Source organism: Streptomyces sp. NPDC111516, from assembly GCF_055635345.1.
Window position 1 is genome coordinate 1 of the sequence record NZ_JBVKBV010000014.1, and the last position, 57671, is coordinate 57671.

Consider the following 57671-nt stretch of genomic DNA (forward strand, 5'->3'; position numbering starts at 1 on the left):
TGCTCGACCCCGATGAGGCATCCGCGACCGGCCTGGTCAGGCTCTATCACGAACGCTGGGAGATCGAGACCAGCTACTGCGAGCTCAAATCGACCGTCCTCGGCGGGAGAGTCCTGCGCGGCCGCCACCCGGCGGCCGTCACCCAGGAGACCTGGGCTCTCCTGGTCGCCTACCAGGCCCTACGCACCGCGATGAGCGACGCTGTCCTGCACCGGCCCGACATCGACCCCGACCGTGCCGCATTCACCATCGCGCTGAACACGGCACGTGACCAGATCATCCGCGCCGCCGGCATCGTCCCCCACACCCGCGTCGACCTCGTCGGCCGGATCGGCACCGCGATACTCCACAGCCTCCTGCCCGCCCGCCGGAACCGAACCCGGCCCCGCGTGAAGAAGCGAGCGATCAACTCCAAGTACCGCGCCGTCGGCCGCGACACCGACCACCGAACCCACAGGACCACCATCCAGATCGAGCACAACCCCTTGCCAAGCCCGCCAGACGGCTAACCGAACGGCATTGGGGCTAGGGGGCGCTGGGAGGGGCGCAGAGGCAGGTGGGTGGGAGCGGGGGGCGAAGGGGTCGGTTGGGTGGGAGGAGCTGGTGGATGGGGAGCGGGGTGGGGTGGGCTGGGTCGGGGTGGCTGGGGTGGGGAGCTGGGTGGGTGCTGTGGTTGTGGGGTGGGCATGCCGGGCTTGTTCCGGGCCCTGCTCCTCCAGTGCCGGTGGGGGTGGAGGAGCAGGGCCTGGAGGGGGCCGAGGAGTGCTGTCCCGGGTGGGTTCTGTCCTTGGCTTTCCGGGAGGGCCGTGCAGGGCCCGTCGGGGTCTGTCGGGGTGTCGTCTGCAGGCGTTCGTCGCCCAGTTCTACTGCTGCGCAGCGCCAGCGGAGGTCTGTGCCCTGTTCCAGGCGGAAGGCCATGGCCCGCACCTGTTCGCCCGCCGCGATGCTGGCGAAGGCCTCCACCACTCCCGGGGCCGGCTGGGCGCCGTGGCACATGCGGATCACGGGGCGGGCGCCGCGGGCCCTGAGGGGAGTACGGGGGGCCAGTTCGGCCAGTTGGTCGTAGGCATCGCCGATGGTGTGCCCGAGCATCCAATGCACCGGGCGCTGGCCGCTGAGGACCGCAAGGAGGCGCTCGGCGAACCAGTGGTGGGGGCGGACCCTTCGGGGAGTCCTTGTGCGCTGCGGTGGTACGGCCTCGGGCCTGCGCCCGTCGTGCCGTCCGGTGGGCCGGGTCCTGTTCGTGCTCATCGCTCATCGCCCCCGTGCTTCAGAGGCCCGGTCGAATACCGGGCAGTAACTTCTGCTGTGGATCTTCTACGGCGACGGCGGAGGTCCTCGCAAGCGCCGGCTGGGCGCCGGAACCGTTCAGGAGAATCACCTATCCGGGTGATGCGGCGGGTGCTGTGCGGGGCGTGAGGCAGGCGCGGAGAGGGTGAGAGACGGGTGCCGGGTGGACGGCGCGGCCGTGGCGCACGTAACCCCAAAGGGGGACGTCGCACGTATCCTGAGGGCGTTTCCGACTACGAAAGCGGCCAGCCATGCGCGTGTACGTCCCTCTGACGCTCCCCGGTCTCGCAGCGGCGCACCAGGCGGGCGAGATCGGCCCCGGTCCGCTGACCGCCTACGCGGTGACTCCCGGACTGCGCGAGTGGTACGTCTCCGACGACATCGAGGAGCTGGAGTACGCGGCGCTCAACCGAGCCGCCTCCGCCTCGCTGCGCCTGATCGCCGGTAACCCCGACGTGGCCCGTCGGCGCGTCGTCGTCGCCGTCGACGTGCCGGACGGTGCTGCCGTGGCCGACCCGGACCGCAGCCTCGACTCGTCGTCGCTGGGCGAGGTGCGGATCTCGTCCCCCGTACCGCTGACCGCGGCCGCCGCCGTGCATGTCGACGCCGACGACGCCGAGAAGGACGTCACGGCCGCCGCTGCCGCTCTGGGCGCGGCGGACCTCGGTGACGACGACGCGCAGTTCACCGTGGACGGAGCCGAGGACCACGAGCTGCTGTGGTTCGGCATCCAGGAGATTCCGAATCTGATCGGCTGAGGTGTGGGTCTCTGCGTCCGACCTGCCCTTCTTGCCGTTGCCGGACGCGTTGTCGTACCCGGCGGGTACTTTCTTGAGCATGGGGACGCATAGGAAGCACCGCACGCATCTGGTCTGGGACTGGAACGGCACACTGCTCGACGACAACGCCGCGGTCGTCGGCGCGACGAACGCCGCATTCGGTGAGGTCGGCCTGGAGCCGATCACGCTGGAGCAGTACCGCGAGATGTACTGCGTTCCCATCCCGCGCTTCTACGAACGGCTGATGGGCCGCTTGCCCACAGAGGCCGAGTGGGAGCGGATGGATGTGATATTCCACCGGTACTACACCGAGCAGCGGGCCGCCTGTGGGCTCACCGAAGGGGCCGAGGAGCTTCTCTCCCAGTGGCAGCTGGACGGGGGCAGCCAGTCCCTGCTGAGCATGTACGGTCACGATCAGCTGGTCCCCGTGGTGCGGGGGTACGGCATCGAACGGCACTTCCTGCGGATCGACGGGCGCACCGGGCCGTCCGGCGGCAGCAAGGCGAGGCACATGGAGCGCCACATCGCCGCGCTCGACGGGATATCCCCGGAGTACACCGTGATCGTCGGTGATGCCGTGGACGACGCCGTGGCCGCCGCCCACGTCGGCGCGAAGGCCGTGCTCTACACCGGCGGCTCGCACAGCAGAGCCAGCCTGGAGGCCGCCGGAGTGCCGGTGGTGGACAGCCTGGCCGAGGCCGCGGACCTTGCCGGGCGCATGGCTGGATGAGCCGGAGGCCCGGGGGAGAGGCGAGGCGCGCTCCGCAAGCGCCGTCAGGTGGTCACCGGGGCCTTGGTGCGGAGCACCTTCAGGAATTCGCGCATCCACGCCGAGTGGTCCGGCCACGCGCGGGACGAGATCAGCGTGCCGTCGACCACTGCCTCGTGGTCCTCGAAGGTGGCGCCCGCCGCCTGCATGTCGAGCTCCAGCGCCGGGTACGCGGTGACGTGCCGACCTGCCAGGGCGCCGACCGCCGCCGTCATCAGCGGGCCGTGGCAGATCTGGGCCACCGGCCGGTCCGAGTCGAAGAACGCCTTGAGGATCTTGCGCAGCTCGGCGTCATTGCGCAGATACTCGGGGGCCCGGCCGCCCGGGACGACCAGGGCCACGTAGTCCCCGGCGTCCACCTCGGAGAAGGCCAGGTCGGCGGGCCAGGTGTAGCCGGGCTTCTCGGTGTACGTGTCGAAGCCCGGCTGGAAGTCGTGGACCACGAAGCGGAGCGTCTTGCGGGCGGGGGCCGCGATATGGACGTCGTACCCCTCCTCGCGCAGCCGCTGGTACGGATAGAGGACTTCCAGGGACTCGGCGGCGTCGCCGGTGACGATCAGGATTTTCGGTGCCATGGCGGGGCTCCCACGGTTCGTCGGCCTGTTCCGTCTACCAGAGTGCGGCAAGACGGGCCGGCGCGCTGTCCAGAGTGTCAAACTTCGGACCATCTTTTGTACACATACGGCTCGTGACGGCTACCGCGGCGGGCGAGATAGCCTGGACCCCGTGATCAGCGCGATACGCCTCGGGGGCAGCGGAGCCCCCGGCCTGCGCCCGGAGTGCCACAGCACCCGGGCCATCACTGATCCTCACAGCCCGGACCGACTGCCAAAAATGGCCAATATGGTCCCGGACGTCTCTCATAGCGGCATAGCGTCGACTCAGACCGGAAACCCCGTGTCGTGGCGGTACGTCGTCTTTTTCACCTACGTCACGCAACGGCGCGCGACAGGAGCCAGAGGACATGCAGACCAAGCTGGACGAAGCCAAGGCCGAGCTGCTCGCACGGGCCGCCAAGGTAGCTGACAACAGCCCGGGCGGTGGTGTCGGCGGCCCGGGCGGTACCCCCCCGGTACGTGTCGCGGCCACCGGCGGCGCCGGGGCCGAGCAGGAGCGTCCCGGACAGGACGTACTCCTCGCCTACCTCCAGCGCTACTACCTGCACACCGCACCCGAGGACATCGCGGGCCGCGACCCCGTCGACGTCTTCGGTGCCGCCTCCTCCCACTACCGGCTCGCGGAGGTCCGCCCGCAGGGCAAGGCGAACGTCCGGGTGCACACCCCGACCGTCGAGGAGAACGGCTGGACGTGCAGCCACACCGTCGTCGAGGTCGTCACCGACGACATGCCGTTCCTGGTCGACTCCGTCACCAATGAGCTGTCCCGGCAAGGCCGCGGCATCCATGTCGTGATCCACCCGCAGGTCGTCGTACGCCGTGACGTCACCGGCAAGCTCATCGAGGTCCTCGCCGAGGGCAACGGCGTCTCGGCGAGCCCGCAGGCCCGCAAGAACGCCAAGAACGCCAAGGGCGCCAAGGGTGGCAAGAAGAGCGGCACGACCGAGCTGCCGCACGACGCGCTCGTCGAGTCCTGGATCCACGTCGAGATCGACCGCGAGACCGACCGCTCCGACCTCCAGCAGATCGCCACCGATCTGCTCCGCGTGCTGTCCGACGCACGCGAGGCCGTCGAGGACTGGGAGAAGATGCGCGACGCCGCGCTGCGCATCGCCGACGACCTGCCCGCCGAGCCGCTCGACGAACTCGCCGACGAAGAGGTGAACGAGGCCAGGGAGCTGCTGCGCTGGCTCGCCGCCGATCACTTCACCTTCCTCGGCTACCGCGAGTACGAGCTCAAGGACACCGACGCGCTGGCCGCCGTACCCGGCACCGGCCTCGGCATCCTGCGCTCCGACCCGCACCACTCCGTCGACGAGGCGCACCCCGTCAGCCCGTCCTTCGACCGGCTGCCCGCCGACGCCCGGGCCAAGGCCCGCGAGCACAAGCTCCTCGTCCTCACCAAGGCCAACAGCCGGGCGACCGTCCACCGCCCCAGCTACCTCGACTACGTCGGCGTGAAGAAGTTCGACGCCAACGGCAACGTCGTCGGTGAGCGCCGCTTCCTCGGACTGTTCTCGTCCGCCGCCTACACCGAGTCCGTGCGCCGGGTGCCCGTCATCCGCCGCAAGGTCGCCGAGGTGCTGGAGGGCGCCGGCTTCTCGCCCAGCAGCCACGACGGCCGTGACCTGCTGCAGATCCTGGAGACGTACCCGCGCGACGAGCTGTTCCAGGCGCCCGTCGACCAGCTGCGCTCCGTCGTCACCTCCGTGCTGTACCTCCAGGAGCGCCGTCGGCTGCGGCTCTACCTGCGCCAGGACGAGTACGGGCGCTACTACTCCGCGATCGTCTACCTCCCGCGCGACCGCTACACCACCGGTGTACGGCTGCGTCTGATCGACATCCTCAAGGAGGAACTGGGCGGCATCAGCGTCGACTTCACCGCCTGGAACACGGAGTCGATCCTCTCCCGGCTGCACTTCGTCGTCCGGGTCGCCCCCGGCACCGAGCTGCCCGACCTCACCGACGCCGAGGCCGACCGCATCGAGGCGCGGCTCGTCGAAGCCGCTCGCTCCTGGGCCGACGGCTTCCAGGAGGCACTCAACGCCGAGTGCGGCGAGGAGCGCGCCGCCGAGCTGCTGCGCCAGTACGGCCACTCGTTCCCCGAGGGCTACAAGGCCGACCACACGCCGCGCTCCGCCGTGTCCGACATGATCCACCTCGAAGCGCTCAAGAACGACGAGAAGGACTTCTCCCTCAGCCTGTACGAGCCGGTCGGCGCCGGCCCCGGCGAGCGTCGTTTCAAGATCTACCGCACCGGCGAGCAGGTCTCCCTCTCGGCCGTCCTCCCGGCGCTCCAGCGGCTCGGTGTCGAGGTCGTCGACGAGCGTCCGTACGAGCTGCGCTGCGCGGACCGTACGCACGCCTGGATCTACGACTTCGGTCTGCGGTTGCCGCAGACCAACGGCAGCGGCAACTACCTCGCCGATGACGCCCGCGACCGCTTCCAGGACGCCTTCGCGGCCGTGTGGACCGGCGCCGCCGAGAACGACGGCTTCAACTCCCTCGTGCTGGGCGCCGGCCTGAACTGGCGGCAGGCGATGGTGCTGCGTGCCTACGCGAAGTACCTGCGGCAGGCCGGTTCGACCTTCAGCCAGGACTACATGGAGAGCACTCTCCGTAACAACGTCCACACCACCCGGCTGCTGGTCTCGCTCTTCGAGGCGCGGATGTCCCCGGAGCGGCAGGCCGCCGGCACCGAGCTGACCGACGGGCTCCTCGAAGAGCTGGACGGGGCCCTGGACCAGGTCGCCTCGCTCGACGAGGACCGGATCCTGCGGTCCTTCCTCACTGTCATCAAGGCCACCCTGCGCACCAACTTCTTCCAGACGGCGGACGACGGCGAGCCGCACGGTTACGTCTCGATGAAGTTCGACCCGCAGTCCATTCCGGATCTCCCGGCGCCCCGCCCGGCGTTCGAGATCTGGGTGTACTCGCCGCGCGTGGAGGGTGTGCACCTGCGCTTCGGCAAGGTCGCCCGAGGCGGTCTGCGCTGGTCGGACCGGCGGGAGGACTTCCGTACGGAGATCCTCGGCCTGGTCAAGGCGCAGATGGTGAAGAACACCGTCATCGTGCCGGTCGGCGCCAAGGGCGGCTTCGTCGCCAAGCAGCTCCCGGACCCGGCCGTCGACCGTGACGCCTGGATGGCCGAGGGCATCGCCTCCTACCGCACCTTCATCTCGGCGCTGCTCGACATCACGGACAACATGGTGGCCGGCGAGGTCGTGCCGCCCAAGGACGTCGTCCGGCACGACGAGGACGACACCTACCTGGTCGTCGCCGCGGACAAGGGCACCGCGAAGTTCTCCGACATCGCCAACGAGGTCGCCGTCTCGTACGGCTTCTGGCTCGGCGACGCGTTCGCCTCCGGCGGCTCCGCCGGATACGACCACAAGGGCATGGGCATCACCGCCCGCGGCGCCTGGGAATCCGTCAAGCGGCACTTCCGCGAGCTCGGCCACGACACCCAGACCGAGGACTTCACCGTCGTCGGTGTCGGTGACATGTCGGGTGACGTGTTCGGTAACGGCATGCTGCTCTCCGAGCACATCCGGCTCGTCGCCGCCTTCGATCACCGGCACATCTTCATCGACCCCACCCCGGACGCCGCCACCTCGTACGCCGAGCGGCGCCGCCTCTTCGGCCTGCCGCGCAGCTCCTGGGCCGACTACAACAAGGAACTGCTCTCCGCGGGCGGTGGCATCCACCCGCGCAGCGCCAAGTCCATCCCGGTCAACGCGCACATCCGCGAGGCGCTCGGTATCGAGTCGCGGGTCACGAAGATGACGCCCGCCGAGCTGATGCAGACCATCCTCAAGGCCCGCGTCGACCTGCTGTGGAACGGCGGCATCGGGACGTACATCAAGTCCTCCGCCGAGTCGAACGCGGACGTCGGCGACAAGGCCAACGACGCGATCCGCGTCAACGGCCAGGACCTGCGGGCCAAGGTCGTCGGCGAGGGCGGCAACCTCGGTGCCACTCAGCTCGGCCGGATCGAGTTCGCCCGCACCGGCGGCCGGATCAACACCGACGCGATCGACAACAGCGCCGGCGTGGACACCTCCGACCACGAGGTGAACATCAAGATCCTGCTCAACGGTCTGGTCCGGGACGGCGACATGACCGTCAAGCAGCGCAACAAGCTGCTCGCCGAGATGACCGACGAGATCGGCCGTCTGGTGCTGCGCAACAACTACGCGCAGAACGTGGCACTCGCCAACGCCACGGCCCAGGCGCCCTCCCTGCTCCACGCCCACCAGCGCTTCATGCGCCGGCTGGGCCGCGACGGGGACCTCGACCGCGGGCTGGAATTCCTGCCCACCGACCGGCAGATCCGCGAACTGCTCAACGGCGGCAAGGGGCTCAGCCAGCCCGAACTGGCCGTGCTGATGGCGTACACGAAGATCACGGCGGCCCGGGAGCTGATCCGGACCAGCCTGCCGGACGACCCGCACCTGCAGAAGCTGCTGCACGCCTACTTCCCGCAGCAGCTGCGCGAGCAGTTCCCCGAGGCGGTCGACGGGCACGCGCTGCGTCGCGAGATCATCACCACGGTCCTGGTCAACGACACCGTGAACAGCGGTGGTTCGACCTTCCTGCACCGGCTGCGGGAAGAGACCGGAGCCTCGATCGAGGAGATCGTGCGGGCACAGTTCGCGGCCCGCGAGATCTTCGGTCTCGGCCAGGTGTGGGACGCCGTCGAGGCGCTCGACAACAAGGTCGCCGCCGATGTGCAGACCCGGATCCGGCTGCACTCGCGCCGGCTCGTCGAGCGCGGTTCGCGCTGGCTGCTCGGCAACCGGCCGCAGCCGCTGGAGATCGCCGGGACGATCGACTTCTTCAAGGCGGGCGTCGAGCAGGTCTGGGCCGAGCTGCCCAAGATGCTGATGGGCGCCGACCGGGACTGGTACCAGTCGATCCTGGACGAGCTCACCGAGGCGGGTGTCCCGGACGAGCTGGCCCAGCGGGTCGCCGGATTCTCCTCCGCCTTCCCGACGCTGGACATCGTGGCGATCGCGGACCGCATGGGCAAGGACCCGCTCTCCGTCGCCGAGGTGTACTACGACCTCGCGGACCGGCTGGGCGTCACCCAGCTGATGGACCGGATCATCGAGCTGCCGCGGGCCGACCGCTGGCAGTCCATGGCTCGGGCCTCCATCCGCGAGGACCTGTACGCCGCGCACGCCGCGCTCACCGCGGATGTGCTGTACGTGGGCAACGGGACCTCGACCCCGGAGGAGCGGTTCCAGGCGTGGGAGGAGAAGAACGCGGCGATCCTCACGCGGTCGCGCTCCACGCTCGACGAGATCCAGGGTTCGGACTCGTTCGACCTGGCGAACCTGTCGGTGGCCATGCGGACGATGCGGACGTTGCTGCGTACGCACGCGTAGCGAGTGGTGGGGCGGGGCGGTCGCCGGGGGTGCCCGGCGGTCGCCCCGCCTTCATGCCGGGCGGGCTCGACGCGGGTGGAGCGCGTTCGGCGGGTATGCGGGTGCCGTCACCGGGCCCGTCGGCGGCTGGGGCAGCTGCCCGGCCCGCCGCCCGCGCCGCTACTTCTTGCCGGTGAACTTCTCGTACGCGGCCACGACCTCGTCGGCCGGACCGTCCATCCGCAGGGTTCCCGCCTCCAGCCAGATCGCCCGGTCGCAGGTCTCGGTGATCGACGTGTTGCTGTGGCTGACCAGGAAGACCGTGCCGGCCTCCTTGCGCAGCTGGCTGATCCGTTCCTTGCTGCGCCCCTGGAACCTGGCGTCGCCGGTGGACAGCGCCTCGTCGATCAGGAGGACGTCATGGCTCTTGGCGGCCGCGATCGAGAAGCGCAGCCGGGCGCCCATGCCCGAGGAGTACGTCCGCATCGGCAGGGTGATGAAGTCGCCCTTCTCGTTGATGCCGGAGAAGTCGACGATCCCCTGGTAGCGCTCGCGGATCTCGGCCCGCGTCATCCCCATCGCGAGGCCGCCGAGCACGACGTTGCGCTCGCCGGTCAGATCGCTCATCAGCGCCGCGTTCACCCCGAGCAGGGAGGGCTGGCCCTGGGTGTGCACCCGGCCCTTCGTCGCGGGCAGCAGACCGGCGATCGCCTTCAGCAGCGTCGACTTGCCCGAGCCGTTGGAACCGATCAGGCCGATGGCCTCGCCCTTGTATGCGGCGAAGCTCACCCCCTTCACGGCATGCACCTCGCGCACCCCGGGGGTCTGCCGGCGCGAGACGATCCGGCTGAGCGCCGAGGTGGCGCTGCCCTTTCCGGTACGGGCGCCGTTGACCTTGTACGTGATGTGCACGTCGTCCACGACGACGGTCGGCACCCGCTCGTCGATGCCGGCCGGGTTGCCTGCCAGGTTGTCAGCCACGTCCGTACCGCTCCTCCGCCTGCCAGAAGTACACGAAGCCGCCCACCCCGCACACGAGCGCCCAGCCCGCGGCGATCGCCCACACATGCGGCGGCAGATGGGACGCGCCGAAGCTGTCGATGAGCGCGAACCGCATCAGGTCGATGAAGACGGCGGCCGGATTGCACTCCAGCATCACCATCACGTAGTGCGGGACCCGGTCCCCCTTGAGCATCGTGTCGACGCTCCACATGACGCCCGAGGCGTACATCCAGGTTCGCAGGATGAACGGCATCAGCTGCGCGATGTCCGGGGTCCGGGCGGCGAGCCGCGCCACCACCATGGAGACACCGGTGTTGAACATGGCCTGGAGGAACAGCGCCGGGACCGCCAGCAGCCAGGACGGCTTGGGGAACTGCCCGAACCCCATCAGGATCAGCACCAGCGCACCCAGCGAGAACAGCAGCTGCTGGAGCTGCTGCAGGGCCAGGGCGATCGGCAGCGAGGCGCGCGGGAAGTGCAGGGCCCGGACGAGGCCCAGGTTGCCGCTGATCGCACGGGTGCCCGCGGTGATCGAACTGGCGGTGAAGGTCCAGATGAACACGCCGGTGACGAGGAAGGGCACGAAGTCCTCGACGTTGCGCTTCGTGTTCATCAGGACGCCGAAGATGAAGTAGTAGACCGTCGCGTTCAGCAGCGGGGTCATGATCTGCCAGATCTGGCCGAGCTTCGCCTGGCTGTACTGCGCGGTCAGCTTGGCGGTGGCGAACGCCGTGATGAAATGCCGCCGCCCCCACAGCTGCCGGATGTACACGATCAGCGAGGGCCGGGCCCCGCTCATCGTCAGTCCGTGGCGGGCGGCGAGCGCGGCCAGCTCGCCCGGCGCGTACACCGGGGAGAGCGTGCCGGCGGTGGTGTCGGCCAGCGTGCCGGCGGGGGTGTCGGCCGGGGCCGCTGGGGTTGTTGTCTGGCTCACCACGATCGCTTTCGACGGGAGGGCGGGAACACGACGACCGACGGGACGGAACCGTATCGTCGCAACGCCGAGGGTAGGGCGCGCCACGTCGCAACGCAACCGTTTCGTCGTGACGGACTATGATTCGGCCATGACCACCGACCCGGGAACCCGCCGCCGTGTCCCCGCCGGAGCCGCTGTGCTGCGCGAGGACGTCACCGATGCGATTCGCAGCGCCGTCTTCGAGGAACTGGCCGCGGTGGGCTTCGCCCGGATGTCGATCGAGGGCATCGCAAGGCGGGCGGGCGTCGGCAAGACGGCCGTGTACCGCCGCTGGAAGTCCAAGCTGGCCCTGGTCCTCGACCTGGTCTCGGCCGTCGCGGTCCAGGGCATGCCGGCTCCGGCGACGGGTTCGCTGTACGGGGACGTCCGCGCCGTACTGGAACTCGCCTCCTACGCCCTGCGCCACCCCGTCGCCTCTCAGGTCATCCCGGACCTGCTGGTCGAGGCGGCCCGCAGTCCGGAGATCTCCGACACGATCAAGGCCGCCCTGCTGGACCCGCAGCAGGGCATCGCCGCCGTCGTCGTGCGGGACGCCGTGGCGCGCGGCGAACTGCCCGAGGACAGCGACCCGGACCGCGCCCTGGACCTGATCGTCGGGCCGCTCTACTGGCGGCTCGCCGTCGTCCGTTCGCCGCTGCCCAAGGGCTACCTCGACGACCTGGCCGGGTCGGCCGTCGCCGCGCTCAAGAACCGAGCCGGCTAGCTAGGTCCTGTCCTGTCGATCTTCGTGGATCAGCCCGGGGCGTCCGGTGCGGTGCATCGCAGGGCGGAGGATCGTCCTCGTTACCGTTCGGCCAGCAGTCGGTCCGCGATCCGGGCCGCCGCCCCGCCGTCGTCCAGGTCGCAGAAGTCCCGGCGGAAACTCTCGTACGCCGCCGCGTGCCGGGCCGCCGACGCGCTCAGGGCGCCGGCATCGCGCAGGGTCCCGGCGATCTCGTCCGTGCCGACGAGCAGCGGCCCCGGCGCCCGGGTCTCGAAGTCCAGGCAGAAACCGCGCACCGTGTCGCGGTAGTGCTCCAGGTCGTAGGTGTGGAAGAGCATCGGACGGCCCGTGTGCGCGTAGTCGAACATCAGCCCCGCGTAGTCCGTCACCAGCACATCCGCGATGAGCAGCAGCTGAGCGGTGTCCGGGTGCGCCGACACGTCGCGTACCCCGTACCCCTCGGGCACGCTCCCGGTCACCCGCGGATGGCGCCGCACCAGGAGGGTGTGGCCGTCGCCGAGGGACCGGGCCAGGGCGGCCAGGTCGAGCGCCGGATCCCAGCGGTAGCGGGGCCGCTCGCCGTCGGCGCCGGGCGGGTGGGCCAGCTGTTCACGGTAGGTCGGCGCGTACAGCACGACCCGGCGGCCGTCCGGGATGCCGAGGCGGTGCCGGACCCGCTCGGCCGTCTTGGCCCGGTCGGCCGAGAAGAGCAGGTCGTTGGCCGGGGACCCCGCCTCCAGGACCTCGCCCGCGTAGCCGAGTGCGCGGCGCAGCAGCGGGGTGGAGTGGCGGCTGGGGGAGACCAGGACGGACCACTGGGCCGCCCGGCGCGGCAGCGAGGCGAGTTCGTGGTGGTCCGCGTACAGAGTGCCGTCCAGATCCATGCCGAAGCGGCCGAGCGGGGTGCCGTGCCAGGTCTGCACGACGATCTGGCCGGGCCGCCGCTCGAACCACTCGGGCAACTGGTCGGCGGTGACGATCCGGCGGGACCGCGCCAGCGCCTCGTACCAGGCGGCACTGTGCTCGATGACCGGGACGGCGGTGGGCGGGACGTGGCCGTGGAGCCCGTCGGTGACCCAGAGCTGCTCCGGCTCCACCCCCCGGCGCACCAGTTCGGCGTGGACGGCGCGGGGTGAGTCGCCGCCCGTGTAGAGGACGGTGTCCCGCAGCGGCAGCGTGCGCCGGGCCGGGTAGTGCGTGCGGCGCAGTTCGGCCCGGCGGTACGCGCCCCGCTCGGAGACCGCGAGGGCCGGCCCGGCCAGTACGGTCAATCGGTCGCCGAGCCGGCGGTCCAGGGCGAACTCCCGGCCGGCCGCGGGGGTGTTGGCGTCCGCCCCCGTGCGGCGGAGCGGCAGCCGGGCGGCGAGCGCGGTCAGCACCCGGACCGGCCGGCCGCCCAGATACGCGTCCCAGCGGCCCTCGGGCAGCCCGGCGGCCACCGAGGGCGCGAGGAACGCGGTGAAACGGCGTCCCTCGTACGCCCCCGCGCGCCGTTCCTCGTGGTGGGTGACGGGGACCGAAGCCGTCTCGCGCAGCGCCTCGTGCCGCAGTACGAGGTGGGCCGGTCCTTCGTCCTGCCGTACGCCCGTCCCGGCGCCGGTCACGCCCTCCACCCGCAGCGCCCCGTCCGACGTCCACGCGGCCCCGTCCACGAACGGCTGCCCGCTCAGGTCCAGCACCAGCTCGCCCGCCGCGTCGGCCACGACCGGCGGCGCCACCTCCGGGGCCGCGGCCAGCGGCACCCGCGACCCGTCCGCCAGCACCAGCCGTGCCCGCCACCGCCCGCCGGGCTCCGGCTCGACCTCGCGCGGCGCCCGGTGCGGTGCCGGAGGCGCGGCCGCCATCCCGGCGAGGTCGGCCAGCGGAATCCGTACCGTGAAACGGCCGTCCGCCCGGCACTCGACGGGGTGGCCGAACTCCTGGTCCGCCACCCCGTCGCAGGTCAGCACCAGGGCTTTCGGCCGGGCGCCCCCATACAGCCGGCCGGTCAACGCCAGCTCCTCGCCGATGCGACGGTCCTCGCACCGGGCCGGCAGCTGCGTCAGGGTCAGCCGCAGCCGCCCGCCCAGGTAGTCGAGCACGGCCCGCCGTCCGTCGCCCAGGTCCCGGACGTGCGGCTGGACCGCCCCCGCGTCCACGGCGCGCACGGCCACCCGGCGGACCGTGCCATGAGCGGCCACCATCATGCCCACCAGCCACCCGCCGGGCCGCAGTCGACGCGGGTCGAGCGTCAGCTCGAAGCCCGAGTGGTCGTAACTGTGCAGTTGCTGACCGGAGTTGATGGTCGCCTCGGGTGCGGGAACGTTCCGTACCGGCACCGTTCGCAGCTGCTGGCCACGGGTCGCGCGCACCATGCCCACCTTCAGCGAGTGGCGCGGCGACGCGGCCGGCAGATTGCGGATGTACGCGTAACCGCGCAGCCGCAGCCTTCCGTCGTCGCCCCACTGTGCCTCCAACAGTCGTGCCACGGCCGGGAGATCGGTACGGGCGAGGCGGGGAGCGTCCGGAATGCCGGGGAATCCGGCCTGCCGCCGCCCCGTCACACCGCCGACCAGGAACGTTCCGGCGCCGTTGGCCCGTTCGAAGGCGAGCACGGCGAGCAGCTCCGCGAGCCTGCGCTCCTTCACCAGCCGCCACTTGATCCCCAGCTCCACCGGCAGTTCGTGCGCCACGGCCCGGTCCGACCTGGCCGCCCCGTCCATCCGCTCCATCCGGTCCAGGAACGCCCCCGCGTCCGCCATGAACGCGTCCCGGTACCCGGGACCGCCCATGGCGAGCCCCTCCAGGAAGTACACGAAGTCGTCGCGCAGGCACGAGAGGTCGTAGCGGCGCCGCGCACCGCCGTGTCCGACCCCGCCCCGGCCCGCCAGGAACGCGCTGACCTGCTCGCACGCCGCGATCCGGTCCCGTACGCCCTGCACATCCGTACGCCGCCGGGTGATCGACCCCTCGCGCACCCGCCAGTAGTAGACGTGCTCGTGCAGGACGTCGACCGAGCCGGCGAGGAAGTGGGCCGGGATCACCACCGGGGTGTCCTCGTAGAGCTTCCCCTCCGGGAAGGCGAAGGCGTGCCGGTCCCAGAAGGAGCGCCGGAACACCTTGTTCCAGGCGACCCGGTCGGCGAGCAGCCGCGGATCGCGGCTGATGTGGGTGCGCGCCCGGGTGGCGGTCAGCCAGCGGTACTGCCAGGCCTGCTGCCGCCCCTGCTCGTTCAGCCGCCACACATTGCCGGTCGCGAGGTCGGAGCCGGTCGACTCCAGCGAGGCCAGCATCCGCTTGTAGGCGTCGTGGACGACGATGTCGTCGCTGTCGACGAACGCCAGATACGGCACCCCCTCCGTGGTGTGCCGCACGCCGGTGTTACGGGCCGCGCTCAGCCCCCCGTTGGGCCGGCGGACATAGCGGAAGCGGCGGTCGCGGGCGGCGAACTCCCGGGCGATGGCCGTGCTGCCGTCCGTCGAACCGTCGTCGACGAGGATCGCCTCGATGTCGGCGACCGCCTGTTCGGCCACCGAGCGCAGACAGTCCTCCAGATGGTCCTCGACGTTGTGGACCGGGACGACGACACTGAGGCGCGGCTTCATGCCCGGTCAACCGGGGCGGACGCCCCGGGTCACCGGCACTGCCCCGAACGGGTGAACACGCGATTCGGTGCGCGGTGGGTGCGCGATTACGCTCGGCTGCCATGCTCCTCAGTGTTGTCGTGCCCGTCCACCGCGCTCAGGGATACCTCAGGGCGACGCTGGAGTCCGTTCTCGGCGGGGGCTCCGGTGAGCTGGAGCTGCTCGTCGTCGACGACGGCTCGCGGGACGGCAGCGCCGAGATCGCCGCGGAGTTCGCGGCGCGCGACCCGAGGGCCGGGGTGCTCACCCTTCCCGAGCACCGCGGCGCGGGTCCGGCCCGCAACGCCGGGGCGGCCGAGGCGCGCGGCCGGTATCTGCTCTTCCTCGACGGCGACGACCTGCTGCGGCCGGGCGCCCTGGACGCGATCACCGACCGGCTGGCCGGGAGCGAACCGGACGTGCTCCTCCTCGGCCACGACCGGATCGACTGGTGGGGCACCGTCGCACCCCCAGAAGCCGTCCCCGACGGCTTCTCCACCGTCACCCCGCGCCTCTTCCGCCGCGCCTTCTGGAGCGCGCACGGCCTCCGCTTCACCGACGGCCCCTACGAGGACGTCCTCCCCGTCCTGAGCGCCACCCTTCTCGCCTCCGACGCCGGCACGCTCGACACCCTCGACCGGATCTGCGTCCGCCACCGCGTCCGCCGCACCGGCACCTTCGCCACCACTCCGGGACGCCACCACTTCGCGATCCTCGACGCGTACGAACTGCTGCTCGCCGCGACCGGCCACGACCTGCGGATCCGGGCGGCCCGCACCCGCCATCTGCGGACCGTCCTCGCCGACCCCGGCCGGATCGCCCCCGAGGACCGAGCCGCCTTCCACCGCGCCGCGGACCTCCCCGGCAGCTACGCCGCCCACCGTGCCCAGGAGGCCGCCCGCACCTGCCGCACCCGCACCCGGGCCGCGCTGCGCCGCCGCAAGAAGACGCTCCGGGCCCGCCTCACGCGCGCCGCCTACCGCGCCGACCTGCTGCGCCCCCTGGACCCGAACCTCGCCGCGACTACCGCAAGGGCTTCGTCCCCCACCTCGACCTGGGCCGGCTGACCCGCGAACTCGGGCCGCGGTACGTGGTGCTGGTCCGCGCGCACTACTTCTACGGCCGCTCGGCGACGCCGGACAGCGCCCGGGTGGTGGACGTGACGGGACATCCGTCCGTCGAGGAACTCTGCCTGGTCTCCGACGCGTTGATCACCGACTACTCGTCGCTGATGTTCGACTACGCCTGCCTGGACCGCCCGATCATCAGCCACGCCCCGGACTGGGCCGCCTACCGGGCCTCGCGCGGCACCTACTTCGACCTGCTCTCCGGACGCCCCGGCGAGACCCCGGGCGCGGTCGCCACCATCGACGACGAACTGCTGGAACTGTTCAGGACGGGCGAGTGGCGCTCGGCGCGGACGGCGGAGCTGCGGGCGGCGTTCCGGGAGCGCTTCTGCCCGTACGACGACGGGCACGCGGCCGAGCGCGTGGTGCGGCGGCTGTTCCTCAGCGGCGGCGAGTAACGACCTCCCCCACGGCAGGGAGCCCGTTCCCTTTTCTGGGGGAGGTCGTAAGCCGGGAGCGGCCGATGTCACCCGTTCGGGAGAGACCGCAACCGGTGACCCCCGGCCCGTCACGGGGTTGAGCCATACGGACAACCAGGCCCCGGATGAACGGACGTGCTCAACATGCCGCCACGGCTCAGTGTCGTCGTACCCGTCCACAACGTCGAGCTCTATCTGACGGACTGCCTGAAGTCCCTCGCGGAGCAGACCATGACCGACCTGGAGGTGGTCATGGTCGACGACGGGTCCACCGACGACAGCGCGGCCCTGGCCGCCGGGTTCGCCGCACAGGACGGCCGGTTCCGGCTGGTGAGCCAGGAGAACGGCGGGCTCGGGCACGCCCGCAACACCGGGGTCGGCCACTGCGACCCGGGCGCCCGCCATCTCGCCTTCGTCGACAGCGACGACGTGCTCCCGCCCCGCGCGTACGAACTCCTTCTCGGCGCCCTGGACGAGACGGGCTCCGACCTCGCGTCCGGCAATGTGCTGCGGCTGCGGTCCTCCGGCAAGCTCCAGCAGTCGCCCAACTTCCGCAAGCCGATGGCGACGACCCGGCTGCGCACCCACATCTCCCGCGACTGGGACCTCGCCGCCGACCGGATCGCCTGCAACAAGGTCTTCCGCCGGTCCTTCTGGGACGAGCACGCCTTCGCCTTCCCGGTCGGCGCCCTCTACGAGGACATCCCGGTCGTCCTGCCCGCCCACTTCCTGGCCCGCTCCGTCGACGTGCTCAAGGACGCCGTCTACCACTGGCGAGACCGCCCGGGCTCGATCACCGCGCGTCGCACCGTCGTCCGCGGCATCCAGGACCGGGCCTCGCACGTGCTGGGTGTCGCCACCTTCCTCGACGAGCACCGCGGCGCCACCGACAAACGGCGCTACGAGGCCCATGTACTCGCCCATGACCTCCGGTACTTCATGGAGGCGCTGCCCGACGGCGACGAGGAGTACCGGCGCGCCTTCCTCACGTACGCCAACGAGTTCACCGACCAGGTCGACCCCGCGGTCCTGGACGCGCTCCCGCTGCGGCTGCGGCTGATGTGGCACCTCGTGCGCGAACGGCGGGCCGACGAACTGCTGGCGCTGCTCGCGTTCGACAAGGCCGAGCCGGGAGCCTTCGAGGTACGGGGCCTGCGGCGCCGCAGCGCCGTCTTCCCGGCCCTCACCCGGCCTGTGCCACCCCCGGTGCTGCGGGTCACCGACCGGGACCTTCCGCTCACCGCCCGGCTGCGGGACGCCCGCTGGCAGGGCGGCAGGCTGCACCTCAAGGGGTACGCCTACATCCGGAACCTGCCCGCCACCTCGCGCGGCAGCGAGTTCCGGGCCGGGTGGCTGCGGGCGGGGCGCCGGCACGTGGTGCCGCTCCGGCTGCGTACGGTCGCCGAGCCCGAGGCCACCGCCCGGTCCCGGCAGAGCCTGCACGACTACGACCGCTCCGGCTTCGAGACCGTCATCGATCCGGCCAGGCTCCGCATCGACGCCGACGGCAGCCCCGAACGGCTCACCTGGCGCCTGGAGATCGGCATCGCCGGGCACGGCATGCTGCGCCGCTCCGGCGTCTCGACCAACGAGGCGGCCGCACCGCCACCCGTGCACCGCCCCGACGGCGACCACCGGATCGTGCCCGCCTTCGACGACGGCAGGCTCGTGCTGCACGCCGAGCGGATCGACGCCCGCTTCGAGACGCACCGCGCGGGCGGCACGGGCGACGGCGCCGGGACCGTGGTCATCGACGGCATGATCCGCGACCGCCTCGGCAAGGGCCCGCTGCGTCTCGCGCTCACCCACCGGGCCTCCGGCACCTCCTTCGACTGCCCGGTGACCGTCCAGGAGGGGGCCGTGCCGTCGGCGGCGGGATGGCGGCGCTTCACTGCCGACGTGCCGCTCGGCGCCTTCGCCGACGCCCGCGAGGGCGCGGGGGAGGGGACGGCGCCCGCGCAACTCCCGTACAGCCTGCATCTCGTCGGCCCGGACGGGCGCAGGACGCCGATCGACGTGCCGGGGCCCGTACTGCCGGGCCGCTACCCGCTGGACGCGGCGGGCGACCGGCGGCGCGAACTCGGTCTCACCGCGAGCTCACGCGGCAATCTGCTGATCAGCGACCGTGCCGTGCAGCCCGTCGTGGACCTGGCGACCTGGACGGAGGACGGACAACTCCTCCTGGAGGGCACCTTCCCCGACGACCCGGCCCGCCCCGTCGAGCTGGTGGCCCGGCACAGCGGACACGGCGAGGAGGCGGCCTTCCCGCCGGCCTTCTCCGGCGCGGCCGGAGCGCGTCGGTTCAGGGCCGCGATCCGGCCGGACGCCGTCGAGGGCCCGGGCGGGAAACTGCCGCTGGGCCAGGGCCACTGGTACCTCTTCCTCCGTGAGAAGGGTGCCCTGGACGACGCGTACGACGCCCCGCTGCGCATCCCGGCCGCCGCCCACCGCACCCTGCCCGCCGCCCGCACCCTCACCGGCCGGAAGTACCTCATCGAACGGCGCTTCCATGACCAGTTGCTGATCAACTGCGCCTCGGTGCTCACCCCCGCGGAACGCGGCGCACGCGGCAAGCGGCTGCTGCGCGAGGTGTACCGGAGCCGACGACGTATCGCGCCGCTGCGCGACACCGTCCTGTACAGCAGCTTCGACGGCCGCCAGTACTCCGACTCACCGCGCGCCATCCATGAGGAAATGGTCCGCAGGGGCATCGAGTCGGAACACCTGTGGGTGGTGAGCGACCAGCAGGCCCGGATCCCGGCGGGTGCCACGGCCGTCGAACACGGCTCCACCGCCTGGCACGAGGCGCTGGCCACCAGCCGCCACCTCGTCACCAACACCCAGCTGCCGGAGTGGTTCGAGCGGCGCGACGGCCAGTGCGTCGTCCAGACCTGGCACGGCACCCCCCTCAAACGCATCGGCCTCGACCTCGCGGGCACCGCCCACGCCAACGCCGCCTACCTCGCCACCATCGAGCAGCGCGCCCGGCAGTGGAGTGTTCTCGTCTCCCCGAACCGCTTCTCCACCCCAGTCCTGCGACGCTCGTTCGGCTACCGGGGCGAGGTCCTGGAGTGCGGCTATCCCCGCAACGACCTGTTCCACGCCCCCGACCGGGCCAAGGTCGCCGCGTCGGTCCGGGAAAGGCTCGGCATCCCCGGGGCCAAGCGGGTCGTGCTGTACGCGCCGACCTGGCGCGAGGACCGGCCGCAGGGCGGCGGCCGCTACGCCCTCGACCTGCAACTCGACCTGACCGTCGCCGAACGCGAACTCGGCGAGGACACCGTCCTGTTGGTGCGCCGCCACTATCTGGTCACCGACCGCCTGGCGGACAGCGGCAGCGGCTTCGTCCGTGACGTCTCGCGCTACGGGGACGTCGGCGAACTGATGCTGATCAGCGACGCGCTGGTCACCGACTACTCCTCACTGATGTTCGACTTCGCCCGGACCGGCCGCCCCATGCTTTTCCACACCCACGACCTGGCGCACTACCGCGACACACTGCGCGGCTTCTGCTTCGACTTCGAGGCCTGCGCCCCCGGCCCGCTGATCCCGGGCTCCGCCGGACTGATCGAGGCGCTGCGCGACCCGGAGCGGGCGACCCGGGGACACGCGCAGGCGTACGAGGCATTTCGCCGGGACTTCTGCGACCTGGGCGACGGACACGCGGCGGCGGCAGTGGTCGACCGGATGCTCCAGGACCTCGCCCGGCCCTGACCGGCGCCGGACGGCCCGGGACAGCAGGCGCCGGCTGAACCGTTCGAGTGATGCAGGGATTCGGACGTCTGCGCACGTTCGCAGGGCAGCGAATTCGTGAACCCCCGTACGTGCGGCCGACGGTGCGTCACTCAACGTCCTCGGGTTGCTACGTTCTGCTTTCATGGGTATCCGAATGCGATGCGAAATCTGGGACGTGCGACGGGCGAGAGCGGTGGTGCTCGTCGCCGCGGCCATCGGGCTCCTGACTCGAATGCTGATCGCGGCGAATATGCCGGGCCCGGCCGATGTGCGGATCTTTCACGGTTTCGCCCGGGCCATCGTGCGTTACGGCCCCATCCGCATTTACGAACAGCCGCTGCCGGGACTTCCCGTCTACAACCATCCGCCACTGGCCGGCTGGATGCTCCTCGGCCTGAACGACCTCTCCGAACTCGGAATTCCATTCGGAACGCTGATCAGATCGCCCGCCTCGATCGCCGACTTCTGCTGCGCGCTCATCGTGTTCGAAATCGTGCGGCGGCGCGGTTCCCTCGGCACGGCGGTGGCCTGCGGTGTGGGCGTGGCCTTCAGCCCCGTACTGATCGCCACCTCCGGCTACCACGGCAACACCGACGCGGTCGCCATCACGTTCGCCCTGGCCGCCGCCCATCTGCTCGTCGACCGGAGGTCGCCACTGGCCGCCGGGGTGAGCGCGGCGCTCTCGATCAGCGTCAAGTTCATCCCGGTGGTGGTGATCCCGGCGCTGTTCGTCGTCGCGCTGCGGGCCGGCCGGCCCGCACTCCTCCGTTTCGCCGCGGGGTTCACCGCCCTGATCGCCCTCGTCTGGGGCCCGGTCCTGGTGACCGTGCCGCAGAACCTCACGGAGAACGTCCTGGAATACGCGGGCGGCAGCTACCGCCTCTGGGGCATCGTCCGGTTCGCCGACGCGCTCGGCCTGCCGCAGTCCTTCATCACCTTCGTCCAGGGCGAGGGCCACTTCCTCTTCGTGCTGGCCTGCGTGGCGGCCGGGGTCTGGCTCGCCTGGCTGCGGCCCGCACAACTGCCCGGTGTCGTCGGCGTCACGATGGGCCTCCTGCTGCTGCTCTCCACCGCGTCCGCCCTGCAGTACCTCACCTGGGCGGCCGCCGGGCTGTTCGTCATCGGGTTCTGGGAAGGCGCCGCGTACAGCTGCCTGCTCGGCCTGACGGCGGTCCTCGGCTACCACGGGCGCTCGGCGGTGCGCTGGAGCGAAACGGTGCTGCACTTCGGCGAGGCCGGCTGGTTCGTCCTCGCCGCCGGTCTCCTCAGCGGAATCCGCAAGATCCTCGCCGCGCCGGCAGCCGTACCCCCGCAATCCTGCGCCGAGCGGCCTCTGGTCAAGGCCCCCCGCACCGCGCGCCCCACCGGTTCCGCCGTCCACTGACCGCCCCTCCCGAGCCCAGATCCGCCGAACACCGAGCACCGAGCACAACTGGAGAACGCCCCGTGAAGGAAAGCCCGAGCCCCAGGATCGGCATCCTGGTGGTCGCGTACAACGCCGAGACGACACTGGAGAGGACCCTCGACCGTATTCCGGAAGACTTCCGGTCCAAGGTCGCCGAGGTCCTCATTCTCGACGACGCGAGCCACGACGCGACCTTCACCGCGGGCTGCCGCTGGTCGCAGACGGAGGGTATGCCGCGAACGGTGGTGATGCGGCACACCAAGAACCTCGGCTACGGCGGAAACCAGAAGGCCGGATACGCGCTGGCCGCCGAACACGGACTCGACATCATCGTGCTGCTGCACGGCGACGGGCAGTACGCCCCCGAATTCCTGCCCGACATGGTCGCACCGATCGAACGCGGCGAATGCGAGGCCGTGTTCGGATCACGGATGATGAAATCCGGATCCGCCCTCAAGGGCGGCATGCCGATGTACAAATGGCTCGGCAACCGCATTCTCACCCGCCTGGAGAACACCCTGCTCGGCTCGCGGCTCACCGAATTCCACTCCGGGTATCGCGCCTACAGCGTCGCCGCACTCAAGAAGCTGCCGATCCACCGCAACACCGACGCGTTCGACTTCGACACCCAGATCATCGTCCAACTGCTCAACGAAGGAATGCGGATCAAGGAGATCCCCGTCCCCACCTACTACGGCGACGAGATCTGCTACGTCAACGGCATGAAGTACGCGAAGGACGTCGTCAAGGACGTTCTCGAATACCGACTCGCCGTCAAGGGATTCGGTACCTGCGCCTGGATCCCCAAACCCGTCGAGTACGCGTTCAAGGAGGGCGACGGCTCCTCGCACGCCGTCATCCTGGAGAAGATGCGCGGCCTCCCACCCGGCCGGGTCCTCGATCTCGGCTGCTCCGGCGGCCTGTTCGCACAGCGCCTCGAAGCCCTCGGCCACGAGGTGACGGGCGTGGACTACGTCGAAGTCCCCGGCGTTCGCGAGAAATGCACCCGCTTCCACCTCGCCGATCTGGAGAAGGGGCTGCCCCTGGAGATCGGCACCGACTACGACTACGTGGTCGCGGGCGATGTCATCGAGCACCTCTCCCACCCCGAGCGGGTGCTCGCCGAGGTCGCCACCGTGCTGCGGCCCGGCGGCCATGTGCTGCTTTCCGTACCGAACTTCAGTCACTGGTACTCCAGGCTGCGGGTCGCGCTCGGAGTCTTCGACTACGACCGGCGCGGCATCCTCGACGAAACGCATCTGCGCTTCTTCACCCGGGCCAGCCTGCGCCGCACGGTCAGGAACGCCGGCTACGACGTCCTCCACATCGTCTCCACCGGGGCCCCGTTCTGGGCGCTCCTCGGCGGCGGACCGCTCCCCGCGGTCCTCGGCGGGATGTCGAAGCTGCTCACCCGGATCCGGCCGACGCTGTTCGGCTATCAACACGTCGCCCTGCTCACCCCGCATGCGGCCGAGACGATCACCGCTGGAGAGCACGTCGATGTACAGGACATCCTCGACCGACAGCACGCCCCTGCCGACCGGGTCGGCGTCTGAGGCCGCCGTCCCCCGTCCCACCCCCGTCCCGGCGTCCGAAACCCCGGTCGCCGGAGTCAGGAGCAAGGCCGTGACCCTTCCCAGTCTGATGCTGCTGCTGTTCGCCGTGTTCTCGTCGGCGGGCGGGCAGATCATGCTCAAGCACGGGATGAAGGGCGCCGCGGCCGCCGCAGCGCAGGGCGGCGGGTCCGTCGCCCTGCGCGCCGCGACCAGCCCGTGGGTCGTCCTCGGCCTGGTGGTCTTCGCGGTGTCCGCCCTCGCCTGGATGACCACCCTGGCCACGGTGCCGCTGTCCATCGCCTACCCGTTCAACGCCCTCGGGTATCTGCTGATCGTGCTGGCCGGGGCGACCGTGCTGCACGAGCGGACCTCGATGTGGACCTGGGGCGGCTCGCTGCTCGTGGTCGTCGGCCTCGTCACGGTGATGGCCGGCCAGCAACGCTGAGAAGAGTCAAGCCCGTCCGGCGATCGAGGACACCCCGCCGGACGGGCCGGGCACCGTACTCTCCCCCAGGAGCACCCTTCGCACCACCCGCTCTGCGGCCCGCCCGTCGCCGTACGGACAGAACCGGGCCCGGAACGCGGCCCGCAGCGCCTCGTTCGCCGGGCTCTCCCAACTGCCGTCGAGAAAGATCCGGGCCAGCTCGTCCGTATCGGTGGAGACCGCGCCGGGGGTGTCGCCGGGCTTCCCGGACAGCAGGTCGAAGCAGACCCCGCGGACCGTGCGGTACGTCTCCCAGTCGGGGGCGTGCACCACGATCGGGCGGTCCAGATGGGCGTAGTCGAACATCACCGACGAGTAGTCCGTCACCAGCGCGTCCGCCGCCAGGCACAGCTCCTCGATCCGCGGATGGTCGCAGACGTCGAGGAGCGAAGGGTGCTCCGGCAGCCCGGCACCCTCGTAGAAGTAGTGGGCGCGGACCAGCACCACGGTGTCCGGGCCGAGCGCCTCGCAGAACCGGACCATCGCCTTGATCGCCGCCGGGTTGCAGGCGTAGCCGCGGTGCCAGTACGCGGCGAACACGGCCCGGTCCGCCTGGACGGGCAGCCGCAACTGGACGCGGTAGTACGCCTGGAGGGCGGCGGCCCGCAGCGCCCGGCGGACGGCGCCACCGGCCTTCCGCAGGCGGCCGAGCAGCGACTGCGTGGTCCACAGCGCACGGTACGTGCGATGCGCGCCCAGCCGGATCAGGCCGTGGCGCAGCCGGGCGCGGCGCCGGACGGGGGCGCCCGGCGTGCGGTAGCGGGCGCAGTGGGCGCGGGCCCGGCATCACATCCAGGGGGCGTTCGCAGCGCGTGTGGGCGGTTCGCAAACGTCCGATGGAGTGACAGAGTTACATCAAAATGTGGTCAATCCGTGAATCGGCAGGTGGAGTGGTCCTGTTGCGATGAACAGGACCACCCCCTGTTGACGTACGGCCGTGCCCATCGACGTACCGCCGTGCGTACTACTTCACCGCGCCCGCCATCACGCCGGAGACGAACTGGCGTTGGAAGGCGAAGAAGACCGCCAGCGGAATCACCATCGACACGAAGGCGCCGGGCGCCAACACGTCGATGTTGTTGCCGAACTGCCGTACCTGTTGCTGCAGGGCCACCGTGATCGGCGGGGAGTCGGAGTCCGCGAAGATCAGGGCGACCAGCATGTCGTTCCACACCCAGAGGAACTGGAAGATCCCGAGCGAGGCGATCGCCGGTCCGCCCAGCGGCATCACGACCCGGGTGAAGAGCCGGATCTCGCCCGCGCCGTCGAGCCTGGCCGCCTCCAGCAGCTCCCTCGGGATCTCCGCGAAGAAGTTCCGCAGCAGGAAGATCGCGAAGGGCAGACCGAACGCGGTGTGGAAGATGATCACGCCGAAGGTCGTCTCGAAGATCCCGACCGCGCCGAAGAGCTTGGAGACCGGTACCAGGGCAACCTGCACCGGCACCACCAACAGCCCCACGACCACCAGGAACCACCAGTCGCGGCCGGGGAACTCCATCCAGGCGAAGGCGTATCCGGCCAGTGAACCGATCACGACGACCAGGACGGTCGCGGGAACGGTGATCATCACCGTGCTGAGGAGGGAGTGGGTGATGGTCGAATTGTCCAGCAACCGGGAGTAGTTGTCGAAGGTGAGCTGGGACGGCGCCGTGAAGACCTTCCACCAGCCGCTCGACGCGATGTTGTCGGCGCTGCGCAGCGAGGAGAGCAGCAGCCCGATGGTCGGCATCAGCCAGAACAGGCCCACCAGGATGAGGAAGACCCGCATCACCCCGCCGCCGGTACGGGCGGCGATGCGTGCGGCGAGGGACCGCTGGGCCTTCATCGCATCGGTTCCGGCTGTTGTGTCCGTGCCCGCGGCCGTGGCCGCGTTCATGGTCGACGGTGTCGTCATCGGCGCCCCTCCTTCCGGATCCGGCGGATGTTGAAGAACATCACCGGGAGTACCAGCAACAGCAGGAGTACGGCGATGGCGCTGCCGATCCCGAGGTCGGCGTCCGTGCCGAACGAGGAGCGGTAGAGCTGGAGTGCCAGCACGTTCGCGTCGGCCAGCGAGGACCCCGGCGAGATGATGAAGACCAGGTCGAAGACCTTCAGAACGTTGATCATCAACGTGACCAGCACCACGGAAAGGACGGGCGCGAGCATCGGCACCGTGATCCGGCGGAACACCTGCCACTCGTTCGCGCCGTCCACCCGGGCCGCTTCGAGGAGCTCACGCGGCAGGCCGGCCAGGCCGGCGGCGATCAGCACCATCGCGAACCCGGCCCACATCCAGACGTAGGAGCCGATGATTCCCGGTGTGACGAGGGTCGGGCCGAGCCACTCGACCCCGTTGTACGGCTCCCTGAAGTTCGAGGCGGGGAGCCGGAGTTCGGCGCCGTCGGCCGAGGCGGGCAGGGTGAACGTACCGTCCGCGCCCGCCGTTGCCGAGGCGACCACCTTGCCGTCCTTGACCGCCTCTACCTCGAGGCCCTTGAGCCCCAGCTCCTTGACGTCGATGACATTGGGTCTGCCGCCGCCGCCCTTGGTGAAGTCCAGCCACGCGGTACCGGTGATCTTCCCGGATCCCGCCGCAGCGGCCTTCGCGGGCTTGGCGTCCTTCGGCATGTTCGCCGGCGCCACACCGACCAGTGGCAGCTGTACCGGCTGTCCGGCCCGTACCGGCGCCTTGGTGACGAACGAGCCGCCGCCGCCCGCCTTGAGCGGGTGGACGGGCAGCGGATGCGCCTTCGGGTAGCTCGCGGAATCGGTGAACGTGTCGTGCACACCCACCCATACGGCGTTGGCGACCCCGCGCTCCGGGGCCGCGTCGTACACCAGGCGGAAGATAATGCCGGCGGCGAGCATGGAGATCGCCATCGGCATGAAGACGATCAGCTTGAACGCCGTGCCCCAGCGGATCCGCTCGGTCAGCACCGCGAAGATCAGCCCGAGGGCCGTGGAGACCGTCGGCGCGAACACGACCCAGATCGCGTTGTTCTTGATCGCCGTACGGATGGTGTCGTCCGTGAACAGCGCCTTGTAGTTGTCGAGTCCGGCGAAGCCCGTACCCGCCTGGTCGAAGAACGACCGGTAGACGGAGTACCCGATCGGATAGACCACGAGCGCGCCCAGCAGCACCAGCGCGGGAGCCAGGAAGAGCGCCGCGATGACCCGGCGGGTGCCGGTCACACTCCGGCGACTGCGTCCCGGGCCGTCGGCCGGACCGTCGGACGACTTCCTGGGCGCGGGTACCGACGGCCCGCCGGACGGATGCTTGTCGGCGGGGGGCACCGCGTCGGCGCCCCCCGCTGCGGCTGTCGTCATCGCGTCAGCTCTTGTATGCCTTGGCCGCGTCGGACTCCAGCTTCGCTTGGGTCCCCGCGATGTCCTTCGGGTTCTTCAGGAAGTCCTGGAGAGTCTTCCACTCGCCCTTCCCGGGCGTCCCGCCGAACGACTGCGGGGCCTGGTCGGACATGTCGAACCGGACGGCGTCACCCGCCGCGATCAGCGCCTTCGCCATCGTGCGCTGCACCTCGTTCGGATACGCGGCGACGTCCAGGGCCTTGTTCGGCGAGATGAACCCGCCCTGTTGGGCCATGATCTTCGCCGCGTCGGTCGAGCCCAGCCAGGTCAGCAGGGCCTGGGCGCCCTTGCCGTCCTTCAGGGCCACCGCCGCGTCGCCACCCGTCACGACGGGGGACTCGGCGCCGACCGCCGGGAACGGGAACACCTTGGCGTCCGTCCCGATCTTCGCCTTCGTCTGCGCGATGTTGACGGCCACGAAGTCGCCCTCGTAGACCATCGCGGCCTTCGGCTGGTCACCGCCGGTGAAGGTCTGGGTGACCGAGGCCGGGAACTCCGTCTGCAGCGCGCCGTCCGCGCCGCCCGCGATCAGCGACGGCTTGCCGAAGAGCTCCGCGAGCGTGGTCAGCGCGTCCTTGACGGACGGGTCCGTCCACTTGATCTTGTGCTGGGCCAGCTGGTCGTACTTCTCCGGGCCCGCCTGGGAGAGATAGATGTTCTCGAACCAGTCGGTCAGCGTCCAGCCGTCCGCACCGCCGACCGAGACCGGGGTGACGCCGGAGGTGGACACCGTCTCGGCCGTCGCCAGGAACTCCTTCCAGGTCTTCGGCTCGGCCGCGCCCGCGTTCTCGAACGCCTTGGCGTTGTACCAGATCAACGACTTGTTGGCGGCCTTGAAGTAGACCCCGTACTGGGTGCCGTCGACCGTACCGAGGTCCTGCCAGACCTTCCCGTAGTTCTTGGCCAGCTGGGCCTTGGCCTCGGCACCGACCGGCTTGGCCCACTTCTTCTCGGCGGCCTGCCGGATCGCGCCGACCTGCGGGATCATCGCGACGTCCGGCGGCTGCCCGCCCGCGATCTTCGTACCGAGGAAGTTGACGATCGGGTCCTGCGCCGGGACGAAGGTGACCTTCGCCCCCGTGCGGGTCTCGAACTCCTTGAGGACCTTGACGAAGTTGGCCTGCTCGGCTCCGGTCCAGACCGCCGCGACCGAGAGATTCTCGCCGTCCAGTTTCGGTAGGACGACGCTCGACGAACTCCCCTTGCCGCCCCCGGAGTTCTTTTCCGGCTTTGTTTTTCCGCTGTCGCCGTCGTCACCGCAACCGGTCAGAGCCAGTGCGCCGATGGCGGTGAACACCATGGCGGCCCTGCTGATCCGAAGGGTTGTGCGCATCGCTGCCCCGTCTCTCACATCGTCGTGTGCGCACAGTCCTACGCTGGGTGTACGGGCGCCGCAATACCGCTTTAGGTGTCAACTCGTCGATCGTGATGGGCTCGTGACGTGCGATCAGTAGAAGTATCGGTTCGGCCATCAGGAGTGGACGGACCCGAACGGGGCTATCGGCTCGGCGTTCACCGACCGGGCCGCCCGCTCCAGCGCACTGGCCAGCAGCGCCAGGTCCGTCGGACCGTTGCCCAGTTCGCGGACCGGGCGCCGGGTCGGCGGATCGCCCATCCGCTCCCACTCCAGCGGTACGACGGTGGGGCGCAGCGTCGCCGTACGCGGAATGCGTCCCGTCACCCGGCCGCCCTGGAACGGGGTCACCCGCCCGTCCGGATGCCCCAGCCTGCCGCGTCCGGGCGCCGGATCCGCAGGCGACCGCGGGACGACCGGTGCGTCGAGCACGATGCGCAGCCGGGCCCCGTGGGCCAGATCCGTGTCCTCCGTACGGTCCGGGCGGGCGGATGTCGCGACCAGGTGGACGCCGAGCCGGCCGCCCTCCCTGGCCACGGCCTCCAGGGCCCGTACGACCGAACCGGCGGCGGGCCGGCCGGGACTGCCGAGCGCCGGGGCGACCAGCGCGTCGAAGTCGTCGACGAGGACGACGAGCCGGGGCAGCGGGGACGGGCCGGGGTCCGTGGACCGCGCGGCGGCGGGGCGCAGGCGGAGCGTCCCGCTCAGCAGGGAGTCCACGTCACCGCGCTGTTCCGCGGCGGTCGGCGGGCGCTGGCCGACCATCCGCTGCGCCACCTCGTGCCGGTGGTGCCACTCGGTGAAGTCGTACGGGTCGAGCAGCTCGGCGCGCCGCTTCAGCTCGCCGCCCAGTGCCTGCGCGAACTCCCGCATCCGTACCGGATCGGAGGCCGCGAGGTGCGTGAACGCGTGCGGGAGTTCGGTGCACGGGTGCAGGCTCTCACCGCGCTCGCCACCGGCGCCGTCGACCAGGAGGATGCCCAGCCGGTCGGGCCGGGCGGCGGCGGCCAGCGAGGCGGCGACGGCCCGCAGCAGCTCCGTACGTCCGCTGCCGGCCGGACCCTCGATGAGGAGATGGGGGCCCTCCGCCGACAGATCCACACTGACCGCGCCCCGGGGCCCGGCCCCGAGCACCACGACGGGCCGCCCGGCGGCCACGACGGCGGTGCCTTCGGCGGGGGCGGACGCGGCGGGTGCGGGTGTGCCGGTGCTTGTGGCCGTGCCTGTGTTCGCGTCCATGGCGGCGGGCGCCGCGATCCGGGGCGTGTCGGTGCCGCGCGGCCCGCTCACCCGGTTCGAGGTCCGACCCGACCCGGCTGAACGGAGACCGCCGGCGTCCTGGACATCGTCACCGCCCCAGGAACCGGACCCGGAAACGGTGCGGGAGCTCGGGGTGTCCCCGGGCGAGGCGCCGTAGCGCCCGCCACTGACGCGGGGTGCGGCGCTGCCGGGGTACGGGGTGCGCCCGGAGCCACGGGTGTCGCGGTCCTCGTCACGCACGAGGCCGTAGCCCGCCGTGCCGACGTGCGTGGCGGTCTCGCTGCCGGGGTACGGGGTGCGACCCGACCCCGGGGCGTATCCACCCGGGCCGCCGCCCGTGCGCTGGGCGCCCACGCGGGGGCCCGCACCGCGCGGGTACTCCGTACGGCCCGAACCGCGGGTCGCCGCGTCGGCCACCTCCGTACCGCCACCCCCCGGCCCGCCCGCCCAGCGGCCCGAACCGCGGACGGTGGCGCCGGGCTGGTCATCGGCCGTGGACGCCCAGCGGGCCATCAGCGAGGCGGGGGTGGCACGGGCCAGGCCCAGCTCGTCCAGCAGCCGGGCCGTCGTCGGGAGCGCGGCCGACACCGGCCGGCCGTGGGCCGTCACCGAACCCTCCGTGCGCAGCGGGGCCAGCGCCCGTCCGAACCGCTCGGCCCAGTGCGCCGACACCGCGTCCACGGTCGCGACCGTGCCCCGGCCCGCGGCCCGGCCGTCCGCCGTGCGCAGCAGTCGCAGGGCCGTCGCCACATCGCCGCTCAGCATCGCCACCGCCCCGCACTCCCGGAACGCGATCGAGGCGTGGCAGGCGGCCTCGTAGGTCGCCGCGACCGGTGACGTGGGTGTGGCGGCCGGGGTCTCGGCCAGACAGATCAGATGGATCCCGGCGGCGGCCCCCGCGGCGGCCAGCCGGGCGGTGTTCTCGCGCAGCACCGCCGAGCCGGGGTCGCCGTCGACGACCAGCACGGTGTACGGGCCCGCGTACCGACCGGCGGCCTCGGCGACCGTGTCCCGGTCCAGACTCGCCCAGCCGGGCCCGAGCGGCCCCTCGTCAAGCCGGCGCACCAGCTCCGTCGTACGGGCGAGGGCCTGCTCACGGTCGTACGCCAGGAGCAGCCGGCAGTCCTGGCCGTGCATAGGGACCACGTGCGGCAGCCAGCCGAGCCAGGCCCACTCGCGTCTGCGCTCGTCCGCGCCGCGGGCGCGGTCCGTGCTGATCAGCACGATCTCCAGATCGGCGGGGGAGTGCAGCGCGGCGAGCTGCGCGACCGTCGAGCGGGCGAGTCCGGCCAGCCGGGTCCGCGGCCCGGCGAGCCCGAGGGAACCGGCCTCCCGCAGCCCCACGGTCACCGGCACGGCGGGCAGCTCGGCCCGGTCCGTCGTCCCCAGGCGCACCACGAGCGCCTCCGGGTGCGCGGCGTCGCGCTCCCAGAGCCGGGGACCGGGGCCGAGCGCGGTCAGCAGCACGGCCGCGGGGTCGGGCCAGGCGCCCCCCGCGGCGGCCCCCGCGGGCGTCACCGGGGCGGTGGCCGGGAAGGGCGGCCCGGCAGCGCCCGTCTCGTCGGGCGTCGCCTCATGGACCGGCTCGCCCTTGTTGCCCGCGAGTCTGCGCGCCCAGCCGCCTATCCCGCCGCGCCGGGGTGTCTCGTCGCCCGGGAGGGGGGCCGGGCGCCCGGCGGCGGAGTGGCGGCGGCTGTCGACGGGCCCGTCGTCACCGCCGTACGGGTCAGAGTCGCCGGGCCCTTCGTGCGGGGCGGGACCGGAGCCGTGCTCCTCGGCGAAACCGCCGTCGGCGGCGGACGCGCCCGCTGTACCGGACACCCGCAGATGCCCTTCGCCGTCGGGGGCCGTCGAGAGGGTCGGCGTACGCGCCCCGGAGGTCAGCCGGAGCGTCGATTCGCCGAGCCGCAGCAGCGCACCGGGCTGCAGGCGGACCGGGCGGTCGCGGACCTCGGCGCCGTCGAGCAAGGTGCCGTTGGTGGAGCCCAGGTCCGCCACCGAGACCAAGCCGTCCGCGGAGACCGTCACCGCGCAGTGCAGCCGGGACACATCGGGGTCGTCGAGCGGGACGTCCGCGTCGGCGGAGCGGCCGATCCGGACCCGGCCGCCGTGCAGCAGGTGGACCCCGCCCGCGTCGGGCCCCGCGACCACGTGCAGCTGCGCAGGGACGGCGTCGTCCGCCGCCTCGTCCTCGCCCGGGACCTGGAGCGAGAGCACCGCTCCGTCGACCAGCGGGGGCTCACCCAGCGCGCACCGCTGCGCGTCGAGCCGCTCACGCCCGGCGAACAGCACCACCGCGCCGCTGCCGAGTGAGCCGTCGGGCCCGGAGACGGCCGCGGCCAGCGGGGACGCCACGGTGGCGAGCGCCGTCCCCGACGGGGCGGTGACCAGCACGTCGCAGGCGCGCGCCGGGGTCTGGCCGCTGCGCGGCGCAAGGACGGTCAGCCGGATCTGCATCGCCTCAGCGGTCCCTTCTGCGCGGGGTGCGGGGCAGGGGAAACGGCCTGTGATTCCCCCCACCCGACACGGACGCGTCGTCCGGTACAGGTTCGTCACGTACCGCAGGGCTCCCTACCCCACAGTCCGTGCTGGAGGCATCCTCGCACCTGCCACTGACAACGCGCCCGCGGGCCACCGCTAAGTGATCTTGAAACGTCGGCTGTGCGCCCATACGTGCCCGCTTGGAAGGTTTTCCCGTGCCCGCCTGGAAGGTTCTCCCGTGCCTGCCTGGACGCTTTCCGTAACTCCGGAACCGTTCCGGGAGGTCATCCGGCATGATTCGTCGCACGTGCGTGCGGCAACCATCCGCCCGGTGTGAGCGTCTTGTTCCGCAACCGGCTCTCACCTCCCCGGGAGGCACCGGCCACGGCGGACGAGGGCGACGAAGGCGAGCGCCCCGACCTCGCCGGTCACCCCACTAGAGTGGGCCGGAACTCCCGGGCGGATCCGGGAGCACCGCAGACACCACGATCGCAGGGAGCACATGACGTGCGGCCGGTAGGCAGCAAGTACCTGCTCGAGGAGCCGCTGGGACGCGGCGCCACGGGCACCGTCTGGCGTGCCCGCCAGCGGGAGACCGCAGGCTCCGAGGCGGCCGTCGCCGGCCAGCCCGGCGAGACCGTGGCGATCAAGGTCCTGAAGGAGGAGCTCGCCAACGACGCCGATGTCGTGATGCGGTTCCTGCGTGAGCGCTCGGTGCTGCTCCGGCTCACCCACGAGAACATCGTGCGCACCCGCGACCTGGTCGTCGAGGGCGATCTCCTCGCCCTCGTCATGGACCTGATCGACGGCCCCGACCTGCACCGCTACCTCCGCGAGAACGGCCCGCTCACCCCGGTCGCCGCCGCGCTGCTCACCGCGCAGATCGCGGACGCGCTCGCCGCCAGCCACGCCGACGGCGTCGTCCACCGCGACCTCAAGCCCGCCAACGTCCTGCTCGACGAGCGCGACGGTCAGATGCACCCGATGCTCACCGACTTCGGCATCGCGCGCCTGGCCGACTCCCCGGGGCTCACCCGGACCCACGAGTTCGTCGGCACGCCCGCCTACGTGGCGCCCGAGTCCGCCGAGGGCCGCCCGCAGACCTCCGCCGTCGACATCTACGGCGCGGGCATCCTGCTGTACGAGCTGGTCACCGGCCGCCCGCCGTTCTCCGGCGGCACCGCCCTCGAAGTCCTGCACCGGCACCTCAGTGAGGAGCCCCGCCGCCCCACCACTGTCCCGGCGCCGCTGTGGACGGTGATAGAGCGCTGCCTGAGCAAGGACCCGGACCAGCGGCCCAGCGCCGAGAACCTGGCCCGCGGACTGCGCACCGTCGCGGCCGGCATCGGCGTGCACGCCAACGCCGCCCAGATCGCGGCGGCCGACGGCGTGGGTGCCCTGCTCGCACCCGACCCGGCGCCCGCGGCCGTGCCGCAGGCCCCCGGCGCGGCCGACCCGACGCAGGTGCTGCCGAGCGACGCGGGATCCTACGATCCGAACGCCGCGACCAGCGTCATGCAGCACGCCCCCGGCCCCGGCCAGGGCGCGGGCGGGCACGCCGACCCGACCTCCGTCATGCCGCCCGTACCGCCGCACCCGGACGGCCCTCCGCAGCCCGACGGGCCGCACCCTTGGCAGTCCCAGCTCCAGGCGGCCCGGGACCGCAACGAGCAGACGCAGGTCCAGTACCTCGACCCCGGCCAGGACCCGCTGCGCCGTCGCCCCCAGCGGCCCCAGCCGCAGCAGCAACCGCAGCAGCCCCAGCGACGCCAGCAGCCGCCGCAGCATCAGCAGTACCCCCAGCCCCGGCAGCAGCAGTACCAGCCGCAACCGCAGCACCAGCCCCAACAGCAGTACCAGCGCCAGCAGTACGCGCCGCCGCAGCAGCCGCCGCCCCAGCAGCCGGCCCCGCGACAGCCCCGCGAGCCGCGGCAGCGCAGCGCCAACCCGATGAAGATTCCCGGCCTCGGCTGCCTCAAGGGCTGTCTGTTCACCCTGGTCCTGCTGTTCGTCGCGGGCTGGCTGATCTGGGAACTGACCCCGTTGCAGGACTGGATCGGCCAGGGCAAGAGCTACTGGCAGGCCATCAGCGACGCCGTCTCCAGCGTGACCGACTGGGTCTCGAAACTGGGTGGAAGCAGCGGTCCCTGAGCGGCCGACGCCTCATCAACTCTGTAGCTATATCGACTTCTGCGGGCCAGTTTCCACGCATATCACCCGCAGAAGTGAAGGTTGGCGCCATCCCGGGCACTCAACACCCCGATCGACGCGTAACTTTGTCGACCGGGGGTCATGAGCGACGGTCCATCGCCAGCCGCTGAGGGAGCAGTCTTGGCACGGAATATCGGCAGCCGGTACACCGCCCACCAGATCCTGGGGCGCGGCAGCGCCGGCACGGTGTGGCTCGGCGAGGGGCCCGAGGGCCCGGTGGCCATCAAGCTGCTCCGCGAGGACCTCGCGTCCGACCAGGAGCTCGTGGGCCGCTTCGTCCAGGAGCGCACCGCCCTGCTCGGTCTGGACCACCCGCGTGTGGTCGCCGTCCGCGACCTCGTGGTCGACGGCAACGACCTGGCGCTGGTCATGAACCTGGTACGCGGTACGGACCTGCGCACCCGCCTCGACCGCGAACGCCGGCTCGCGCCCGAGGCCGCCGTCGCGATCATCGCGGACGTCGCCGACGGCCTGGCCGCCGCGCACGCCGCCGGAGTGGTCCACCGCGACGTCAAGCCGGAGAACATCCTGCTCGACATGGAGGGTCCGCTCGGCCCGGGCGGCTCGCACCCGGCGCTGCTCACCGACTTCGGCGTGGCCAAGCTGATCGACACCCCGCGCCGCACCAAGGCCAGCAAGATCATCGGTACGCCGGACTACCTCGCCCCCGAGATAGTCGAGGGCCTCCCGCCTCGCGCCGCCGTCGACATCTACGCGCTCGCCACGGTCCTGTACGAGCTCCTCGCAGGCTTCACGCCCTTCGGCGGCGGACACCCCGGCGCGGTCCTGCGCCGCCACGTCACGGAGACCGTCGTCCCGCTCCCGGGCATCCCCGAGGAGCTCTGGCAGCTCCTCGTCCAGTGCCTGGCCAAAGCCCCGGCCTCCCGGCTGCGTGCCTCCGAGCTCGCGGCCCGGCTGCGCGAGCAGCTACCGCAGCTGGCCGGCATCCCGCCGCTGGACGTGGACGAACCGGACACCGAACCGGAACCCCAGACGTACGACGAGCAGCAGTACACCCCCGTGCCCGAGGAGCCCCGCCGACGTGGCGCGGTCCCTCTGGTCCCCGGCTCGTCCACCGATTCCAACCGCGACACCCACACGAGCATGCGCGTCCCGGCTCCCGACGAGCTGTCCGGCGGCCCCCGGGGCACGGCCAGGGCCCCCCGCTCCCCGGGCCGGCCCCGCCCCGGCTCGGCCCGCAACAAGTCCGCGGCCGTCCGCAAGCGCCGCCTGACGCTGGGCGCCGCGGCGCTGGTGCTGGTGGTGGGCCTCGGAGTGGGCTGCTGGCTGGCGCTGGGCGGCGACGGCACGGACGTGCCCACGCAGGACACGAAGAACTCGGCGCCGGGAACGCCCTGAGAGCCTGTCGGGCGCCCGGCTCCGAGCCGGGCCCGGACACGGTTCCCGGCGGCTTCCGGCCCCGACGGAACCCTCGGTGCCCCTGGTCGCCGTACGGCCCGGGGAGGCGCCGCACACCCGGCCACCGAGTCGTGATCATGCGGCCCGAGGAACGTCCGTGCCGACAGCCGTTACGCTGGACCCGTGGCAGTCGTCGATATTTCCGAAGAGCTGAAGTCCCTCTCCTCGACCATGGGGTCGATCGAGGCCGTCCTGGACCTGGATGCGCTGAGGGCGGACATCGCCGCGCTCGAGGAGCAGGCGGCAGCGCCTTCCCTCTGGGACGACCCGGAGGCGGCGCAGAAGATCACCAGCAAGCTTTCGCACCTCCAGGCCGAGGTCCGCAAGACCGAGGCGCTCCGCGCCCGGATCGACGACCTCGAAATCCTCTTCGAGCTCGCCCAGGACGAGGGCGACGCCGACGCCCTCGCCGAGGCCGAGTCCGAGCTGGAGTCGGTCAGGAAGGCGCTGGACGAGATGGAGGTCCGTACGCTCCTCTCCGGCGAGTACGACTCCCGTGAGGCGCTGGTCAACATCCGCGCCGAGGCCGGTGGCGTGGACGCCGCCGACTTCGCCGAGAAGCTCCAGCGCATGTACATCCGCTGGGCCGAGCGGCACGGCTACAAGACCGAGGTCTACGAGACGTCGTACGCGGAAGAGGCCGGCATCAAGTCGACCACCTTCGCCGTCCAGGTGCCGTACGCCTACGGCACGCTCTCCGTCGAGCAGGGCACCCACCGGCTCGTCCGGATCTCGCCCTTCGACAACCAGGGCCGCCGCCAGACGTCCTTCGCGGGTGTCGAGGTGCTGCCCGTGGTCGAGCAGACGGACCACATCGAGATCGACGAGTCCGAGCTGCGCGTCGACGTGTACCGCTCGTCGGGCCCCGGCGGCCAGGGCGTCAACACCACGGACTCCGCGGTGCGCCTGACCCACCTCCCGACCGGCATCGTCGTCTCCTGCCAGAACGAGCGCTCGCAGATCCAGAACAAGGCGTCCGCGATGAACGTCCTCCAGGCGAAGCTCCTTGAGCGCCGCCGCCAGGAGGAGCAGGCGAAGATGGACGCCCTCAAGGGCGACGGCGGCAACTCCTGGGGCAACCAGATGCGGTCGTACGTCCTGCACCCGTACCAGATGGTCAAGGACCTGCGTACGGAGTTCGAGATGGGCAACCCGGAAGCGGTCTTCAACGGCGAGATCGACGGCTTCCTGGAGGCGGGCATCCGCTGGCGCAAGCAGCGGGAGAAGTAGGCGGGCGGGCCGACGCGGCCTGATTCCCTGTCCTTTGAACGGTGGTGCCGGAATCCCCACGGGGTTCCGGCACCACCGTTTTCGTCGCGGAGCGTACGAGGCGGCACGCAAAAGGGAGTTGGGGGGCGAGTTGGGGAGACGGCGTGGTGAGTGCGTCACAGTCGTGATTCCGAATGGAGATCAACTCCCATCAAATCGGCGCAGATTGCGCGGAACGGCCTTGACGTGATCCTTAACTCTGGACAGGGTGCTAGGGCAGCATGCGTATGTCCGGGACGGGTGTGAACGGGGGCGGACGGCATGACCACGGCTCCATGTGGCGTCGTTCGGAGCAAACCCCGCAGAGCCGGGACCCGCATATGGCTGCTCCACTGACGAGAACAGCTACTGGGGGTAGCAGCAGATGACGAAGAAGACGCGAGTACGCGTCGCGCGGATAGCCGCAGGTGCGGTGATCGCCGCGGGTGCCTCGCTCACCGCTGCCGGTGTGGCGTCTGCCGCCGGCATCGGTGTCAACGTCGCGGGTGTTCAGGTTGGCGTCCAGACGGCGGACGGCGACCCGTGCAGCCCGCTCGACCCGCGATGCGAGCCGACGACCCCGCCGACCACGGAGCCGACGGACCCGCCGACCACGGAGCCGACGGACCCGCCGACCACCGAGCCGACGGACCCGCCGACCACCGAGCCGACGGACCCGCCGACCACCGAGCCGACGGACCCGCCCACGGACCCGACCGACCCGGGCCACGGTAACGGCGGCAATGGCAACAACGGTGGCAACGGCAACGGTGGCCACCAGTCCGGCGGCAACGGCAACAACGGCGGCAACGGCAACAACGGCGGCAACGGTAACGGCGGCAACGGTTCCTCCGGCACCTCCGGCAACGGTGGTACCGCCGGTAACGCCTCCGCGGGCTCCGTGACCGGTGGCGGGGACGCCGACAACTGCACCGTCGACCTCGACGGCGCGAAGTGCGCGGACAACACCACCCCCGACTCGGCCGGCAACCAGCCGGTCGAGCAGGGCAAGGGCAAGGACGAGCTCGCCGAGACCGGTGCCGCCGAGACCACGTTCCTGCTGGTCGGCGCCGCGACGATGATTGCCGGAGGCATCGGCTTCCGGATCCTGCCGCGCCTCATGAACGGCCGTACGGTCGCCTAAGGGCCCGCAAGCGGCACATGTGACGCACAGAGGGGCCCGGGGCGCCTGTATCGGCATCCCGGGCCCCTCCGCGTACACGTACACGCTCTCGCAGGCGGACGGACGGGCTCTCCCGCGGCTACGCGGTCTGGTGCGCCAGCAGCGCCAGCGCGCCCAGCAGCACCACCAGCAGGGCCAGCAGTGTCGCGGGGCTCAGCCCCGCGAAGATTCCCTGCCCCTGTTCGTGCTGCAGCCGCTCGCGGCTTGCCCGGCACACGGGGCAACGGCCCTCATTCACGGGCGCCGCGCAGTTTGCGCACACCAATCGGTCATAGGTCATGCGCTTTCCTCCTCCCGCGCGGCGGAGCCGCATACGCCTTGTCTCCGCACAACGCTCATGGGGACGCAACCGTTCCCCCTACCACTGTGCCAGCTCGCGCGGATTTCGGCGCGGCCCGCCGGACATCACCCGTTCCGTAGCGCTTCGGCCCGCTTCCGGCCTGCGTCGTTCCGCCATAAATCACCCATCCCGGGACGCGCGCCTGCACGCGTCAGGCCGGTTCGCGTATGGTCACGCACACCTACTCCCGGCCGACCGTGGTGCATCCGTGATCCGATTCGACAACGTCTCCAAGACCTACCCGAAGCAGAGCCGTCCTGCTCTACGGGATGTGTCTCTCGATATCGAGAAGGGCGAGTTCGTCTTCCTGGTGGGCTCCTCCGGCTCCGGCAAGTCCACCTTCATGCGACTCATCCTCCGAGAAGAGCGCGCCAGTCAGGGCATGGTCCACGTCCTGGGCAAGGACCTCGCACGCCTGTCCAACTGGAAGGTGCCGCACATGCGCCGCCAGCTGGGCACGGTTTTCCAGGACTTCAGACTTCTCCCCAACAAGACCGTTGCGGAGAACGTGGCGTTCGCGCAGGAGGTCATCGGCAAGCCGCGCGGCGAGATCCGCAAGGCGGTGCCGCAGGTCCTCGACCTGGTCGGCCTCGGTGGCAAGGAGGACCGGATGCCCGGTGAGCTCTCCGGTGGTGAGCAGCAGCGCGTGGCGATCGCGCGGGCGTTCGTGAACCGTCCCATGCTGCTGATCGCGGACGAGCCGACAGGCAACCTCGACCCGCAGACCTCCGTCGGCATCATGAAGCTGCTGGACCGGATCAACCGGACCGGCACCACCGTGATCATGGCGACCCACGACCAGAACATCGTCGACCAGATGCGCAAGCGCGTCATCGAGCTGGAGCAGGGCCGTCTCGTACGCGACCAGGCCCGCGGCGTCTACGGCTACCAGCACTGAGCATCGAGCACTGAAAGGACGCCATGCGCGCCCAGTTCGTCCTGTCGGAGATCGGCGTCGGCCTCCGTCGCAACCTCACGATGACCTTCGCCGTCGTCGTCTCCGTCGCCCTCTCGCTCGCCCTGTTCGGCGGCGCGCTGCTCATGCGCGAGCAGGTCAGCACGATGAAGGACTACTGGTACGACAAGGTCAACGTCTCGATCTTCCTGTGCAGCAAGAGCGATGTGACCTCGACGCCCAAGTGCGCCAAGGGCGCCGTCACCAAGGAGCAGCGGGATCAGATCGAGGGCGACCTCAAGAAGATGGACGTCGTCGACACGGTCACGCACGAGACGGCCGACGAGGCCTTCAAGCACTACCAGGAGCAGTTCGGCGACTCGCCCATGGCGAGCAACATCACGCCGGACCAGATGCAGGAGTCGTTCCGGGTCAAGCTCCACGACCCGAAGAAGTACAAGGTCGTCGCCACCGCCTTCGCCGGCCGTGACGGGGTGCAGTCCGTTCAGGACCAGCGGAGCATCCTGGACAACCTCTTCCAGCTGATGAACGGCATGAACGTGGCCGCCCTCTTCGTGATGGCGCTGATGCTGGTCATCGCGCTGATGCTGATCGTGAACACCGTCCGGGTGTCCGCGTTCAGCCGCCGACGAGAAACGGGCATCATGCGGCTCGTCGGCGCCTCCGGGTTCTACATCCAGATGCCGTTCATCATGGAGGCCGCCTTCGCCGGTCTCATCGGTGGCGTGCTCGCCTGCGTGATGCTGCTGGCCGGCCGGTACTTCCTGATCGACGGCGGTCTGGCACTGCAGAGCAAGCTGAACCTGATCGACTTCATCGGCTGGGACGCGGTCCTCACCAAGCTGCCCCTGGTCCTGGCGATCGGCCTGCTGATGCCCGCCGTTGCCGCTCTCTTCGCGCTGCGCAAGTACCTGAAGGTGTGACAAGCGCCCTTGTGGCGCACGACCAACCGGCCGTGCGCCACAAGGGCGTTGTCCTACACTCATCGCCATGTCGGGTCCCACGCAGTGTTTCGGGCCCCGCGGCGTGCGCCGCGGGGCGGTCCTGACATTGGTTTTCGCGACCGTGCTGGCCACCGCGGCGGCCACCGGCTCGCTGCCGCGCGGCGCGGCGAAATCCTCGGACATCGCGACCCGTTACGTCGCCTCCACCGTCGACGGTGACGAGGTGGCCGACGCCGCCGCCCGGGCCGTGGCCGACGGCAAGTCCGGCAAGGAGGCGGCCGAGGAGGTCGTCAGCCGCAGCGGCGACCGCTGGGGCGCGGTGTACGACGAGCGGCAGTACGAGGAGTTCGAGCAGGCCCTCGACGGCTCGTACACCGGCGTCGGGATCGCCGCCAGGCGCTCCGCCGAGGGACGGGTCGAGGTGGCCAGGGTCCAGCCCGGCGGCCCCGCCGACCGCGCGGGCATCGAGCCGGGCGATCTGCTCCGTACGGTCGACGGTCACCGGGTCGACGAACGGCCCGTCGCCGAGGTCGTCGCCCTGCTGCGCGGAGACCGTACGGAGGCGTCCGCAGGCAGCACCGTCGTGCTGGGCGTGCAGCGGGGCGCGGTGCTCCGGACCGAGACGCTGCGCCGGGCCATGCTCACCACCGAGGCCGTCACCGTCCGGCGCATCGGACCGGACCGTTCCGATCCCTCCGCGGCTGTACTGATCGAGGTGGACTCGTTCACCAGGGGCTCGGGCGACAGGGTCCGCGACGCGGTCCGGGACGCACCGGCGGGTGCCGGGGTGCTCCTCGACCTCCGCGGCAACTCCGGCGGCCTGGTCACCGAGGCCGTCACCGCCGCCTCCGCCTTCCTGGACGGCGGCCTGGTCGCCACGTACGACGTGCACGGAGAGCAGCGCGCCCTCTACGCGCAGCCGGGCGGCGACACCGTCCGCCCCCTCGTCGTCCTCATCGACGGCGGCACGATGAGCGCCGCCGAGCTCCTCACCGGCGCGCTCCAGGACCGGGGCCGCGCTGTCACGGTCGGCTCGCGCACCTTCGGCAAGGGTTCGGTCCAGATGCCCAGCAAGCTCCCGGGCGGTTCGGTGGCCGAGCTGACCGTCGGCCACTACCGCACTCCGGCGGGCCGCGGTGTCGACGGGCGCGGCATAACCCCGGACCTCGCGGTCACGTCCCGGGCCGAGCGGCAGGCCGAAACAGTATTGAGTGGCCTCGGGGGTGGGTCGTAGTGCGAAAATGGCCGCACTATGGCTAAGGAAAAGGACACGGGGCGCAAGCTCATCGCGCAGAACAAGAAGGCGCGGCACGACTACCACATCCTCGACACCTACGAGTGCGGTCTCGTACTCATGGGGACCGAGGTCAAATCGCTGCGGCTGGGCCGGGCCTCGCTCGTGGACGGCTTCGTCCAGATCGACGGCGGCGAGGCATGGCTGCACAACATCCACGTCCCGGAGTACGTGCAGGGGACCTGGACCAACCACTCGGCCAAGCGGAAGCGCAAGCTGCTGATGCACCGGGCGGAGATCGACAAGCTGGAGTCGAAGTCCGGCGAGACGGGTCACACGATCGTGCCGCTCGCGCTGTACTTCAAGGACAGCCGGGTGAAGGTCGAGATCGCGCTCGCCAAGGGCAAGAAGGAGTACGACAAGCGGCAGACCCTGCGCGAGAAGCAGGACCTGCGGGAGACGAACCGTGCGATCTCGGCAGCGCGCCGGCGCCAGCGCAGCGCGTAGCCGGGAGCGTACGGGCGGGGCCGGCAGGCACCCGCAGGAATAGGCTGGCATCGTCGTGCGTTGGTCACGTACGATGGCACTGCACCTCACAGCGGGTGCACCATTGAAAAAACAACATGGGGATGATCGGTTTCGACAGCGGATGTCGAAGCAGGGGAAGCGTGTCGAGGAAGCGGCAATGATCTCGTAAACCATATGTCGCAACCAATAATCGCCAACTCCAAGCGCGATTCCTTCGCCCTCGCTGCCTAAGTAGCGACTTGCGAAGTGTCAGCCCGGGGGTGATCCCGACCCGGATCCTGGCATCATCAAGGGATCTAAACTTCTAGACCCGGTCACGGGGCCTGGAAGGAAATCAAACAGTGGCTGAGCCCGTCGGAGACTTGTTCGCGTGATCTCCGGGGCCGAGAAAATCGCAGCGAACTGCACACGGAGAAGCCCTGATTCTGCACCGTTGGACGCGGGTTCGATTCCCGCCATCTCCACAATTCCCATGTGAACGAGGACCCCGTTGCCCACCGGCAACGGGGTCCTCGTTCTTGTGCCCGCCGTCCGGCTTGTGCCCGCCGTCCGGAGCGTGCCCGGCGTGATCCGATCGAGAGGCCCTACCTCCGCCGGACCCCGGCCGCGGCGACGGCCAGCGCCAACCCCGCCGCGCATATCGGTGCGACATAGCCCGACACCTGGCCCGGGTGCTCCACCAGCCAGCCTCCGGTCGCCGAACCCGCGGCGATCCCGCCCAGCAGCGCGGTCACGGCCAGGGTCATGCCCTCGTTCAACTGGCCCTCGGGGGTGAGGCGTTGCACCAGCGTCATGCCGGTGACCATCGTCGGGGCCGTCGCCGCGCCCGCCAGCAGCAGTGCGCCCGCGAGGGCGAGGAGCGAGTCGGCGGAGGCGGTGGCGAGCAGTGGCAGGGACATCAGCGCCGTCATTCCCGCCAGGCAGCCCAGCAGCCGGCGCCGGATGTCCCCGGCCGGGCGCAGGGATCCGTACAGCAGCCCCGCCACACACGATCCAGCCGCCTGGAGGGCCAGGATCGCGCCCCCGGCCTGGGCGATCGTGACGACCTCCATCGCGCCGAAGACCGCCCCGGTGGCGAGGAAGACGGCGAGCAGGGCCGGCATGCCGGGGGCGCGGAGCGGTGAGCCGGAGCGGGTGGTGCGGGGTGCCACCGGTGGTTCGGTGGCGCGCTGGGCGGCGAAGAGCAGTACGCCGGTCATCAGCAGGATCGCCCCGACGAGCGTTCCGGCCTCCGGGAAGAGCGCCGCGCACAGCAGGGCGGCGAGGGCCGGGCCGAGCATGAAGCAGAGTTCGTCGACGGCCTGTTCGAAGGAGTTCGCGGTGTGCAGGGCGGCCGGATCGCCCCGGTGCAGATGGGCCCAGCGGGCCCGGGACATCCCGCCGGTGTTGGGGGTGGTGGCGGTCGCGGCGTAGGAGGCGAAGAGGGTCCAGGCCGGGGCACCGTAGTGCACACAGAGCAGCAGCGCGAGTGATCCGAGCGCGGCGACAGCGGTGGCGGGCACGGCGACCCGGGCCTGTCCGTACCGGTCGACGAGCCGGGCGGTCCAGGGCGCGACCACTGCCGTCGCGGCGAGGCCGGTCGCGGTGACGGCGCCTGCCAGGGCGTACGAGCCGCGCGATCCGGCGATCATGATCACCGCGCTGACGCTGAACATTCCCATGGGGAGCCTGGCGAGGAGATTGCCCGCGGTGAATGCGCGGGCGCCCGGGGTGGCGAGCAGTCGGCGGTACGGGTTGGTGGGCGCCGGGCGGGCGGGGGCGGCGGCGCGCGGGGCGATGACCAGCAGGTCCCCGGAGACGGTGAGCAGGGGGGCGGTGGGCGGCGTTCTCTCGTACGGCATGGATCCACCCTCGGGGCGCACGGCCCACGGGGTCCAACACCTTCTCCGTACCGATTAACGCATTTGTGTTGTAAATTTTGGAGGTGGCCTCCTCCGCTGCCGATACCGGCACCCAGACGCATACCCATACCGACCCCCGGCTGCTCCGGGCCTTCGTCGCCGTCGCCGAGGAACTGCACTTCACCCGTGCCGCGGCCGGGCTCTACATCGCCCAGCAGGCGCTGAGCCGGGACATCCGCAGGCTGGAGCGCGAACTGGGCGCCGAGCTGTTCGTACGGACCACCCGGCAGGTCTCCCTCACCCCGGACGGTGACCGGCTCCTCCCGTACGCGCGACGGGTGCTGGAGGCGCACGACGATCTCGCCGCCGCCTTCGCCGATCCCGCGGTCAGACCACTCTTCGTCGACCTCAACACCGATGGCATGACCGCCGCCCGCGTACTCGCCCGAGCACGGGAGCTGGCCCCGGCGTGCGAGCTGATGGCGCGCTTCGAGAGCGGGCTCACCTGGGCGGCGGGGGAGATCCTGGCCGGGCGGCTCGATGTCTCGTTCGGCCGGGCCGCCGGACTCGATCCCGCGGTACTGGCGCGGCTCGAGGTACAGCCGGTGCGGTACGAGCCGATGGCCGTGCTGTTCCCCGCCGATCATCCCCTTGCCGCGCACGAGACCGTCGCGCTGGACGATCTGGCGGGCGAGACCGTCTACGCGGGCGCCGGAAACCCCCGCACCCCGGAGTGGACGGACCTCGCCCGGCTGCTCTTCGCCGAATGGGGCATCGCGCTGGCGCCACCCGTCCCACTCGCGATCGGCGTGGCCGAGTTTCAACGGGTCATGGCCAAGTCGCCGCGCTACCCGATCCTGTGCATGGTCGAGTTCGCCCCGATGCCCGGCACCGTGATGCGACCGCTGGTCCGGCCCGTACCGCTCTCCCCGCTCCTGCTGGTCTGGCGCAAGGGGCTCCGTCACCCCGGCCTCGACGCCCTGCGTGAAGCCGCGGCGCAACTGGGGTCCGAGGAGGGCTGGATGGTGCGGCCCGCCGGAAGCTGGCTGCCCGAGATCGATGCGTCGCTCATGCTGACGTCCGCCTGATCGAGGAACCCGGGCGCTGGACCCGGCACCGGACAGCACGTACGCCGAGAAAGAGGCCCGGCCAGGCCCGGGTAGCGTGACGGGATGATGAACGACATCCACCGGATCGACGCGGAGATACGACTCCGTCCCCCGACCCCGGCCGACGCCGCCTCTTTCGCCGTATCGCTGACCCGCAGCCGCGCGTACATGCAACCCTGGGAGCCCGTGCGGCCCGACGCCTTCTACACCGGGCAGGGGCAGCGGGAACGGCTGGCCGGTCTGCTCGCGGACCGTGACGCGGGGCGGGCGATGGCCTGGGTCCTCGCCGATGAACAGGACCGCGTGGTGGGCGGGTTCAACCTCAACGGCATCGTGCTCGGGCCGTTCCGCAGTGCGACTCTCGGCTACTGGGTCGATGTCGAGCACGCGGGCCGTGGTCTGGCCACGGCCGCCGTGCAGCGGGTCTGCGAGGTGGCCAGGGACGGGCTGCGCCTGCACCGGGTCGAGGCGGGGACGGTGCTGGACAACGTCGCGTCGCAGCGGGTGCTCGCCAAGTGCGGCTTCGAGCAGTACGGCGTGGCCCCGCGCTATCTGCACATCAACGGCGACTGGCGCGACCACCGGCTGTTCCAGCGGATCCTGTACGACGGTTCGTCGCTGCCGGCGTAAGGGCCGGAACGGCTATCGGACGCCGTCGGTACGCACGCGCACATGACGGTGTCCGTCCAGCGGCCACGGCGGCCGCGCCGGAAGAACCTCCGCGAAGCGGTAACCGCTCTTCTCCGCGGCCCGGCAGGACGCGTCGTTGTTCACCTGATGCAGCAGGTCCAGCCGCACGAGCCCGTCCCCGGCGAATGTCTCGAACGCCCAGTCGGTGAGCGCCCCGAGCGCCCTCGGAGCGACCCCGCGGCCGCGCGCCGACGCCACCGTCCAGTAGCCGACCTCCGCGCTGCCCGAGCCCGGTGCCGGGAATTTGAGCACCACATTGCCGACCAGTTCGTCGTCGCGATCGCGATCGACCACCGCGAAACCGAAGCGGCTGCCGGATTCCCGGCCCTCCTGCTGCACCCGCAGCCAGTGCCGCGCCTCCGCCTCGTCCGTGACCTGCATGAGCAGCATGGCGCGCATCGCGGGATCGCGGTACGCCTCGATCACGGCCGGTATGTCGTCGGGCAGCCAAGGCCGGAGCAGCAGGGACCCGGCCACCAGCGTGGCGGTGCGGAGATCGTCGGTCATCAGGACACCGTACGGCCCCGTCCGTACCGAACCGCGCGGCGGCAGGGGTTCCGGGCCGGGCACCTGAGGGGCACTCTGGGGGAGACCTCGACCGGACACCCCGAGGCGGTGACTCACTCATGGCGGCGGGCAAGCACTCGTACGACTGGCGGTTCGACTCCGGCCGCCCCTGCCTGGACCTGGTGGCTACGGGAGCCGGTACCTCCGGCGCCTGCGAACTGCTCGACGGCGCCGAGCGCCTCGCGCAGTGGCTGGTCGCCGCCGGACTCGTACCGAGCGGTACCCGCCTCGACGCGGTGGACGACACCTGGGTGGTGCGCTTCCGGCAGTTGCGGAGCGGCGTCGACCGTCTGCTGACCGCCGAACTCGGCGGCCGCAGAGCCGAGAGCGCCCTGGAACGGGTCAATGCGCTCGCCGCGGCCGCACCCCCGGGACTGAGGGCCGTGCGCGGCAGGAGCGGCACGCTGGTACGGACACTGAGCGCCGATCCCGAATGCGGGGCGCTGCTGGCCGCCGTCGCCCGCGACGCCGTCGAGCTCCTGACCGACCCCGAGGCGCGCGCCGGACTGCGCCGCTGCGAGGCCGACAACTGCCGCCGCCTCTACCTGGACACCTCGCGCGGCCGCCGACGCCGCTGGTGCTCCAGCGAGGTGTGCGGCAACCGCGAGCGGGTGGCCCGGCACCGGCGCAGGGCGGCGGCCGTGGCGGCCGTGGACGCGGCTGTGGACGCGGTCGCCGGGGCGAGTGCCCCGGATGTTCGAGCGGCCGGTCGAGGACGTGGCCCGCAAGCGGGCCGGGCGCAGGCGCCGCTCCAGGTATCCGGTGGCGGCGGCAGCGGCGCCGATCACCGGGCACGGCGGCGCGGCCGGACCGAGGCCTGATCGTGTGGCAGGTGCGCGGCGGGCCCCCTTTCGCATAAAGTTGACGGCTGCCCAAATGCACGTCAGAAGGGGGCCTCGGTGGCCGCGCAGGATGCCGCTGTCGATTCGTTGCGGGACCGGGAAATCGGTGTCGAGCAGGAACATCTCGACCGTGTTTATCACCGCCTCGAAGAGAAGATCCACGAGGCGGAATTTCTCATGAACGACGCCGTCAAGCGCGGCCAGGTCGGTACCCCCGGAGCGCTCGCCGAGCGCGACGCCCAGGTGTTCCGGGCCGGGATCCACCTCAATCGGCTGAACAGCGAGTTCGAGGACTTTCTCTTCGGAAGGATCGATCTGCTGCTCGGCAAGGACGGCGAACGCGGCCCGGACGGCGCGTACACCTCCGTCGAAGCGGCCGACGACGCCGTACGCGAAGACAACTCGGCCGATATCGCGGAGACGCTGCACATCGGCCGGATCGGGGTCCTCGACTCCGATTACGCGCCACTGGTCATCGACTGGCGCGCACCGGCCGCCGCACCGTTCTACCGGTCGACGCCGAAGGAGCCGGGCCGGGTGGTCCGCCGCCGGGTCATCCGCTCCAAGGGCCGCAAGGTCCTCGGCGTCGAGGACGACCTGATGCGCCCCGAGCTGACCGCGTACCTGGGTGGCGGCAAGCTCCCCGTCATCGGCGACGGCGCCCTGATGGCGGCGCTCGGGCAGGCCCGCAGCCACACCATGCGGGACATCGTCTCCTCCATCCAGGCCGAACAGGACCTGGTGATCAGGGCTCCCGCCGCGTCCGTCACCGAGGTCTCCGGCGGCCCCGGCACCGGCAAGACCGCCGTCGCCCTGCACCGGGCCGCGTACCTCATCTACCAGGACCGGCGGCGTTACGCGGGCGGCATCCTCGTCGTCTCACCGACCCCGCTCCTTGTCGCGTACACCGAAGGCGTGCTGCCGTCGCTGGGCGAGGAGGGGCAGGTCGCGATCCGCGCGGTCGGCTCGCTCTCCGACGAGGCGGCGGGTGTCGAGGGCGCCACCACTTACGACGAACCGGCCGTCGCCCGGATCAAGGGCTCCTCCCGGATGCTCCAGGTCCTGCGCAAGGCGGCACGCGGCGCACTGGAACAGCCCGGTACTCCCCGCAGGGCGGCGAACCGGGACGGCCAGCTGTCCTTCGGCGACGCAGTCGAAGAATCCGGCGCAACCGGTGTACCCGATGTGTCCGGCGCAACCGGCCGAGCCGGTGAGCCCCCGGCCACCCCCACCCGCCTGCGGGTCGTCGCCTTCGGGGCCCGGGTCGAGCTGCACGCCGACGAACTGCACCGCATCCGGCAGTCCGTCCTGGGCGGCACCGCCCCGGTCAACCTGCTGCGCCCGCGCGCCCGCAGAATGCTCCTGGACGCCCTGTGGAACAAGTCCTCCGGCCGGGGCCGCTACACCGACCCCGAACTGGCCGCCGAGCTGCGCTCCTCCTTCGACGAGGACGTGTCCACCGAGGCCCCCTTCCTCGACTTCCTGAACGCCTGGTGGCCCGAACTCACCCCCCGCGGGGTGCTCGCCGCGATGGCCGACGAGAAGCGGCTCGGCCGCTGGGCGCGCCGGGTCCTCAACCAGGGCGAGGTGCGCCGCCTCGCCCGCTCCCTGAAGCGGCTCGACAGAGAAGGGAACGGGCCGCTCTCCGTGCACGACGTGGCGATCCTCGACGAGCTGCAGACGCTGCTCGGCACCCCGTACCGGCCGAAGAAGAAGCGCGAACTCGACCCGCTGGACCAGCTCTCCGGTCTGGAGGAGCTCATGCCGCAGCGCGAGGAGACCCAGCGTGAGCGGGCCGAGCGGCTGGCCGCGGAGCGTACGGAGTACGCGCACGTCATCGTCGACGAGGCGCAGGACCTCACGCCCATGCAGTGGCGCATGGTCGGCCGCCGCGGCCGGCACGCCACCTGGACGATCGTCGGAGACCCGGCGCAGTCCTCCTGGTCCGATCCGGACGAGGCCGCCCGGGCACGCGACGAGGCGCTCGGCAACCGGCCGCGCCGCCGCTTCACCCTCACGGTCAACTACCGCAACCCGGCGGAGATCGCCGAGCTGGCCTCGAAGGTCCTGGCGCTCGCGATGCCCGGGATGGAGTCACCGGCCGCGGTCCGTTCCACGGGCGTGAAGCCGCGCTTCGAGACCGTACGGGACGGTGATCTGGCCGCCTCGGTGCGCGAGGAGGCGCGGCGGCTGCTGGCCGAGGTGGACGGCACGGTGGGCGTGGTCGTCGCGATGAACCGCCGGGCGCAGGCCCGCGACTGGCTCGACGGTCTCGGTGAGCGGGTGGTGGCGCTGGGGAGCCTGGAGGCGAAGGGCCTGGAGTACGACGCCACGGTGGTCGTCTCGCCCGCGGAGATCGCGGACGAGTCCCCGGCCGGTCTGCGGGTGCTGTACGTGGCGCTGACGCGTGCGACGCAGCAGCTCACGGTGGTCTCCGGGGAGCGGGACCTGCCCGACGCGGACGGCGTCCCGGACCTGCTGAGGGACTGACGCCGAGGCGGGGAGGGAGGTACCGCCGGGCGGACGGATTTCTGAATCCACCCGTCCCGCGGGAATCGCATCACCGGGGTCTTTGTTAGCCTGGTGTCGGCACCGGCTCGATCCAAGCCCCCGGGCCCAACCTTCGTCGCTTCGAGCGACCACTTGCCGCGAGGCGAGCATGGCGGGTCGGTGCCGCTTGAACAAGAGGACAGACCCGCGTCACCTTCCGGTGGCGCGGGTCTGTTCTTGTTTACGGGACCACGGACTTCTTGTTTACGGGACCACGGACTCCGGACCAGGTGCCGCAGACCTGCGTACCTACGAACCTCGCGGGCCTACGAACCTCACGGGCTCGGTCCGGTCGGATGTGGTCGGGGGTTCCGCTGAAGCGGTTTTCTCTCGTATGGTGGAAACTACTTTCCGAAACGTGGCACTCATTACCGGCTACCGGTCGGTAGGTGCGACGATCGGGAAGCGTGACCGAGGTGAGCGCCCCGGCCGCGCGGCAAAGAAGCTAAGGAAAGCGAAGGACTCGGCCATGGCAACGGCGCCCAGCGTCTCGTACTCGATGACGGTCAGGCTGGAGGTGCCCGCGAGCGGCACAGCGGTCTCCCAGCTCACCACGGCCGTGGAGTCCTCCGGCGGTTCGGTCACCGGCCTCGATGTGACCGCCTCCGGCCACGAGAAGCTGCGGATCGACGTCACCATCGCCGCCACCTCCACCGCGCATGCGGACGAGATCGTCGAAAACCTGCGCGGCATCGAGGGTGTCGTGCTGGGCAAGGTCTCCGACCGTACGTTCCTGATGCACCTCGGCGGCAAGATCGAGATGGCGTCCAAGCACCCCATCCGCAACCGTGACGACCTCTCGATGATCTACACCCCGGGTGTGGCCCGGGTCTGCATGGCGATCGCCGAGAACCCCGAGGACGCCCGCCGCCTCACCATCAAGCGCAACTCCGTCGCAGTTGTGACGGACGGCTCCGCGGTGCTCGGCCTCGGCAACATCGGCCCGATGGCCGCCCTCCCCGTGATGGAGGGCAAGGCGGCCCTCTTCAAGCGGTTCGCCGGCATCGACGCCTGGCCGATCTGCCTGGACACACAGGACACCGACGCCATCGTCGAGATCGTCAAGGCGATCGCCCCCGGCTTCGCGGGTATCAACCTGGAGGACATCTCCGCCCCCCGCTGCTTCGAGATCGAGGCACGGCTGCGCGAGGCCCTCGACATCCCCGTCTTCCACGACGACCAGCACGGCACCGCGATCGTGGTCCTGGCCGCGCTGACCAACGCACTGCGCGTGGTGGGCAAGGGGATCGGGGACGTACGGGTCGTCATGTCCGGCGCAGGAGCGGCCGGTACGGCCATCCTGAAGCTTCTCATCGCCGCAGGCGTGAAGCACGCCGTCGTCGCCGACATCCACGGCGTGGTGCACGCGGGCCGCGAGGACCTGGTCTCCGCCGACGCCGACTCGCCGCTGCGCTGGATCGCCGACAACACCAACCCCGAGTCCATCACCGGCACCCTCAAGGAGGCCGTGGTGGGCGCCGATGTCTTCATCGGCGTCTCCGCCCCGAACGTGCTGGACGGCACCGATGTCGCCGCCATGGCGGACGGTTCGATCGTGTTCGCGCTCGCGAACCCGGACCCGGAGGTGGACCCGGCAATCGCCCGCCAGTCGGCGGCAGTTGTCGCCACCGGCCGCTCCGACTTCCCGAACCAGATCAACAACGTGCTGGTCTTCCCGGGCGTCTTCCGCGGTCTGCTGGACGCCCAGTCCCGTACCGTCAACACGGAGATGATGCTCGCCGCGGCGGGCGCCCTCGCCGAGACCGTCGCCGAGGACGAGCTGAACGCGAACTACATCATCCCGTCGGTCTTCAACGACAGGGTCGCGGGAGCGGTCGCCGGTGCGGTCCGCGACGCGGCGAAGACCGCGGGCGGCGGCGCGGCAGGCCCCAGCTTGGCCTGAGCTACGGCGCGTCGCGGCTCGCGGCGCCCCAAACGCCCCTTTAGGGTGGGCGGGCGGCGCGTCCCGCAGAGCCCCGCATCCGCTGCGGACTGCTTTCGGGGAGTCGACGGAACGTCACCACGACGAGGCGAGGGTGCTTTTCGTGTGACTCCGGAGGGTGCCGGATTGGCGTTACCGCCGCAGGTGGGGGCAGGATGCGTAATCGGGCGCGAGGGTCTGACGACAGACCCGGGTCCGGGGACTGTCCGACGGCCCTGGCAGCATCGGCTTCGATCTCACGCCTCACAGGCAAGAAGAACACGGGAGTAACAACATGAACCGCAGTGAGCTGGTGGCCGCCCTGGCCGACCGCGCCGAGGTGACTCGCAAGGACGCCGACGCCGTGCTGGCCGCCCTCGCCGAGACCGTCGGTGAGATCGTCGCCAAGGGCGACGAGAAGGTCACCATCCCCGGCTTCCTGACCTTCGAGCGCACCCACCGTGCCGCTCGCACCGCTCGTAACCCGCAGACCGGCGACCCGATCAACATCCCGGCCGGCTACAGCGTGAAGGTCTCCGCGGGCTCCAAGCTCAAGGAAGCCGCCAAGGGCAAGTAAGCCCCACAGGCGCGACGAAGGGCGGTCACCCGACCAGGGTGGCCGCCCTTCCGTGTACCGGCGCGAGAGGGCCCGTTCCGGGCCTCTGACGCCCTCGCCGAGCGGACCGCTCCGGCCTCCGCGCCGTTTCGTGGCCGGGCCGAACGGCGAACGGGGGCCCGGGACAACGGTCCCGAACCCCCGTCAGCAGCCCTGGGACCGCCTGTTTCAGACCAGCGCGCCGCCCGGCAGCTCCACCTTCGCGCCGAGCTTCTCCAGTTTCTCCATGAAGTTCTCGTAGCCGCGGTTGATCAGGTCGATGCCGTGCACCCGCGACGTGCCCTGCGCAGCCAGCGCGGCGATCAGGTATGAGAAACCACCGCGCAGGTCCGGGATGACCAGATCCGCGCCCTCCAGCTTCGTCGGCCCGGACACGACCGCCGAGTGCAGGAAGTTCCGCTGACCGAAGCGGCAGTCGGAGCCGCCCAGGCACTCGCGGTAGAGCTGGATGTGCGCGCCCATCTGGTTCAGCGCGGAGGTGAAGCCGAGCCGGGACTCGTACACCGTCTCGTGGACGATGGACAGGCCCGAGGCCTGCGTCAGGGCCACGACCAGCGGCTGCTGCCAGTCGGTCTGGAAACCGGGGTGCACGTCCGTCTCCAGGGCGATGGCGTTCAGTGCGCCGCCCGGGTGCCAGAAGCGGATGCCCTCGTCGTCGATCTCGAACGCCCCGCCGACCCGGCGGAAGGTGTTCAGGAACGTCATCATCGAGCGCTGCTGTGCGCCCCGTACGTAGATGTTGCCCTCGGTGGCCAGCGCCGCGGACGCCCAGGAGGCCGCCTCCAGGCGGTCCGGGATGGCCCGGTGCGTATAACCGTCCAGCCGGTCGACACCGGTGATCCGGATCGTCCGGTCGGTGTCCATCGAGATGATCGCGCCCATCTTCTGCAGTACGCAGATGAGGTCCTCGATCTCCGGCTCCACGGCCGCGTTCGACAGCTCGGTGACGCCCTCGGCGAGCACCGCCGTCAGCAGCACCTGCTCGGTGGAGCCCACGGACGGGTACGGCAGCCGGATCTTCGTGCCGCGCAGCCGCTGCGGGGCCTCCAGATACTGGCCGTCCGCCCGCTTCTCGATCGTCGCGCCGAACTGCCGCAGCACGTCGAAGTGGAAGTCGATCGGCCGGCCGCCGATGTCACAGCCGCCGAGCCCCGGAATGAACGCGTGGCCCAGCCGGTGCAGCAGCGGGCCGCAGAAGAGGATCGGGATGCGCGACGAGCCCGCGTGGGCATCGATGTCCGCGACATTGGCGCTCTCGACATGGGTCGGGTCCAGAATCAGCTCGCCCGGTTCGTCACCCGGCCGGACCGTCACACCGTGCAGCTGCAGCAGCCCCCGCACGACCCGCACGTCGCGGATGTCGGGCACATTGCGCAGTCGGCTGGGCCCGCTGCCGAGCAGCGCGGCGACCATTGCCTTCGGCACCAGGTTCTTGGCGCCTCTGACGCGGATCTCGCCCTCCAGCGGGGTTCCGCCGTGGACAAGCAGGACATCGTCTGTGCCGGTCATGAATCTCGCGTTCCGGAGTGGTCGGGCAGGGGGCCAAGCGAAAGGGTAATCGCCCGGTGCCCCCCTTCCGTAAGAGGACGGGGGGTGCGCGAACGTCATGAACCCGCCACAACACGCTCTGCTGCCCGGGTCTTGCGGAGGGTTACCGTCCGCAAAGCCCTCCGGGCGATGCGCTCCCCGTGCGTACGTGCGCCCTGAGCTGCGCCCCGAGCCGTGCTCGGCTCTTTCGGTGACCGTGCGGCCCACTTGGTCCCCGTGGAGACCGAAGATGCGGGATCATTTCTGCCATGACCGAGGTGTCCTCGCTCACAGGGCGACTGCTCGTGGCAACACCCGCGCTCGCGGACCCGAATTTCGACCGCGCGGTGGTGCTGCTCCTCGACCACGACGAGGAGGGCTCGCTCGGCGTGGTCCTGAACCGCCCGACCCCCGTTGACGTCGGTGACATCCTCACGTCCTGGGCCGGTCTGACCGGCGAACCGGGTGTCGTCTTCCAGGGTGGCCCGGTCTCGCTCGACGCGGCGCTCGGTGTGGCCGTCATCCCCGGCGACGAGGGCCCCCTCGGCTGGCGCCGGGTGTACGGGGCGATCGGCCTGGTCGACCTGGAGGCCCCGCCGGAGCTGCTGGCCGCGGCGCTCGGCTCGCTGCGGATCTTCGCCGGATACGCCGGCTGGGGCCCCGGACAGCTGGAGAAGGAACTGGCCGAGGGTGCCTGGTACGTCGTCGAATCCGAGCCCGGAGACGTCTCCTCCCCGCGTCCGGAGCATCTCTGGCGGGCGGTCCTGCGCCGCCAGCGCAGCGAACTGGCGATGATCGCCACCTATCCGGACGACCCTTCGCTGAACTGATGGTCCCGGCCTTCAGTACCCTTGGGGTCCATGAGCACTCTTGAGCCCGAGCGCGGGGCAGGTACGGGCACCCTCGTAGAGCCGACGCCACAGGTGTCGAACGGCGACGGCGACCACGAGCGCTACGCCCATTACGTCCAGAAGGACAAGATCATGGCGAGCGCCCTGGAGGGCACCCCCGTGGTCGCACTGTGCGGCAAGGTCTGGGTACCGGGCCGCGACCCGAAGAAGTATCCGGTCTGTCCCATGTGCAAGGAGATCTACGAGTCCATGGGCGCCGGCGGCGACAAGGACAAGGGCAAGGGCGGCAAGGACAAGAAGTAGGTCCGGAGCCGACCGGCCACCATTGCTTCTGGCCCCTGGGGCGTGCGTCGACGCGCGCCCCAGGGGCCTTTATGCGTGCCCGGGCGTCATGGCGTTGCACGGGCTGCATCACCGGGTCACAGAGTGGTTGAGACCACTTGTCGGCGTCTGTGTGTGCACCTAATCTCCTGCCAGTTGTGCAGAACGAAACGTACGTTGCGTATGTTGCTCGCGCCCGGCGCGTCAAGGCGGCGTTCAACGGCCCGAAGAGCGCCCCTGGCCTCATCGAGTACGGCGACGCGGACGCCGCCGGATACGTCAAGGGCGGCGGACTCGCCGATGTGAGCGCGGAGTTCGCCGCCTGGGACGAGCCGGGCGCCCATCTTGTGAGCTCCTCCAAGGACACCGACCCGACCGCCGAGCAGTCCGTGACGGTCGGCGGCAAGGTCTACGGAGCGCCGCTCTTCGTCGGCGTCGTCGGCGTAACGGACACGGACACGGACGCGGACACGGACACGGACACGGACACGGATACGGATACGGACATGGGTGCGAACGCGAACTTCGGCACGGACACGGAACTGATCCCGGCGCCCGTGCGCATCGGTGATGCCGGTATCCCCGACGGTGACGGTGACGGGGGACCGGGCGCCGTCCCGCTGGACCCCTCCACCACCATCACGGCCGCCCCCGGCACCGAGAACACCGAACGCTGGCTGCGCTCCACCCTCGGCGCCGCCTTCGGCCTGCCGCTCGCCCCACAGGCGGCTGTCGAGGGTGGCGAGGGCGCCGCGAACACCATCCGGCTGCGCATCGACCCGGCCCTGGACCCCGAGGGCTACCGGCTGGGCGCAGGGACCACCGGCGTCGAGATCGCCGGAGGAAGCGCTGCCGGAGTCTTCTGGGGAGCGCAGACCCTCCGTCAGCTCCTGGGCCCCGCAGCCTTCCGCCGCGCGCTCATCAGCCCGGGCAGCAGGCCGGCCATCCCCTTCACGGACATCGAGGACGGCCCCCGCTTCCCGTGGCGCGGCATGATGCTCGACGTGGCGCGGCACTTCCTGCCCAAGGACGACGTCCTGCGCTATCTCGACCTCCTCGCCGCGCACAAGCTGAACGTCTTCCACTTCCACCTCACCGACGACCAGGGCTGGCGCATCGAGATCAAGCGCTACCCCCGGCTCACCGAGGTCGGCTCCTGGCGGTCCCGTACCAAGCACGGCCACCGGGCCTCCGAGCTCTGGGACGAGACCCCGCACGGCGGTCACTACACGCAGGACGACATCCGCGAGATCGTCGCGTACGCCACCGAGCGGCATATCCGGGTCGTTCCCGAGATCGACATCCCGGGCCACTCGCAGGCCGCCATCGCCGCGTACCCCGAACTGGGCAACACCGACGTCATCGACACCACCACCCTCTCCGTCTGGGACACCTGGGGCATCAACGCCAACGTACTGGCCCCCACTGACAACACCCTTCGTTTCTTCGAGGGCGTCCTCGAAGAGGTCCTGGCACTCTTCCCCGCCGCCACCTCGCCGTTCATCCACATCGGCGGCGACGAGTGCCGCAAGGACCAGTGGAAGGAGTCCCCGGCCGCCCAGGCCCGGATCGACGAATTGGGCCTGGCCGACGAGGACGAGCTGCATTCCTGGTTCGTCCGGCACTTCGACACCTGGCTCACCGCCCGCGGCCGCCGGCTCATCGGCTGGGACGAGATCCTCGAAGGGGGCCTCCCGACGGGCGCCGCCGTGTCGTCGTGGCGGGGCTACGGGGGAGGCATCACGGCCGCCGAGGCCGGCCACGACGTCGTGATGTGCCCGGAACAGCACGTCTACCTGGACCACCGTCAGGACGGCGGCCCCGACGAGCCGATGCCCATCGGCTTCATCCGCACCCTGGAGGACGTCTACCGCTTCGAACCCGTACCCGCGGGCCTCTCGGAGGAGGCGGCCCGTCACATCCTCGGCACCCAGGCCAATGTCTGGACCGAGGTCATGCAGAGCCGGTCCCGCGTCGACTACCAGGTCTTCCCCCGCCTCGCGGCGTTCGCCGAGGTCGCCTGGTCGCCCCTGCCCGCCTCCGCCGACCGCGACTTCGCGGACTTCGAACGGCGAATGACCGTGCACTACGCCCGACTTGGCGCCCTCGGCGTCGACTACCGGCCACCGAGCGGCCCGTTGCCCCGGCAGCAGCGCCCCGGCGTCCTCGGACGCCCTCTTGAGGGACCGCCCCCGAACGTGTGATTCCGGCCGTGCTCCGGGTCCGGCCGTCACGCTCCCGGGAGCGTGACGGCCGGCGGTCGTGGTCCGGAACGGGCATCCGCAAACGCACAGCCGGAACGGAACAACCCACCCGAGGCTTGCCGAAGAGTGGCAATTCGTACTCTGTGCCGAAGTGGGGCGAATCCGGATCATCCCCCTGGTGGGGGACGGATATGCCCTTCGCGGACCCTCGCGTCGGTCCGATCGGAAGATGTGCCAGAGTTGCCACGTCCAGGCTTTGAGCACGTACCGTACGGCAAAACAAGCCGGACAGCCGGGACACCGGGAAGGGGCAGCTGGGTTGACCACGCACGC

38 protein-coding genes, 1 other RNA gene and 4 pseudogenes (1 of these 43 running past the window's edge) are annotated in these 57671 nt (G+C 71.0%); 29 read left to right on the top strand and 14 right to left on the bottom strand.

From position 1 onward, the window contains the following. Positions 1–509, top strand: a 509-nt coding sequence (locus ACZ7L9_RS24215) for a transposase (protein ID WP_471418018.1), incomplete at its 5' end; no start/stop codon positions are given. 328 nt (positions 510–837) lie between these two features. Here the strand turns inward: ACZ7L9_RS24215 and ACZ7L9_RS24220 are convergent. Beyond that, positions 838–1251: pseudogene (locus tag ACZ7L9_RS24220) on the bottom strand (Rv3235 family protein); the annotation flags it as partial. 290 nt (positions 1252–1541) lie between these two features. On the opposite strand from ACZ7L9_RS24220, the gene ACZ7L9_RS24225 reads away from it, so the two are divergent. Together ACZ7L9_RS24225 and ACZ7L9_RS24230 are read left to right on the top strand one after the other, a co-directional pair. Further along, entirely contained in the window at positions 1542–2048 is a 507-nt protein-coding gene (locus ACZ7L9_RS24225) for a DUF6912 family protein (RefSeq protein WP_471418020.1), read from the top strand. Positions 2049–2127: 79 nt separating this feature from the next. Continuing rightward, positions 2128–2799: an HAD family hydrolase gene (locus ACZ7L9_RS24230; protein ID WP_471418022.1), complete on the top strand. Its 672-nt coding sequence runs from the start codon at positions 2128–2130 to the stop codon at positions 2797–2799. A 44-nt stretch (positions 2800–2843) separates the two neighbouring features. On the opposite strand, the gene ACZ7L9_RS24235 is transcribed toward ACZ7L9_RS24230, so the two are convergent. Next, positions 2844–3413 (bottom strand): DJ-1/PfpI family protein, encoded by a 570-nt coding sequence (locus ACZ7L9_RS24235; RefSeq protein ID WP_471418024.1) that lies wholly within the window; start codon positions 3411–3413, stop codon positions 2844–2846. Positions 3414–3802: 389 nt separating this feature from the next. On the opposite strand from ACZ7L9_RS24235, the gene ACZ7L9_RS24240 reads away from it, so the two are divergent. Then, positions 3803–8845 (top strand): NAD-glutamate dehydrogenase, encoded by a 5043-nt coding sequence (locus tag ACZ7L9_RS24240; protein ID WP_471418026.1) that lies wholly within the window; start codon positions 3803–3805, stop codon positions 8843–8845. 159 nt (positions 8846–9004) lie between these two features. Here the strand turns inward: ACZ7L9_RS24240 and ACZ7L9_RS24245 are convergent, their stop codons facing one another. Next, the gene (locus ACZ7L9_RS24245) at positions 9005–9805 is read right to left on the bottom strand and encodes an ABC transporter ATP-binding protein (RefSeq protein WP_471418028.1); all 801 of its coding nucleotides are present in this window, start codon (positions 9803–9805) and stop codon (positions 9005–9007) included. After that, on the bottom strand, positions 9798–10763 hold the full coding sequence (locus tag ACZ7L9_RS24250) for an ABC transporter permease (RefSeq protein ID WP_471418030.1): 966 nt from the start codon (positions 10761–10763) through the stop codon (positions 9798–9800). Before ACZ7L9_RS24250 ends, ACZ7L9_RS24245 begins: the two co-directional genes overlap by 8 nt. Positions 10764–10890: 127 nt before the next feature. Between ACZ7L9_RS24250 and ACZ7L9_RS24255 the strand changes: the two genes are divergently transcribed. Further along, positions 10891–11505: a TetR/AcrR family transcriptional regulator gene (locus ACZ7L9_RS24255; RefSeq protein WP_471418032.1), complete on the top strand. Its 615-nt coding sequence runs from the start codon at positions 10891–10893 to the stop codon at positions 11503–11505. A gap of 80 nt (positions 11506–11585) precedes the next feature. Here the strand turns inward: ACZ7L9_RS24255 and ACZ7L9_RS24260 are convergent, their stop codons facing one another. Further along, the gene (locus ACZ7L9_RS24260; protein ID WP_471418033.1) at positions 11586–15089 is read right to left on the bottom strand and encodes a bifunctional glycosyltransferase/CDP-glycerol:glycerophosphate glycerophosphotransferase; all 3504 of its coding nucleotides are present in this window, start codon (positions 15087–15089) and stop codon (positions 11586–11588) included. Positions 15090–15190: 101 nt separating this feature from the next. On the opposite strand from ACZ7L9_RS24260, the pseudogene ACZ7L9_RS24265 reads away from it, so the two are divergent. The 5 genes and pseudogenes from ACZ7L9_RS24265 (at position 15191) to ACZ7L9_RS24285 (ending at position 23794) form a co-directional block, all read left to right on the top strand. After that, positions 15191–16632, top strand: a pseudogene (locus ACZ7L9_RS24265) (bifunctional glycosyltransferase/CDP-glycerol:glycerophosphate glycerophosphotransferase). A 165-nt stretch (positions 16633–16797) separates the two neighbouring features. Then, positions 16798–20367, top strand: a complete 3570-nt coding sequence (locus tag ACZ7L9_RS24270; protein WP_471418317.1) for a bifunctional glycosyltransferase/CDP-glycerol:glycerophosphate glycerophosphotransferase — start codon at positions 16798–16800, stop codon at positions 20365–20367. Between the two features lie 196 nt (positions 20368–20563). Continuing rightward, the gene (locus ACZ7L9_RS24275) at positions 20564–21772 is read left to right on the top strand and encodes a glycosyltransferase family 39 protein (protein ID WP_471418035.1); all 1209 of its coding nucleotides are present in this window, start codon (positions 20564–20566) and stop codon (positions 21770–21772) included. Positions 21773–21834: 62 nt separating this feature from the next. Beyond that, on the top strand, positions 21835–23349 hold the full coding sequence (locus ACZ7L9_RS24280) for a methyltransferase domain-containing protein (RefSeq protein ID WP_471418037.1): 1515 nt from the start codon (positions 21835–21837) through the stop codon (positions 23347–23349). 70 nt (positions 23350–23419) lie between these two features. After that, positions 23420–23794, top strand: coding sequence for a DMT family transporter (locus ACZ7L9_RS24285; protein WP_471418039.1), 375 nt, complete (start codon positions 23420–23422; stop codon positions 23792–23794). Between the two features lie 6 nt (positions 23795–23800). Here ACZ7L9_RS24285 and ACZ7L9_RS24290 read toward each other — a convergent pair. The 5 genes and pseudogenes from ACZ7L9_RS24290 to ACZ7L9_RS24310 form a co-directional block, all read right to left on the bottom strand. Continuing rightward, positions 23801–24379: pseudogene (locus ACZ7L9_RS24290) on the bottom strand (CDP-glycerol glycerophosphotransferase family protein); the annotation flags it as partial. 418 nt (positions 24380–24797) lie between these two features. Next, positions 24798–25709 (bottom strand): carbohydrate ABC transporter permease, encoded by a 912-nt coding sequence (locus ACZ7L9_RS24295; protein ID WP_471418319.1) that lies wholly within the window; start codon positions 25707–25709, stop codon positions 24798–24800. Positions 25710–25723: 14 nt separating this feature from the next. Next, a complete protein-coding gene (locus ACZ7L9_RS24300; protein ID WP_471418041.1) occupies positions 25724–27142 on the bottom strand; it encodes a carbohydrate ABC transporter permease in 1419 nt (472 codons plus the stop codon). Between the two features lie 4 nt (positions 27143–27146). Beyond that, positions 27147–28514 carry an ABC transporter substrate-binding protein gene (locus ACZ7L9_RS24305; protein WP_471418043.1) on the bottom strand — a complete coding sequence of 456 codons (1368 nt, stop codon included), beginning with the start codon at positions 28512–28514 and terminating at the stop codon, positions 27147–27149. Between the two features lie 138 nt (positions 28515–28652). Further along, positions 28653–32252 carry an FHA domain-containing protein gene (locus tag ACZ7L9_RS24310; protein WP_471418045.1) on the bottom strand — a complete coding sequence of 1200 codons (3600 nt, stop codon included), beginning with the start codon at positions 32250–32252 and terminating at the stop codon, positions 28653–28655. Between the two features lie 531 nt (positions 32253–32783). Between ACZ7L9_RS24310 and ACZ7L9_RS24315 the strand changes: the two genes are divergently transcribed. The 4 genes from ACZ7L9_RS24315 to ACZ7L9_RS24330 all read left to right on the top strand — a co-directional run bounded on the left by ACZ7L9_RS24315 (position 32784) and on the right by ACZ7L9_RS24330 (position 38298). Next, a complete protein-coding gene (locus tag ACZ7L9_RS24315) occupies positions 32784–34427 on the top strand; it encodes a serine/threonine-protein kinase (protein WP_471418047.1) in 1644 nt (547 codons plus the stop codon). Between the two features lie 180 nt (positions 34428–34607). Further along, complete coding sequence (locus tag ACZ7L9_RS24320; protein ID WP_471418049.1) at positions 34608–35846, top strand: serine/threonine-protein kinase; 1239 nt, start codon at positions 34608–34610, stop codon at positions 35844–35846. A gap of 183 nt (positions 35847–36029) precedes the next feature. Continuing rightward, on the top strand, positions 36030–37136 hold the full coding sequence (gene prfB / locus ACZ7L9_RS24325) for a peptide chain release factor 2 (RefSeq protein ID WP_471418051.1): 1107 nt from the start codon (positions 36030–36032) through the stop codon (positions 37134–37136). A gap of 403 nt (positions 37137–37539) precedes the next feature. Continuing rightward, on the top strand, positions 37540–38298 hold the full coding sequence (locus tag ACZ7L9_RS24330) for an LPXTG cell wall anchor domain-containing protein (protein WP_471418053.1): 759 nt from the start codon (positions 37540–37542) through the stop codon (positions 38296–38298). 118 nt (positions 38299–38416) lie between these two features. Here the strand turns inward: ACZ7L9_RS24330 and ACZ7L9_RS24335 are convergent, their stop codons facing one another. Continuing rightward, the gene (locus tag ACZ7L9_RS24335) at positions 38417–38617 is read right to left on the bottom strand and encodes a hypothetical protein (protein WP_471418055.1); all 201 of its coding nucleotides are present in this window, start codon (positions 38615–38617) and stop codon (positions 38417–38419) included. Positions 38618–38885: 268 nt separating this feature from the next. Between ACZ7L9_RS24335 and ftsE the strand changes: the two genes are divergently transcribed. The 5 genes from ftsE (at position 38886) to ssrA (ending at position 42766) form a co-directional block, all read left to right on the top strand. Further along, entirely contained in the window at positions 38886–39575 is a 690-nt protein-coding gene (ftsE, locus tag ACZ7L9_RS24340) for a cell division ATP-binding protein FtsE (RefSeq protein WP_124723233.1), read from the top strand. Positions 39576–39598: 23 nt separating this feature from the next. Next, positions 39599–40516 carry a permease-like cell division protein FtsX gene (gene ftsX / locus ACZ7L9_RS24345; RefSeq protein ID WP_471418058.1) on the top strand — a complete coding sequence of 306 codons (918 nt, stop codon included), beginning with the start codon at positions 39599–39601 and terminating at the stop codon, positions 40514–40516. Positions 40517–40583: 67 nt separating this feature from the next. Further along, on the top strand, positions 40584–41771 hold the full coding sequence (locus ACZ7L9_RS24350; RefSeq protein ID WP_471418060.1) for a S41 family peptidase: 1188 nt from the start codon (positions 40584–40586) through the stop codon (positions 41769–41771). 18 nt (positions 41772–41789) lie between these two features. Beyond that, positions 41790–42278 carry an SsrA-binding protein SmpB gene (gene smpB / locus ACZ7L9_RS24355; RefSeq protein ID WP_385652041.1) on the top strand — a complete coding sequence of 163 codons (489 nt, stop codon included), beginning with the start codon at positions 41790–41792 and terminating at the stop codon, positions 42276–42278. Between the two features lie 118 nt (positions 42279–42396). Further along, positions 42397–42766: a transfer-messenger RNA gene (ssrA, locus tag ACZ7L9_RS24360) on the top strand. A gap of 117 nt (positions 42767–42883) precedes the next feature. Here ssrA and ACZ7L9_RS24365 read toward each other — a convergent pair. Further along, positions 42884–44140: an MFS transporter gene (locus ACZ7L9_RS24365; protein ID WP_471418063.1), complete on the bottom strand. Its 1257-nt coding sequence runs from the start codon at positions 44138–44140 to the stop codon at positions 42884–42886. An 83-nt stretch (positions 44141–44223) separates the two neighbouring features. On the opposite strand from ACZ7L9_RS24365, the gene ACZ7L9_RS24370 reads away from it, so the two are divergent. Continuing rightward, the gene (locus ACZ7L9_RS24370) at positions 44224–45228 is read left to right on the top strand and encodes a LysR family transcriptional regulator (RefSeq protein ID WP_471418065.1); all 1005 of its coding nucleotides are present in this window, start codon (positions 44224–44226) and stop codon (positions 45226–45228) included. Positions 45229–45312: 84 nt separating this feature from the next. Continuing rightward, entirely contained in the window at positions 45313–45879 is a 567-nt protein-coding gene (locus ACZ7L9_RS24375) for a GNAT family N-acetyltransferase (protein WP_471418067.1), read from the top strand. A gap of 12 nt (positions 45880–45891) precedes the next feature. On the opposite strand, the gene ACZ7L9_RS24380 is transcribed toward ACZ7L9_RS24375, so the two are convergent. Next, a complete protein-coding gene (locus ACZ7L9_RS24380; protein ID WP_471418069.1) occupies positions 45892–46446 on the bottom strand; it encodes a GNAT family N-acetyltransferase in 555 nt (184 codons plus the stop codon). Positions 46447–46565: 119 nt separating this feature from the next. Between ACZ7L9_RS24380 and ACZ7L9_RS24385 the strand changes: the two are divergent. The 4 genes and pseudogenes from ACZ7L9_RS24385 to ACZ7L9_RS24400 all read left to right on the top strand — a co-directional run. Further along, positions 46566–47153: pseudogene (locus ACZ7L9_RS24385) on the top strand (CGNR zinc finger domain-containing protein); the annotation flags it as partial. 252 nt (positions 47154–47405) lie between these two features. Beyond that, positions 47406–49838, top strand: a complete 2433-nt coding sequence (locus ACZ7L9_RS24390; protein WP_471418071.1) for a HelD family protein — start codon at positions 47406–47408, stop codon at positions 49836–49838. A gap of 529 nt (positions 49839–50367) precedes the next feature. Continuing rightward, a complete protein-coding gene (locus ACZ7L9_RS24395; protein ID WP_471418073.1) occupies positions 50368–51801 on the top strand; it encodes an NAD-dependent malic enzyme in 1434 nt (477 codons plus the stop codon). Between the two features lie 313 nt (positions 51802–52114). Beyond that, positions 52115–52396, top strand: coding sequence for an HU family DNA-binding protein (locus ACZ7L9_RS24400; RefSeq protein ID WP_003968811.1), 282 nt, complete (start codon positions 52115–52117; stop codon positions 52394–52396). Between the two features lie 207 nt (positions 52397–52603). On the opposite strand, the gene murA is transcribed toward ACZ7L9_RS24400, so the two are convergent. Then, entirely contained in the window at positions 52604–53944 is a 1341-nt protein-coding gene (gene murA, locus ACZ7L9_RS24405) for a UDP-N-acetylglucosamine 1-carboxyvinyltransferase (RefSeq protein ID WP_471418075.1), read from the bottom strand. Positions 53945–54231: 287 nt separating this feature from the next. Between murA and ACZ7L9_RS24410 the strand changes: the two genes are divergently transcribed. From ACZ7L9_RS24410 to ACZ7L9_RS24425, 4 genes are all read left to right on the top strand, one after another. After that, positions 54232–54792, top strand: a complete 561-nt coding sequence (locus ACZ7L9_RS24410; RefSeq protein ID WP_471418077.1) for a YqgE/AlgH family protein — start codon at positions 54232–54234, stop codon at positions 54790–54792. A gap of 30 nt (positions 54793–54822) precedes the next feature. Then, positions 54823–55116, top strand: coding sequence for a DUF3039 domain-containing protein (locus ACZ7L9_RS24415; RefSeq protein WP_072484142.1), 294 nt, complete (start codon positions 54823–54825; stop codon positions 55114–55116). Positions 55117–55640: 524 nt separating this feature from the next. Beyond that, positions 55641–57338: a beta-N-acetylhexosaminidase gene (locus ACZ7L9_RS24420; protein WP_471418321.1), complete on the top strand. Its 1698-nt coding sequence runs from the start codon at positions 55641–55643 to the stop codon at positions 57336–57338. A 319-nt stretch (positions 57339–57657) separates the two neighbouring features. After that, on the top strand, positions 57658–57671 hold the 5' portion of the coding sequence (locus ACZ7L9_RS24425) for an FAD binding domain-containing protein (RefSeq protein WP_471418079.1). The gene runs 883 nt beyond the window's last position; the window shows 14 of its 897 coding nt (coding positions 1–14); it begins with the start codon at positions 57658–57660; its stop codon lies beyond the right edge, outside the window.

Bases quoted from the DNA above. Each gene is read 5' to 3' on its own strand.
- ACZ7L9_RS24295 (WP_471418319.1), bottom strand. From the start codon at position 25,709: ATGAACGCGGCCACGGCCGCGGGCACGGACACAACAGCCGGAACCGAT.
- ACZ7L9_RS24310 (WP_471418045.1), bottom strand. From the start codon at position 32,252: ATGCAGATCCGGCTGACCGTCCTTGCGCCGCGCAGCGGCCAGACCCCG.
- ACZ7L9_RS24240 (WP_471418026.1), top strand. From the start codon at position 3,803: ATGCAGACCAAGCTGGACGAAGCCAAGGCCGAGCTGCTCGCACGGGCC.
- ACZ7L9_RS24420 (WP_471418321.1), top strand. From the start codon at position 55,641: ATGGGTGCGAACGCGAACTTCGGCACGGACACGGAACTGATCCCGGCG.
- ACZ7L9_RS24365 (WP_471418063.1), bottom strand. From the start codon at position 44,140: ATGCCGTACGAGAGAACGCCGCCCACCGCCCCCCTGCTCACCGTCTCC.
- ACZ7L9_RS24300 (WP_471418041.1), bottom strand. From the start codon at position 27,142: ATGACGACAGCCGCAGCGGGGGGCGCCGACGCGGTGCCCCCCGCCGAC.
- ACZ7L9_RS24400 (WP_003968811.1), top strand. From the start codon at position 52,115: ATGAACCGCAGTGAGCTGGTGGCCGCCCTGGCCGACCGCGCCGAGGTG.
- ACZ7L9_RS24330 (WP_471418053.1), top strand. From the start codon at position 37,540: ATGACGAAGAAGACGCGAGTACGCGTCGCGCGGATAGCCGCAGGTGCG.
- murA (WP_471418075.1), bottom strand. From the start codon at position 53,944: ATGACCGGCACAGACGATGTCCTGCTTGTCCACGGCGGAACCCCGCTG.
- ACZ7L9_RS24235 (WP_471418024.1), bottom strand. From the start codon at position 3,413: ATGGCACCGAAAATCCTGATCGTCACCGGCGACGCCGCCGAGTCCCTG.
- ACZ7L9_RS24380 (WP_471418069.1), bottom strand. From the start codon at position 46,446: ATGACCGACGATCTCCGCACCGCCACGCTGGTGGCCGGGTCCCTGCTG.
- ACZ7L9_RS24305 (WP_471418043.1), bottom strand. From the start codon at position 28,514: ATGCGCACAACCCTTCGGATCAGCAGGGCCGCCATGGTGTTCACCGCC.
- ACZ7L9_RS24395 (WP_471418073.1), top strand. From the start codon at position 50,368: ATGGCAACGGCGCCCAGCGTCTCGTACTCGATGACGGTCAGGCTGGAG.
- ftsX (WP_471418058.1), top strand. From the start codon at position 39,599: ATGCGCGCCCAGTTCGTCCTGTCGGAGATCGGCGTCGGCCTCCGTCGC.
- ACZ7L9_RS24255 (WP_471418032.1), top strand. From the start codon at position 10,891: ATGACCACCGACCCGGGAACCCGCCGCCGTGTCCCCGCCGGAGCCGCT.
- ACZ7L9_RS24410 (WP_471418077.1), top strand. From the start codon at position 54,232: ATGACCGAGGTGTCCTCGCTCACAGGGCGACTGCTCGTGGCAACACCC.
- ACZ7L9_RS24415 (WP_072484142.1), top strand. From the start codon at position 54,823: ATGAGCACTCTTGAGCCCGAGCGCGGGGCAGGTACGGGCACCCTCGTA.
- ACZ7L9_RS24230 (WP_471418022.1), top strand. From the start codon at position 2,128: ATGGGGACGCATAGGAAGCACCGCACGCATCTGGTCTGGGACTGGAAC.
- ACZ7L9_RS24260 (WP_471418033.1), bottom strand. From the start codon at position 15,089: ATGAAGCCGCGCCTCAGTGTCGTCGTCCCGGTCCACAACGTCGAGGAC.
- smpB (WP_385652041.1), top strand. From the start codon at position 41,790: ATGGCTAAGGAAAAGGACACGGGGCGCAAGCTCATCGCGCAGAACAAG.
- ACZ7L9_RS24375 (WP_471418067.1), top strand. From the start codon at position 45,313: ATGATGAACGACATCCACCGGATCGACGCGGAGATACGACTCCGTCCC.
- ACZ7L9_RS24225 (WP_471418020.1), top strand. From the start codon at position 1,542: ATGCGCGTGTACGTCCCTCTGACGCTCCCCGGTCTCGCAGCGGCGCAC.
- ACZ7L9_RS24350 (WP_471418060.1), top strand. From the start codon at position 40,584: ATGTCGGGTCCCACGCAGTGTTTCGGGCCCCGCGGCGTGCGCCGCGGG.
- ACZ7L9_RS24335 (WP_471418055.1), bottom strand. From the start codon at position 38,617: ATGACCTATGACCGATTGGTGTGCGCAAACTGCGCGGCGCCCGTGAAT.
- ACZ7L9_RS24270 (WP_471418317.1), top strand. From the start codon at position 16,798: ATGCCGCCACGGCTCAGTGTCGTCGTACCCGTCCACAACGTCGAGCTC.